The sequence below is a fragment of the Flavonifractor sp. An91 genome (genome assembly GCF_002159225.1).
GTDB classification, from domain to species: domain Bacteria; phylum Bacillota; class Clostridia; order Oscillospirales; family Oscillospiraceae; genus Flavonifractor; species Flavonifractor avicola.
In genome coordinates, this window is the sequence record NZ_NFHA01000023.1 from 1 (window position 1) to 55,152 (window position 55,152).

At 58.4% G+C, this 55,152-nt stretch carries 55 protein-coding genes; 24 read left to right on the forward strand and 31 right to left on the reverse strand.

Translation table 11 applies throughout. The annotated features are described in order from the left end of the window. From B5G42_RS12465 to B5G42_RS12490, 6 genes are all read right to left on the reverse strand, one after another. On the reverse strand, positions 1–419 hold a 419-nt coding region (locus B5G42_RS12465; protein WP_140399854.1), incomplete at its 3' end, for a ParA family protein. A gap of 13 nt (positions 420–432) precedes the next feature. Further along, the gene (locus B5G42_RS12470) at positions 433–633 is read right to left on the reverse strand and encodes a hypothetical protein (RefSeq protein WP_087270960.1); all 201 of its coding nucleotides are present in this window, start codon (positions 631–633) and stop codon (positions 433–435) included. Further along, a complete protein-coding gene (locus B5G42_RS12475; RefSeq protein ID WP_087270964.1) occupies positions 630–2,102 on the reverse strand; it encodes an AAA family ATPase in 1,473 nt (490 codons plus the stop codon). Before B5G42_RS12475 ends, B5G42_RS12470 begins: the two co-directional genes overlap by 4 nt. Next, positions 2,092–2,904, reverse strand: a complete 813-nt coding sequence (locus tag B5G42_RS12480; RefSeq protein WP_087270967.1) for a hypothetical protein — start codon at positions 2,902–2,904, stop codon at positions 2,092–2,094. The genes B5G42_RS12475 and B5G42_RS12480 overlap by 11 nt, the downstream gene beginning before the upstream one ends. 117 nt (positions 2,905–3,021) lie before the next feature. Continuing rightward, on the reverse strand, positions 3,022–3,204 hold the full coding sequence (locus B5G42_RS12485; RefSeq protein ID WP_087270970.1) for a BOW99_gp33 family protein: 183 nt from the start codon (positions 3,202–3,204) through the stop codon (positions 3,022–3,024). A 44-nt stretch (positions 3,205–3,248) separates the two neighbouring features. Then, entirely contained in the window at positions 3,249–3,698 is a 450-nt protein-coding gene (locus tag B5G42_RS12490; RefSeq protein ID WP_087270973.1) for a helix-turn-helix domain-containing protein, read from the reverse strand. 336 nt (positions 3,699–4,034) lie between these two features. Here B5G42_RS12490 and B5G42_RS12500 point away from each other — a divergent pair, with 336 nt between their 5' ends. Continuing rightward, complete coding sequence (locus tag B5G42_RS12500; RefSeq protein ID WP_087270975.1) at positions 4,035–4,538, forward strand: hypothetical protein; 504 nt, start codon at positions 4,035–4,037, stop codon at positions 4,536–4,538. Between the two features lie 322 nt (positions 4,539–4,860). Here the strand turns inward: B5G42_RS12500 and B5G42_RS12505 are convergent, their stop codons facing one another. Further along, positions 4,861–5,082 carry a helix-turn-helix transcriptional regulator gene (locus tag B5G42_RS12505; protein WP_162611101.1) on the reverse strand — a complete coding sequence of 74 codons (222 nt, stop codon included), beginning with the start codon at positions 5,080–5,082 and terminating at the stop codon, positions 4,861–4,863. A 148-nt stretch (positions 5,083–5,230) separates the two neighbouring features. Between B5G42_RS12505 and B5G42_RS12510 the strand changes: the two genes are divergently transcribed. The 3 genes from B5G42_RS12510 to B5G42_RS12520 are packed head-to-tail and all read left to right on the forward strand — an operon-like array spanning position 5,231 to position 7,405. Further along, positions 5,231–5,854, forward strand: a complete 624-nt coding sequence (locus B5G42_RS12510; RefSeq protein WP_162611102.1) for a LexA family protein — start codon at positions 5,231–5,233, stop codon at positions 5,852–5,854. 41 nt (positions 5,855–5,895) lie between these two features. Next, positions 5,896–6,849, forward strand: a complete 954-nt coding sequence (locus B5G42_RS12515) for an exonuclease domain-containing protein (RefSeq protein ID WP_140399855.1) — start codon at positions 5,896–5,898, stop codon at positions 6,847–6,849. A 25-nt stretch (positions 6,850–6,874) separates the two neighbouring features. Continuing rightward, a complete protein-coding gene (locus B5G42_RS12520; RefSeq protein WP_087270988.1) occupies positions 6,875–7,405 on the forward strand; it encodes a hypothetical protein in 531 nt (176 codons plus the stop codon). Between the two features lie 183 nt (positions 7,406–7,588). Here the strand turns inward: B5G42_RS12520 and B5G42_RS12525 are convergent, their stop codons facing one another. After that, on the reverse strand, positions 7,589–8,203 hold the full coding sequence (locus tag B5G42_RS12525; RefSeq protein WP_343212815.1) for an N-acetyltransferase: 615 nt from the start codon (positions 8,201–8,203) through the stop codon (positions 7,589–7,591). Continuing rightward, entirely contained in the window at positions 8,200–8,373 is a 174-nt protein-coding gene (locus tag B5G42_RS18375) for a hypothetical protein (RefSeq protein ID WP_087270991.1), read from the reverse strand. The genes B5G42_RS12525 and B5G42_RS18375 overlap by 4 nt, the downstream gene beginning before the upstream one ends. A gap of 255 nt (positions 8,374–8,628) precedes the next feature. Here B5G42_RS18375 and B5G42_RS12535 point away from each other — a divergent pair, with 255 nt between their 5' ends. Then, a complete protein-coding gene (locus tag B5G42_RS12535) occupies positions 8,629–10,029 on the forward strand; it encodes a recombinase family protein (protein WP_242961220.1) in 1,401 nt (466 codons plus the stop codon). Between the two features lie 29 nt (positions 10,030–10,058). On the opposite strand, the gene B5G42_RS12540 is transcribed toward B5G42_RS12535, so the two are convergent. Both B5G42_RS12540 and B5G42_RS12545 read right to left on the reverse strand, forming a co-directional pair. Next, positions 10,059–11,348, reverse strand: a complete 1,290-nt coding sequence (locus B5G42_RS12540) for a FeoB small GTPase domain-containing protein (RefSeq protein WP_087270994.1) — start codon at positions 11,346–11,348, stop codon at positions 10,059–10,061. Then, positions 11,339–11,581: a FeoA family protein gene (locus tag B5G42_RS12545; RefSeq protein WP_087187506.1), complete on the reverse strand. Its 243-nt coding sequence runs from the start codon at positions 11,579–11,581 to the stop codon at positions 11,339–11,341. Before B5G42_RS12545 ends, B5G42_RS12540 begins: the two co-directional genes overlap by 10 nt. A 231-nt stretch (positions 11,582–11,812) precedes the next feature. On the opposite strand from B5G42_RS12545, the gene B5G42_RS12550 reads away from it, so the two are divergent. Further along, positions 11,813–13,180, forward strand: coding sequence for an MATE family efflux transporter (locus B5G42_RS12550; RefSeq protein ID WP_087187507.1), 1,368 nt, complete (start codon positions 11,813–11,815; stop codon positions 13,178–13,180). A 99-nt stretch (positions 13,181–13,279) separates the two neighbouring features. On the opposite strand, the gene B5G42_RS12555 is transcribed toward B5G42_RS12550, so the two are convergent. From B5G42_RS12555 to B5G42_RS12565, 3 genes are all read right to left on the reverse strand, one after another. Further along, positions 13,280–13,663: a RidA family protein gene (locus tag B5G42_RS12555; protein WP_087187508.1), complete on the reverse strand. Its 384-nt coding sequence runs from the start codon at positions 13,661–13,663 to the stop codon at positions 13,280–13,282. Positions 13,664–13,763: 100 nt separating this feature from the next. After that, positions 13,764–14,102 (reverse strand): hypothetical protein, encoded by a 339-nt coding sequence (locus B5G42_RS12560; protein ID WP_087187509.1) that lies wholly within the window; start codon positions 14,100–14,102, stop codon positions 13,764–13,766. Between the two features lie 144 nt (positions 14,103–14,246). After that, positions 14,247–15,203, reverse strand: a complete 957-nt coding sequence (locus B5G42_RS12565; protein ID WP_087270995.1) for an L-lactate dehydrogenase — start codon at positions 15,201–15,203, stop codon at positions 14,247–14,249. A 265-nt stretch (positions 15,204–15,468) separates the two neighbouring features. Between B5G42_RS12565 and B5G42_RS12570 the strand changes: the two genes are divergently transcribed. The 5 genes from B5G42_RS12570 to B5G42_RS12590 all read left to right on the forward strand — a co-directional run bounded on the left by B5G42_RS12570 (position 15,469) and on the right by B5G42_RS12590 (position 22,395). Then, on the forward strand, positions 15,469–16,143 hold the full coding sequence (locus B5G42_RS12570) for a response regulator transcription factor (protein WP_087270998.1): 675 nt from the start codon (positions 15,469–15,471) through the stop codon (positions 16,141–16,143). Then, positions 16,133–17,722 (forward strand): sensor histidine kinase, encoded by a 1,590-nt coding sequence (locus tag B5G42_RS12575; RefSeq protein WP_087271001.1) that lies wholly within the window; start codon positions 16,133–16,135, stop codon positions 17,720–17,722. The genes B5G42_RS12570 and B5G42_RS12575 overlap by 11 nt, the downstream gene beginning before the upstream one ends. 133 nt (positions 17,723–17,855) lie before the next feature. After that, complete coding sequence (locus B5G42_RS12580; RefSeq protein WP_087187513.1) at positions 17,856–18,590, forward strand: ABC transporter ATP-binding protein; 735 nt, start codon at positions 17,856–17,858, stop codon at positions 18,588–18,590. Then, positions 18,580–21,054 (forward strand): COG1361 S-layer family protein, encoded by a 2,475-nt coding sequence (locus B5G42_RS12585; protein ID WP_087271004.1) that lies wholly within the window; start codon positions 18,580–18,582, stop codon positions 21,052–21,054. Before B5G42_RS12580 ends, B5G42_RS12585 begins: the two co-directional genes overlap by 11 nt. A gap of 3 nt (positions 21,055–21,057) precedes the next feature. Further along, the gene (locus B5G42_RS12590; protein ID WP_087271007.1) at positions 21,058–22,395 is read left to right on the forward strand and encodes an ABC transporter permease; all 1,338 of its coding nucleotides are present in this window, start codon (positions 21,058–21,060) and stop codon (positions 22,393–22,395) included. A gap of 45 nt (positions 22,396–22,440) precedes the next feature. Here B5G42_RS12590 and B5G42_RS12595 read toward each other — a convergent pair whose 3' ends face one another. Further along, positions 22,441–23,226: a TetR/AcrR family transcriptional regulator gene (locus B5G42_RS12595; protein ID WP_087187516.1), complete on the reverse strand. Its 786-nt coding sequence runs from the start codon at positions 23,224–23,226 to the stop codon at positions 22,441–22,443. Between the two features lie 353 nt (positions 23,227–23,579). On the opposite strand from B5G42_RS12595, the gene B5G42_RS12600 reads away from it, so the two are divergent. Next, complete coding sequence (locus B5G42_RS12600; RefSeq protein ID WP_087187517.1) at positions 23,580–24,578, forward strand: amidohydrolase family protein; 999 nt, start codon at positions 23,580–23,582, stop codon at positions 24,576–24,578. A 51-nt stretch (positions 24,579–24,629) separates the two neighbouring features. Then, positions 24,630–25,898: an MFS transporter gene (locus B5G42_RS12605; protein ID WP_087271010.1), complete on the forward strand. Its 1,269-nt coding sequence runs from the start codon at positions 24,630–24,632 to the stop codon at positions 25,896–25,898. Between the two features lie 96 nt (positions 25,899–25,994). Here B5G42_RS12605 and B5G42_RS12610 read toward each other — a convergent pair whose 3' ends face one another. The 8 genes from B5G42_RS12610 to B5G42_RS12645 form a co-directional block, all read right to left on the reverse strand. Continuing rightward, positions 25,995–26,501 (reverse strand): nucleoside-triphosphatase, encoded by a 507-nt coding sequence (locus B5G42_RS12610; RefSeq protein WP_087271013.1) that lies wholly within the window; start codon positions 26,499–26,501, stop codon positions 25,995–25,997. Beyond that, entirely contained in the window at positions 26,498–27,079 is a 582-nt protein-coding gene (locus tag B5G42_RS12615; protein WP_087271016.1) for a hypothetical protein, read from the reverse strand. Before B5G42_RS12615 ends, B5G42_RS12610 begins: the two co-directional genes overlap by 4 nt. Then, on the reverse strand, positions 27,076–27,762 hold the full coding sequence (locus B5G42_RS12620) for a hypothetical protein (protein WP_087271019.1): 687 nt from the start codon (positions 27,760–27,762) through the stop codon (positions 27,076–27,078). Before B5G42_RS12620 ends, B5G42_RS12615 begins: the two co-directional genes overlap by 4 nt. Before the next feature lie 67 nt (positions 27,763–27,829). Next, on the reverse strand, positions 27,830–28,831 hold the full coding sequence (locus B5G42_RS12625) for a hypothetical protein (protein WP_087271022.1): 1,002 nt from the start codon (positions 28,829–28,831) through the stop codon (positions 27,830–27,832). Positions 28,832–28,878: 47 nt separating this feature from the next. After that, positions 28,879–29,655: an ABC transporter ATP-binding protein gene (locus B5G42_RS12630; RefSeq protein WP_087271025.1), complete on the reverse strand. Its 777-nt coding sequence runs from the start codon at positions 29,653–29,655 to the stop codon at positions 28,879–28,881. Beyond that, a complete protein-coding gene (locus B5G42_RS12635; protein ID WP_087271028.1) occupies positions 29,645–30,664 on the reverse strand; it encodes a FecCD family ABC transporter permease in 1,020 nt (339 codons plus the stop codon). Before B5G42_RS12635 ends, B5G42_RS12630 begins: the two co-directional genes overlap by 11 nt. Continuing rightward, the gene (locus tag B5G42_RS12640) at positions 30,661–31,707 is read right to left on the reverse strand and encodes an ABC transporter substrate-binding protein (protein ID WP_087271031.1); all 1,047 of its coding nucleotides are present in this window, start codon (positions 31,705–31,707) and stop codon (positions 30,661–30,663) included. The genes B5G42_RS12635 and B5G42_RS12640 overlap by 4 nt, the downstream gene beginning before the upstream one ends. A 13-nt stretch (positions 31,708–31,720) precedes the next feature. Next, positions 31,721–34,741 (reverse strand): molybdopterin-dependent oxidoreductase, encoded by a 3,021-nt coding sequence (locus B5G42_RS12645; RefSeq protein ID WP_087271034.1) that lies wholly within the window; start codon positions 34,739–34,741, stop codon positions 31,721–31,723. A gap of 373 nt (positions 34,742–35,114) precedes the next feature. Here B5G42_RS12645 and B5G42_RS12650 point away from each other — a divergent pair, with 373 nt between their 5' ends. From B5G42_RS12650 to B5G42_RS12670, 5 genes are all read left to right on the forward strand, one after another. After that, on the forward strand, positions 35,115–35,816 hold the full coding sequence (locus tag B5G42_RS12650) for a Crp/Fnr family transcriptional regulator (protein ID WP_087187527.1): 702 nt from the start codon (positions 35,115–35,117) through the stop codon (positions 35,814–35,816). Positions 35,817–35,859: 43 nt separating this feature from the next. Then, a complete protein-coding gene (gene xdhA / locus B5G42_RS12655) occupies positions 35,860–38,145 on the forward strand; it encodes a xanthine dehydrogenase subunit XdhA (RefSeq protein WP_087271037.1) in 2,286 nt (761 codons plus the stop codon). Positions 38,146–38,161: 16 nt separating this feature from the next. After that, positions 38,162–39,049, forward strand: a complete 888-nt coding sequence (gene xdhB, locus B5G42_RS12660) for a xanthine dehydrogenase subunit XdhB (protein ID WP_087187529.1) — start codon at positions 38,162–38,164, stop codon at positions 39,047–39,049. After that, positions 39,042–39,548 (forward strand): xanthine dehydrogenase subunit XdhC, encoded by a 507-nt coding sequence (xdhC, locus tag B5G42_RS12665; RefSeq protein WP_087187530.1) that lies wholly within the window; start codon positions 39,042–39,044, stop codon positions 39,546–39,548. The genes xdhB and xdhC overlap by 8 nt, the downstream gene beginning before the upstream one ends. 182 nt (positions 39,549–39,730) lie before the next feature. Next, entirely contained in the window at positions 39,731–41,146 is a 1,416-nt protein-coding gene (locus tag B5G42_RS12670) for a uracil-xanthine permease family protein (protein ID WP_087271041.1), read from the forward strand. A gap of 108 nt (positions 41,147–41,254) precedes the next feature. On the opposite strand, the gene B5G42_RS12675 is transcribed toward B5G42_RS12670, so the two are convergent. Together B5G42_RS12675 and B5G42_RS12680 are read right to left on the reverse strand one after the other, a co-directional pair. Beyond that, positions 41,255–43,312, reverse strand: coding sequence for an alpha/beta hydrolase family protein (locus B5G42_RS12675; RefSeq protein ID WP_087271044.1), 2,058 nt, complete (start codon positions 43,310–43,312; stop codon positions 41,255–41,257). A 118-nt stretch (positions 43,313–43,430) separates the two neighbouring features. Continuing rightward, positions 43,431–43,664: a hypothetical protein gene (locus B5G42_RS12680; protein ID WP_087271048.1), complete on the reverse strand. Its 234-nt coding sequence runs from the start codon at positions 43,662–43,664 to the stop codon at positions 43,431–43,433. Between the two features lie 45 nt (positions 43,665–43,709). On the opposite strand from B5G42_RS12680, the gene B5G42_RS12685 reads away from it, so the two are divergent. From B5G42_RS12685 to glpK, 5 genes are all read left to right on the forward strand, one after another. Then, on the forward strand, positions 43,710–44,279 hold the full coding sequence (locus tag B5G42_RS12685; RefSeq protein ID WP_087271051.1) for a glycerol-3-phosphate responsive antiterminator: 570 nt from the start codon (positions 43,710–43,712) through the stop codon (positions 44,277–44,279). Between the two features lie 253 nt (positions 44,280–44,532). Then, the gene (locus B5G42_RS12690) at positions 44,533–45,969 is read left to right on the forward strand and encodes an NAD(P)/FAD-dependent oxidoreductase (RefSeq protein ID WP_087271053.1); all 1,437 of its coding nucleotides are present in this window, start codon (positions 44,533–44,535) and stop codon (positions 45,967–45,969) included. Beyond that, positions 45,962–47,221, forward strand: a complete 1,260-nt coding sequence (locus B5G42_RS12695; protein WP_087271056.1) for an NAD(P)/FAD-dependent oxidoreductase — start codon at positions 45,962–45,964, stop codon at positions 47,219–47,221. Before B5G42_RS12690 ends, B5G42_RS12695 begins: the two co-directional genes overlap by 8 nt. After that, positions 47,218–47,562, forward strand: a complete 345-nt coding sequence (locus B5G42_RS12700) for a DUF1667 domain-containing protein (RefSeq protein ID WP_087271059.1) — start codon at positions 47,218–47,220, stop codon at positions 47,560–47,562. Before B5G42_RS12695 ends, B5G42_RS12700 begins: the two co-directional genes overlap by 4 nt. 33 nt (positions 47,563–47,595) lie before the next feature. Next, positions 47,596–49,080: a glycerol kinase GlpK gene (gene glpK, locus B5G42_RS12705; protein WP_206406191.1), complete on the forward strand. Its 1,485-nt coding sequence runs from the start codon at positions 47,596–47,598 to the stop codon at positions 49,078–49,080. A 72-nt stretch (positions 49,081–49,152) separates the two neighbouring features. On the opposite strand, the gene B5G42_RS12710 is transcribed toward glpK, so the two are convergent. Both B5G42_RS12710 and B5G42_RS12715 read right to left on the reverse strand, forming a co-directional pair. Then, a complete protein-coding gene (locus B5G42_RS12710; RefSeq protein WP_242955317.1) occupies positions 49,153–49,818 on the reverse strand; it encodes a YczE/YyaS/YitT family protein in 666 nt (221 codons plus the stop codon). Then, positions 49,815–50,246 (reverse strand): MarR family winged helix-turn-helix transcriptional regulator, encoded by a 432-nt coding sequence (locus B5G42_RS12715; RefSeq protein WP_087187540.1) that lies wholly within the window; start codon positions 50,244–50,246, stop codon positions 49,815–49,817. The genes B5G42_RS12710 and B5G42_RS12715 overlap by 4 nt, the downstream gene beginning before the upstream one ends. Before the next feature lie 277 nt (positions 50,247–50,523). Between B5G42_RS12715 and B5G42_RS12720 the strand changes: the two genes are divergently transcribed. After that, on the forward strand, positions 50,524–50,985 hold the full coding sequence (locus B5G42_RS12720; protein ID WP_087271063.1) for a DUF2798 domain-containing protein: 462 nt from the start codon (positions 50,524–50,526) through the stop codon (positions 50,983–50,985). Positions 50,986–51,061: 76 nt separating this feature from the next. Here the strand turns inward: B5G42_RS12720 and B5G42_RS12725 are convergent, their stop codons facing one another. From B5G42_RS12725 to B5G42_RS12740, 4 genes are all read right to left on the reverse strand, one after another. Further along, positions 51,062–51,523, reverse strand: coding sequence for a phage holin family protein (locus tag B5G42_RS12725; protein ID WP_087271066.1), 462 nt, complete (start codon positions 51,521–51,523; stop codon positions 51,062–51,064). Between the two features lies 1 nt (position 51,524). Beyond that, positions 51,525–52,259 (reverse strand): N-acetylmuramoyl-L-alanine amidase family protein, encoded by a 735-nt coding sequence (locus B5G42_RS12730; RefSeq protein WP_087271069.1) that lies wholly within the window; start codon positions 52,257–52,259, stop codon positions 51,525–51,527. A 247-nt stretch (positions 52,260–52,506) separates the two neighbouring features. Next, positions 52,507–54,108, reverse strand: coding sequence for an IS1182 family transposase (locus tag B5G42_RS12735; protein WP_087271072.1), 1,602 nt, complete (start codon positions 54,106–54,108; stop codon positions 52,507–52,509). 172 nt (positions 54,109–54,280) lie between these two features. Beyond that, the gene (locus B5G42_RS12740) at positions 54,281–55,096 is read right to left on the reverse strand and encodes a KilA-N domain-containing protein (RefSeq protein WP_242961221.1); all 816 of its coding nucleotides are present in this window, start codon (positions 55,094–55,096) and stop codon (positions 54,281–54,283) included. Between the last annotated feature and the right edge of the window lie 56 nt (positions 55,097–55,152).

The following is a 55,152-nucleotide window of genomic DNA, read 5'->3' on the forward strand; positions in this document are numbered from 1 at the left end:
GCAGACACACAGGCGGCGGACAGGTTGGGCGGGCAGTCGATGACCATCACGTCATAGGCCCCGTCCTCCTCCAAAGCCTCCCGCATATCCCGCAGCGCCCTATAGCTCCGGCCCCGATCACCACCGGCGGCCTCCAGATCCAGGGCCCACAGATCCTCTGCCGCCGGCAGCACATCCAGGCCGGGCACGTCGGTCTGCTCCACCAGTTCGTCATAGCAGATACTCAGCCCCCGCAGCAGGGCGCCCAAGCCAGCATACTCCCCGGGCGGCAGCAGGATCTGAGTAGCGTTTGCCTGCCCATCGGCATCCACCAACAGCACCCGCAGCCGGCAGCTGGTGGCCAGCACATAGGCCAGGTTGACGGCGGTGGTGGTCTTGCCCACCCCGCCCTTTCGATTGACAATGGCGAAGGTTTTCATGCACGAAACACTCCTATCTTTCGTTGATCGGGAAACACTCCCGGATAATTTCACTTCCTACGGAAGCCTCGGCCATATAGTACCGCCGGGCCGGATGGATATAGACGATCCGGCCGGTCACTGAGCGCAGCTTTCGCATTTTGTTGGCCCGCTCGCCATTAAGCTCGCGCTCAAAGGCCGACGGGGTCCAGGTGATCTTCTCGCCTATCCTCATGCTGATCCTCCTCCAGAGCCTGGACCGCCAGAGTCAGCGCCTGGGCCACCTGCAGGTGATCCGCCGGGAAGCTGCTGGCCCGTGCCAGGGCCTCCCGGCGCAGGATCTCCAGCCGCAGCAGCTGGGCCGCTCTGGGCTTGTCCATGCTGGTCTCCTTTCTCACGGAACGGGTCATCCTCTGTCTCCGGCAACTCCATGAACTGCTGGGGCATACTCAAAGCCCACCCATATGCCTTGTTGGGGTTTCCCGTGCCGGACTTATAGAAGCGCTTACTGCTGGCCTCAAAATTCAATCCGATGCTGCGGCCCCGCTCTCCAAAAAAGCGATTTTTCAGGATGGTCAGTACACAATCCTGCTGCCGGTCCGGCCTGGATTCCTTCTCCAGCGCATATACGTTGTCGGCCAGGTTGGTCACATCTCCGATGCCGGACACATCGTCCGAGTCGTCGATCCTGTCCGTCTTGCGGGGGTGGGCTACCAGATGGACGTGGACGCCGTTGTCATGGGCAAAGGCGGCCAGCTCCGCCACAAACTCCGACTGCGCCCGGTAGAAGTCCCGGTCATTGTCCCGGAACCGGGCGGTCATCAGGTTATCAACCAGATAGACCTTGGCACCGTAGCGCCGGTGGGCGTACCGGAACACCCGCAGGATGTTGGCCGCGTCATGGTAGGTGCTGGTCCCGATGTCGTACAGGAGGAAGCGCCCCCGCCACCAGTCGTCGATCAGCCCCTGGACAAAGGGCGTTGGGGATGCGATCTCCCGCCCGCTCATCCGGTCCGTGGTCTTGGATATGTACTGGGGCCCCGCCGCCTGGAGGGAAGCCCAATACTTGAACTTCCAGGCCGGCAGCTCTCCAGAGTAGGCGCAGACCGGTTGACCCTGGTCGATGGCCTCCAGCAGAAATTGGTCCAGCAGCGTGCTCTTTCCCTCGCCGCGCTTGCCGGTCCACACGGACAGCTCGCCCATGATGGCCCCGCCGGTGGCCCTGTCCAGGTTTGGGATTCCGTAGAGCACCTTGTCCAGCCGTGTCACGTCCGGCTGCCTGACGTCGGCTAGGTCCAGAAGACCGTAGGCTGGGACCTCCACCGTGTCCAGCAGCATCTGGTCCACGGCCTTCAGACCGTAGGTGTCCCGCAGCGCCCGCACCGACGGGCACCGCCGAAAGCCCTTGTCCTCCACTGCCAGCAGGATCACGTTGGGCAGCCGATGGCGCAGCTCCCGCACCATGACCTCCCGCTTCTGGGGATCGGCGCACACCACCAGCACGTAGCAGAACTTCAGGAAGAATCCCTCGTACCGGCCGATCTGTTCCCAGCCGCCCATGGTACGCAGGCACCCGGCGTTGATCTGGACGGCCAGCACGTCCTCGGCGTCGGCGCAGAACCAGAACCCGGTGGGAAGGCTGGGGTCGAGAAAGGCGGGGTCGTAGAGCAGCACCTCCCCCACACCGTTCTCCTTACTCCACATGGCGCTCCACCTCCCTCCTGGCTGCTTGGGCTTGTCCGCCTCTCAAGGGGAACACACCTTTCCAGCTGTTGGTCACGGACTCCCGGACAATCTGGAGCTTCAGCTCCCGGGAGCCGTCCGCTAGCTTGTCCAGTTTGTTGAGCAGGGTGGAGATAGCTCTGGGGGAGTCCACCGCCTTCTTGGCGGAGCGCACCTCCATCAGGTCATCCAGGGCCTGGGCCAGTTCCTGATCCTCCCCGGTATATGCATGGAGTATGGCCTGGACCGTCTGCTTGTCCTCTTTCAGGGGCCTCCGCTCCCCCTTGGGGGGTAAGGGGGGATAATATAACTGGTCAGTAACTGTTTCCTTATTACATTTCCCCGTCTGGTGAAATGGTTGTCCCTGTTTGGTGAAATCCATTTCACCATCTGGTGAAATGGGAGGCGGGGGCTCCTTATCGTCAGAATCGCCCATATCCCCGTCCGGTGAAGTGGGACAAACAAGGAGCCCATAGGCCTCCAGCACGCTGTCTGCCAGTGCGTACCACACCGTGCGATCCGTCTTATCCTGGCTGAAGTTCCCGGTAAGCAGCGCCCCGTCCTCCTTCAGCTTGGCCACGATCCGTTCCACCTGCCGCCGGGTCCAGAAGGGGAACAGCTTGGTCAGGGCATCCAGGGTGTTGTAGGTCCATGTACGGCCCTCATGGAAGTGCCGCCCATTGGCCTGGTTCTTGGCTACCCAGAATGCCATGGCATGGAGGAAGATTGCCCCGTTGACGCCGTGGCGCTGGGCCAGTTCGGCATTGAAATGGTACTCAGTCAAGCTTCCCCACCCCCTTGTAAATTCCGGCCATTTGTGGTATCATAATAATGGTTTTCATGCACGAAACCGCTTGGCCTCTCTGTCTGCGCCCACAGACAGGGGGGCCTTTCTTTTTTCCTACTCATGAGACGCACCCCGCTCTCTCTGCTCCCGGATGGCGCGTCCATCCCGGATAAACCCCAGGATCATCCGCAGCACATCATCCGGCAGAGTATGGGTCTCAAGGTATGTACTCAGGTCCTCACAGATAGAGCCATCCGCCATGATATTGGTTACCTTGACCTTGCTCATATCGACCATTGCGCGCCACCTCCTTTTTCCATTTATGCTGCCGCCTGGTTGTCCTATGAGGACTCCCGGGCGCACCGCAGCTCCAGCGCGGCCTCCACGATCTCCTGCAGGTCCTCCAAGATGGCGTCGAACTCGGGACGCTCCTGGGTATCAATGACGTTGTCCTCCGCGATCCGCAGCAGCCGCCGGTCGGCATGGGATTCTGCAAAAGCAAAGATCCGGTTGGTCAGCTTGGCGCTGGCCTCCAGCACGGACCTGGGCCGGATCTCCGGCACCACACTGCTGTACAGGGCATTGGTCTCCCGCAGGTGCTGATAGGCCAGGTGCTGAGCATTGTAGATGATGACCATCAGCTCAACGATCTCAGTGGGCGGTATCCGCTGGCCAGTCTCATAGGCTCGCAGACTCTCCACGCTGATGCCCAGCCGCTCCGCTGCCGCTTCCTGGGTCAACCCGGCAGACTTGCGGCAAATTTTATAGATATTCCGGCAATCGTCCGGCATGGCAATCACTCCTTTCTTTTGGTACAATATAGTCACGGGGTCAGACAGCTGCATCGAAAAAGAGAGCCGCCTCGTGGATCTGATCCACCAGCCCATTTTGGCGGAGGATCAGAATGATGGATTCCTGACCACGGATGGTCAGGCGCACTGCGTTTTTTGTGACCACCTCGGCACACTGTACCTTGTCAATGTCATAATGTTCCTCGATCCAGCGTCCAATCTGCCGCTACTCCGCTGTACAAATCATAAGCAGCTCCTTTCTCAGCTTTTTCGTCTTTGGCGCCCCTTGTCTTCTTTTAACCCCTGTGATAAACTGCATGATAAGGGGGGCTTTTCATGACGATTTTTGAATCATACTGGCGGAATTTTGTTGATATAAAAATTGCTGAGCAATACTTTACTCTTTATGCAAAGCACTCTAAGCACCGCCTTATGATAATAGATGCCCTTTGCATGATTTTTTCTTTAACAGGTGTCATCTCTCTGATAAACAGTTACTGTTCTCCGTTCTTGTCCACAGTGATTATTCTAGGTTCTCAAATTATAAGCGTCCTTCAGCCGCTGTACCCATACAGTCAAAGATTGTATGCATCCCAGTGCATATACAGAGAATATGCTGCTCTTGCACTGACTACCGAACAAACAGTAAATGGTTATCTTTATGGGGATGTTAGGGAAGATGAACTTCTACCTGCTCTAAAGAACGCACAGCAGGAGAGCTTTGACATCGAAACCAAGTTCTGCTCGGTCGATCTTTTCTCCCAAAAGAAACGCCTTCATAAAGCTTCAGAGAAAGCAGTTATGCAATATTTAACCGTACATTTCAACTTAGGAGAGTGAGACAGCATGAAAAGCAGTTCCGCACCTTTTCCCCCAAAGCCTGTTACGCCCGACCCCGACATACAGAAGAATGGAGGACTGGTTCCTCCAACAACGATCAAACCACCCGTTCCCAAAGCACCAAACAAATAAGATTTCAGGCTGGGCCGTCACTTTTTGTGGCGGCCTTTATCCTTTTTTAGCCACCTGCAATAAGCACAGCGGGTATTTGGGACTGTCCAAAGTACAAAAGCCATCAAAAGCCTATGGATTAGGATTCCAGCCGCTATTCCTAACAAAAAGCTGACCACCAAAGAGCAATTCACCCCGCTCACCTCCTTTCTCAGCTTGCGGCATCATTTCCACACTCGGATATCTCCCGGCCATAGAGGGCGTCGATGGTACAATGGAGAGCATCAGCCAGCTGAGGAGCCAGCGACCACTTGGGATCTGATATCCCGCGCTCCCACTTGCCTACGGCCTGCTGGCAGACGCCCAGCTTCTGGGCCAGAGCGGATTGGGAAAGTCTCTGCTGCTCCCGCAGCGTCCGAATGTTGTTTCCCACGTTTTTGGTCACCTCCATTTCGCAACCTATGGTTGTTTACATGGCCACTATATCACTACTTTTAGTTGCTGTCAACTCCTTTTTGTGTCCTTCATATTGCTTATAACAACTATTAGTTGTATAGTTTGAGGTGAAAGGGGGTGAACACGTGCTCGGTCAACGTCTGAAAGCCCTGCGCGCAGCCCGTCAAATTTCCCAGAAAGACCTTGCGGCGCAGTTATTTGTGAGCCCGCAGGCTGTTGGAAAATGGGAACGTGAGGAGGCCACACCCAACCCGGAGACGGTACGCAAGCTCTCCGAACTTTTCGATGTCTCCGCCGACTACCTGCTGGGCCGGGAGCTGAGCCCGAACGCAAGCCCTGCATCCCACGCATTGCGGGTACCGGTGTTGGGGGTGATCCAGGCCGGGATCCCCATGGACGCCATCGAGGACATCCTGGACTGGGAGGAGGTTCCCGTCTCCTGGGCCAGCGGAGGCCGGGAGTACTTCGGCCTGCGGGTGAAGGGGGACAGTATGTACCCTAAGTATCTGGAGGGGGACACGGTGATCCTTCGTAAAGACAGCGCCTGTGACACCGGCGACGACTGCGCGGTGTTGGTCAACGGCGACGCGGCTACCCTGAAGCAGGTGCTCCTACGGGAGGACGGCGCGGTGGAGCTCCGCCCGGTAAACCCCACCTATCCACCCCGCACCTACTCCCCCGCCGAGATTGAATCCCTCCCTGTCCAGATCATCGGCGTGGTGGTTGAGTTGCGACGGAAAATAAAATAGTGCCCGAGTTGGACGCAAGAGAGGTAAAGGAGATAGATATCATGCCTACTAAGGACCATATGCCTTACCGCCAGCCTGCAAAGGCTGATAAAAACAAATCCTTTACCCACTTAAAGTGGAACAAATGGAATACAATCACCAGAATTTCCGATTATGTTGTGCTGGACGTGGAAACGACCGGGTTGAAGCCTGGAACGGACAAAATCATAGAGATTGGCATGGTCAAAGTCTCAGACGGCAAGCCCTGTGATGAATTTTCCTCTTTTGTCAATCCTGAGATGTCTATTCCCACCCGCATTACCAAAATCACTGGGATCACCAATGAGGACATGGCTACCGCTCCCGTATTTTCTTCCTTGGCCAGTCAAATCGTCTCCTTCCTGGGGGACTCTCTCATCTTAGGGCACAATGTCGGTTTCGATCTATCCTTCTTGGTCCCCGCGCTTGAATCATGTGGAATCTGTCCCAGTTTTACCTGCCTGGACACCTGTGCCCTGGCAAAAAAAGCCTTCCCAGAACTGCCCAATCATAAGCTTGATACCCTGATCGGTGCGCTGTCCTTGTCTGACGGGCAGACGCATCGGGCTTTGGACGATGTATACTGTACCCTTGGACTATTCAACAAAATATGCGAAAAGTATCCTGATTCTCCCCTGCTCAATGCAGTCTACTCCTGCTGTACCCCAATAGAGTCCTTCTCCTTCTCCCCTGTTGAGCAACCGCTGGCCGGCAAGCAACTCTTTCTCACAGGTACATTCACGTTCCCCTACTCAGCAGCTAAGAAGCTTATTTCTGCTGCAGGCGGCTTGGTCACATATAATCTCTCTGACCAGACGGACTATCTTGTATATGGCTTTCAGGACACCCAGGTCGAGGATCCGGCTCGATACGAAGCTGCCCTCGCTACCGCACATGAAATGCAGACTCAGGGCCACAGGATACAGCTAATCAACGAGATCCAGCTGTTGAAAACCTGCGGCGTTTCTTTCTATTGAGTTAACCACAGAAGGAGGAGCTTCCGTGAACGAACAATTATCCATGACTGGGATCAGTGAACCCGAGCATAAAGAATTTGAAGCCTTACAGCCGCTTATGCCCCGGCTTCAGGAGTGCGTGGCCGCCCAGGGCTGCGACCCAAACCAGCTCACGCTGGGGTCCACACAGGGGTACAGCGTTGTCTACCTTTCCAATTTTACCGCGTTTCGACTGCACATCCGAGGCAATTATCATTATCTGTCCATCCCTACCCTCTTTTCCGATATAATTCCACCGGACGCGCCCAGAAAACAGGTGAAGTCCGATCCCCTGTATCTGCGGCTCATACTTGATGAGACTCATCCCATTTCGTGGTATACAGACTTTCTTTTCTCGGTGGTCAAAGAGTGCATCAACCGATATCCCAAGGATTTTGACTGCTGCTCACGCTATGAGGTATGTAGTGACGCGGGGGAGTGTATCCACCCAGACAAATCCTTTGCTCTGGGCTGCGGCTACCGGAAGATCCTCCACAGCGGGAAAATCTATTATGGGAAAAACCGCAATATTGATTGATGCGTCAACTTGAACACGCCCAATCCCACGGCTATACGGCCTGTAAAGTTTGCCACCCGCCGTCCTGATAACAACACAAAAGCCGGGGCTCACGCCCCGGCCTCTTAAAACGCCAGAAATCGAACATTTGTATTGTTCCGGTTCCTTAGTTGCAAAAAAGCCCCAACTTATCAGCTGAGGATTTTAATGTAAGTACTTCAACAGCTGGATCAGGTGTGTACCGCTCATTTCCGTACGCTCATCCTTATCCAGCTTTCGCTTTCCAAATTCCACATACCCATTGTCACTATAGAATGACCTCAGACGATCAACGTCTTCACACTCCAGGTATACCACCTTGCCTCCGATGATTCGCTGAGCAAGCCGAATCTGATCTTCAGCCATTTTCAACAGCTCGTCACCAGTAATCAGTTTATTATAGTCGTTGGTGTAATTCTTACCGAGTTGAGCAACCAGCGGAGCCATAATTACCAAATCATTTTTAGCCGCACTTGGCATTGCAAATTTTCTTAAGCGTCTACCAAGTGTGCCGGAAACAGAGTGCTTATTCACTACAATATACTTGTTGGCAATCGTAAAATATCCGCAAATGACATTTTCCTTCCGGTAAGACGCATATACCAAAAAGGTCTGAGAAATCCCCTGCTTCGCGAAATCGATTGCAGATCTCTTTGTCAGAAACCGCTCAACATCCCCGTTCTTTGGACACGAAAAGGAGGAGAGGATCTCCCGACAGAAATCCTCTCCCTTTTCTTCTATGATGTCGCTGAGGGACAGTATCGAATAACCTGCCATCATTTATCTCCAAAAAAATCTTTGATTTTATCCTTCTGGATAGTCTGGCACGTTCTGGATATTCGGACCTCTTTGCTCTTTTTTCCCTTTGCGTGCTCAAGTGCTGCAGCAAAACCGCGGCATAGCGACTTGTCCCGGAAGCGGACATCTTTCAGGATGCTCTTTGTAGCCATAACCGCACCTCCTTTACTATGCTACGCTTATATTATAGCAGCAGAATAGCCAAAAAAACACTGGGAAATTCTACGAAGTTCTTGTTAGCTTATTGTTGACTTTTTTAATCACACTATTTCAATGATGGCATTTGACGCTGTCCCTCACTTATGGTGTAACATTACTAAAAGTTGCACATTGAGATACACCCAAGTTCAAAATCTTTTAAAGACGCCAAATATAGACCATTGATATTAAGATAAGGAGGACGCCTCATGTCCAAGGACAAAATGATGGTATTCGGCTACGCCAGAGTCTCCACCGAGAACCAGCTGGAGAACTACTCCATCGAGGAGCAGACCGCCCGGCTGGAGTCCTATTGTGCCGCCAAGGGATGGGTGCTGCTGCACACCTATATAGACGGGGGATACTCCGGCGGGAACACGGACCGGCCTGCCCTCCAAACCATGCTGGCGCAGATCCGGGAGACCCATGTGGACGCTGTGGTGGTCTACAAGCTGGACCGGCTCAGCCGCTCCCAGAAGGATACTCTCACCCTCATCGAGGACGAGCTGCTGGCCCACGGCACTGATTTTGTCTCCATCAATGAGAACTTCGACACTTCCACCCCCTTCGGCCGGGCCATGATCGGAATACTGTCCGTCTTTGCCCAGCTGGAGAAGGATCAAATCACTGAGCGCTTTACCATGGGCCGGATCGGCCGGGGCAAGGCCGGGTACTTCCATGGCGGCGGCAACGCACCCACCGGCTATACCTATGCCGACGGCGTCCTTACCGTCAATGAGTACGAGGCTATACAGGTCCGGGAGGCCTTTGACCTCTTCCTGGCCGGGAAGTCCATCAACGCGATCTGGCATATGTTATCCACAAAATACACCACAAAGTGGACAGCGGCAAAGGTCCGCAACGTGCTGAAGAACAGCCTCTATATCGGGAAGGTCCATTTCATGGGCCAGGAATATGATGGAGTACATCAGCCCATTGTGGAGGAACGTGTCTTTACCGCCGCCAAACAACTGCTCAACAGCCTGTCCCGTGAGGCAGCAAAAACAACATCCCAGCGCAACCCTTTCCGGGCAGGCTACCTACTATCCGGCCTGCTATACTGTGCCCGATGCGGAGCCAGGTACTCAGCCAACCACGGATACTACAAATGCTATTCCCGGGCCAAGAGCAGCCCCAAATTTGTCCGCGATCCGGACTGCAAAAATGACAACTGGGAGATCGGCACATTGGATCACCTGGTATGTCAGCAGGTGGATGCAATGGTATCCAGCTCCGCTGCCGTAGATCACGCGATTATGGCTGCCGACGCCGCCAAGACGGTGCATATTGACAAGGATAAACTGCGCCGTACCTGTGCGGAGCTGGAGCGGCAGATCGAGCGTCTGATCGAGCTGTATCAGGTCGGCTCCATTCCCATGGCATCTATCACCCAGCGGGTCAACGATCTGACGGCGCAAAAGGCTGCGCTGGAATCGCAGCTTAACGCTCCGGATGAGGTGCCCGCCAAAGATCTGTTTCTCGCTGCCGTAGAGGACTACCGGCAGGGCTTTGCCGGTGGGGACACAGACCGCAAACGTGCGCTGCTGGCCGGTCTTCTGGATCGGGTAACTATTGACGGCCAGTCGATTCAGCTCCATTGGAGGCTGTAAATAGCAATTTGCAAAATTATATATACTACTCACATGGTCAGGGCCTGCTTGCCGCAGGCTTTGGCTTTTTGAAACGCATGATCCAGCAAAAAAGCCACCCGAGGAAGATATCCAAAATCCTCCAGCAATGTAAAAAGGGGAAAGAAGATGGCCATTGGGGGCAGCATGACGCTGATCACCCAAGCCAGCACCCGGTATACGCCTAGGACCAGCGCCCCGTGGAGCCACTCCGGAGCATTGAGCCAGACAAACAAGTCGGTAAGCCGATCCTGAATCCAGAACAACCCATCGGAAAGCATCTGAGAGGGATAGTTAGCTCCCTCTATGGTGAGCCACAGCACAGCCGCCAGCAGAAGCAGCATAGCGGGAATACCGGTGGCCCTGGCGGTAAGCAATCGATCCAGCCGTTCCCCCCCTGCAGCAGCCACACCCTGGGGCAGGGCCTCTTGGGCGGCCTGGTGGGCTGCATGGACCAGGCTGGCCGCCAGCTGATCGCTCAGGTCCGTTATCCCGCTGTGGGCCAGCAGCTCCCTGGCCCCGGTCAACGCGGCTTGAAGTTCCTGGTCCTCCTCCGGGTCCCAGCCTATCTGCCGTGCCAGGCTGGAAGGAAGCGTGGGATCTCCCTCCAGCAGCCGCAGCGCCGCCCAGCGTACAGGGAGTTTACCCTGGAGCCTGGATTCCAAAAGGGGTTTGAGGGAGGCAGCGGCAAATTCCACCTGAGGCGGATAACAAACTGGCCGGGGCTTGGGCGGCTCCTTTCCATCCAACAGATGGTCCAGTGCTTCCATCAGATCCTCCAGACCCTCCTCCCGTCCGGCGGAACTTCCAACCACCGGAACGCCCAAATAGGCAGACAAAGCCTCCAAATCCACCGTAATATGCTTGCGGGCAGCCTCGTCCAGCAGGTTGACACACACCACGGTCCTGGGTTCCAGCTCCAGGGTCTGGAACACCAGATTCAGATTGCGCTCCAGACAGGTGGCGTCGCACACCACCACCGCACCCTGAGCACCACCGAAGCAGAGAAAATCCCGTGCCACTTCCTCCTCAGCGGAGTGGGCTAACAGAGAATAGGTACCCGGCAGATCCACCAGTGTATAGGACCTTCCATTCCACTGGCATCGCCCTTGAGCCACCGCTACGGTCTTGCCCGGCCAGTTCCCGGTGTGCTGGCGCAGACCGGTCAGTGCATTAAACAGGGTAGACTTACCCACATTGGGATTGCCCGCCAGTGCCACCACCCGTTCCGCTCCGTCGATCCCTACCGGCTGGAGCACTGCCGCCGCGCCCGCTCCTGTGGCAGCACGCGTCAGTCCCATGGCGCGCCTGCCAGTCTGACGCCCCTGGCATCCCGCCGCCGCAGAGCAATGACCGCCCCACGGATCAGATAGGCTGCCGGGTCACCCGCTGGGCTGACTGCCGTGCAGCTCACTGCAGTCCCCGGTACCAGTCCCAGGTCCAGCAAACGCCGGCGCATGGCCGGTTCGGTCAGCACCTCGGCTACCTGGCCCCACTGGCCCACCCGAAGGGCATCCAAGGTAATGGTACTCATATCATAACGCTCCTCGCTGTCACTTGAAATGGGTGGAGGCTCGCCGTCAGCCGGTGCAGGCCCCCACAACCTATCATATTGCGGAGCAGAAGGGGTGGTGCCTCTGAAAAACTGGTTCGTATACTGAAAATCTATTGACTAACCATATACAATCGATTAGAATAACAACGAAATGGATTCTTTTTTGCCGCAGCGGTTCGCTGCGGCTCTCTTTTCGGTTGGGAGGTTTTTATGTCAGAACTGCAAGAAAACAAAATGGGCGTCATGCCCATCAAACGTCTGGTCCTCTCCATGTCCCTGCCCATGATGATCTCCATGCTGGTGCAGGCTCTGTACAATGTGGTGGACAGCTACTTCGTGGCCAAAGTCAGCGAAAACGCACTGGCTGCCGTGGGAATGGCCTTCCCCTATCAGAACCTGATGATCGCCGTCAGCGTAGGTACCGGCGTGGGCGTCAACGCCCTGCTCTCCCGCAGCCTGGGCGCCAAGGACTTTGATACGGCCAACCGCACCGCAGAGAACGGCGTTTTTCTGGCCTTCCTCAGTATGCTGGTCTTTTCCATTGCAGGTGTTGTGTTTGCCGAGCCCTTCTTCCTGGCACAGAACAACGACCCGGATATCGTCAACCAGGGCGTGGCTTATCTGCGGATCTGCGCCGGGCTCTCCATTGGTCTCTTTATGGAGATCATGTTTGAGCGGCTGCTCCAGTCCACTGGACGCACCTTCTATACCATGATCACCCAGGGCGTGGGCGCAGTCATCAACATCGTTATGGACCCCATCCTCATCTTTGGCATTGGCCCCTTCCCGGAGATGGGCGTGGCCGGCGCTGCTGCCGCCACCGTGCTGGGCCAGATCGTTGCCGCCATTTTGGCTCTGATCTTCAATATTACCCACAACCATGAGATCCAGCCCAAACTGAAGGGGTTCCGCCCCCGCGGACATATCATTGGACGCATTTATAGCGTTGGTATCCCCACCATCGTACTCAACTCCATCAGCTCGGTGATGACCTTTGGTATGAACCTGATCCTGGGCGCCATCTCCACTTCCACCGCCGTGGCTGTATTCAACGTCTACTTCAAGCTCCAGAGCTTTGTATTCATGCCGGTATTTGGCCTGAACAACGGTATGGTACCCATTGTCTCCTACAACTTCGGTGCCCGGAAGCGTAAGCGTCTTACGGAAACTGTGCGCTTCAGCGCTATTCTGGCCGTTGGCATCATGTTGGTGGGCCTGGTGATCATTCAGTTTTTCGCCGCCCCCATTCTGGGTCTGTTTGAGGCCTCGGCAGAAATGCTGCGGATCGGCGTGCCTGCCCTGCGGATCATCAGCCTGTGCTTTGTGTTTGCCGGCTTCAACATCATCTGCTCCTCCACGTTCCAGGCCCTGGGTAACGGCGTACTGAGCATGATCATGTCCATCGTCCGCCAGCTGGTCGTACTGCTCCCCGCCGCTTACTTCCTCTCCTTTACCGGAAGTGTAACCGCCGTGTGGTGGGCCTTCCCCATTGCCGAGATAGCCTCCCTGATTTTGAGTCTTCTCTTCCTGCGGCTGGTCTTCCGCAATGTGATTGCTCCCCTGGGAGACAGTGAGTAAGCCTTTAAAGTAAAATAATGAGATCTAAAAATAAGCAGCCCCCCGTGCCCGGTTTGACCAGGCGCGGGGGGCTGCTTTTCTCTTTGCAATGATCTATGCTCAGCACTTGACGGCAATGACTGCGATCTCGATCTTGCAGTTGTCCGCCAGGCCTACGTTGCCGTAGCACAGCCGGGCAGGCATCCGCTTAGGATCAAAGTGGCGCACATACTCCGCGTTCATCTCGTCCCGCTCGGCAAAATCCCGCAGCAGCACGTCGATCCGCACCACATGGTCCATGTCGGAGCCGTAGCGCTTGAGCAGCTGCTCCAGGTTGTTCAGCACCTGGCGGGTCTCAAAGGTGATGTCGCCGCAGGCCAGCTCCTGGGTCTCCAGATCCTCGGATACCAGGCCGGAGAGGTAGAGGTACTTCCCGTCCACCACTACCAGGTCGGAGTAGGGGGCCTCCAGATCGTCTGTAAAGCGAATGTAGGTATTGTCCATAAAATCCACTTCATCCTTTCCATCATCGGGCCTGCATCTGAAGGACAGGCCTGTTCATGCCATTATCCCACAGATCCCGTCCAAACGCAACGGGTGCGCTTTACTTCACCTTGCTGATGGCGGTAATCACAGGAGTAGCACCGTCCACCCCCAGCTCACCGGTATAAGTAATCTCCACCGAGTCACCCTCGGCAAATCCGTCGACACTGACGCCCTTGCCGTAATCCATGCCCTGGTACTCACCATCGCCGGTAAGCAGCACCAGATAGTCCCCCATCTGGTTGATGATCCCGCTCACCTTTTTTTCCTCTACCTTCTCCGTGGACTGGGGCTGGCTGGAACCATCGTCCGTCTTTTTACCGCTGTCAGCCTTTCCGCAGGCGCTCAGTGCAAACACCACAAGCACCAGAGTAAGAACCAGGCAAATCTTCCGCTTCATAGTCATGTTCCTTTCTTTGTCCCTGTCTGGGATTGATGCATTCACCGGGCAGACCTTGCCGCCCGTGTTACGATGCTTAGACTCCCGTCGAGGTCGGAAAGTTGTGCCAGCCGCAAAAAGAAAGGAATTCTTTATAATTTCCGATTACAGTTCCAGAGTGGCAGCCACCTGCTTCAGGGTCTCCGCCGAGCGGCGCAGCTGCTCCTGCTCCTCCTGATCCAACACGATAGGCACATGGGTCTCCACCCCGTCCAAGCCTACAATGGCAGGCATACTCAGGGCGATACCCTCGATGCCGTACTCACCGTGCATCATGGTGGACACCGGCAGGATGGACCGCTCATTGCGGACAATGACCTCGCAGATCCGCTTTACCGACATGGCAATGCCATAGTAGGTAGCCTGCTTCTTGGCAATGATCTCATAGGCGCTGGTCTTGACCTTCTCGGCAATCTCCTTCATGGCAGAGGCGTGGTCGAAATGGCCCCGCATCTCGCAGAAGTCGTTGAGGGGGATACCGGAGACGTTGGAGCTGCTCCAGGCGGCGATCTCGCTGTCGCCGTGTTCACCGATGATGAAGGCGTGGACACTGCGGCTGTCCACATGGAGGTGCTGCCCCAGCTGGTACTTGAGCCGGGCGGTATCCAGCACGGTACCAGAGCCAATCACACGGTGCTCCGGCAGCCCGCTGAGCTTAAGGGCTGTATAGGTCAGGATATCAACCGGATTGGAGACAATGAGCAGGATCCCCTGAAAATCCCGCTTTGCGATCTCAGGGATGATGCTCTTGAAGATCGCTACATTCTTGTGGACCAGATCCAGCCGGGTCTCGTTGGGCTTCTGATTGGCTCCCGCCGTCACAATGACCACAGCGGCATCCGCCACATCGTCATAGGTGCCGGCATAGATTTTCATAGCCCCCGCAAAGGGGATGCCGTGAGCAATGTCCTTGGCCTCACCATCGGCCTTGTCGAAGTTCACGTCCAGCAGCACCAGTTCGGAAAACAGATGGCTCTGCATCAGGGCAAATGCCGTGGCGGAGCCTACAAAACCGCAGCCGACGATGGCAGCTTTGCGGGGATTGACGATGGTCTTTTTCATCATATACACCTCTCTATGTTCCGTGGATCACTCCACGGCCTGTGCTTTTTGCAGCTTTCCTTGTGTTTTCTAAATCATATATGATTTTAGGTATTTTGTCTGTTGCTGCTGCAACAAAACCGCAAATTTCTTTGGGCGCTGGGCTCTATTCGTTCCTCACGTCTTAAGATTCGTAAAGGCTCCGCTTTTTTCGCGGGCCGGACTTTCCCAATCCGCCTTCCTCTGTTACAATGGGAGCACAATACAGCACGAGGAGGCGCTGTCCATGACACCTATAATTCTCATTGCCGAGGACGACGCGGATATCCGGGGCCTGCTGCGGCTCTATCTGGAGGGCGAAGGCTTTCGGGTTCTGGAGGCGGACGACGGCAGCAAGGCGCTGGAGCTGGCCCGAACCCACAGCCCTGACATGGCCATTCTGGATATCATGATGCCCGGCCTCAACGGGTTTGAACTGACTCGCGCCCTGCGCCAGTACAGCCAGCTGCCCATTTTGATCCTGTCCGCCAAAAGCCAGGACAATGACAAGATCCTGGGCCTGAATCTGGGAGCCGACGACTACATTGCCAAGCCCTTTAACCCGGTGGAGATCGTGGCCCGAGTGAAGGCCCAGCTGCGCCGGGCAGGCCGGACAGGTCAGGATGTGCTCACGGTCCGGGATCTGGCGCTGGATACCGTCACCTGCCAGCTGTCCAAACGGGGCGTCCCCGTAGCTCTCACCCCCATGGAATATAAGATCCTGGCCCTGCTCATGCGCTCCCCCGGCCGGATCTTCACCAAGATCCAGCTGTACGAGGGGGCGGTGGGCCCCTACTTTGAGGGGGACGACAACACCATGATGGTCCATATCTCCAAGCTGCGGGACAAGCTGGAGGACGACCCGAAGGACCCCCGCTATATCATTACCGTGAGAGGATTGGGGTATAAGCTTGAAAAATAAACCGGTTCCCGGCAGCCTGTTCGGCCTGCTGGTACGCAATTACCTGCTGTTTACCCTCACCCTGCTGGTCATTGTGGGCGGGATCTTTTCTCTGTGGGATCAGTGGCTGACCCGGCTCTATCAACCGGCGGACTGGGCCGGTCTGATGGCCGACAGCGCCTTGTCATCCGGCAATTACCAGAGCCTGACCCGCTATACCGGCGACACAGGCAGCGCCTTTGCCGTCTATGACGGGGATGGTCTGCTGGTCTACTCCTCCGATCTCGGGTTTGACCCGCTCTGCACTCCCAGTGAACTGGACTGCGTCCAGCTCTGGGATGCAGATGCCGCCGTTACCACCTTTGCGTTGTCCAACGCGAACAAAGAATCCCGCTATCTGGTGATCCGTCAGTCCATGAGCGACGGATCGGTGGACACCATGGTGCTGAATGGCTCCTATGAGGTCATATTTGGCGGCCTGAAGGAGGGCAAGACCGTCTATACGCCCCAGGAATTTCTCTACCTGTCCGGCAAGCGGTTTCCCGACGCCTTTCTTACCCGTGGAGTCTTTGTCAATCAGGACAACGAGCCCATGACCGTTCTGCTGCGTGAGGCGGTGATCAGCGACGCCGATTACATGAAACGCTATCAGGATTCCTGGAAAATTTGGCTCCTTTTTATCCCCCTGTTCCTGCTCAGCGCAGGGCTGTTCATCTGGTGGCTCAGCCGCCGGATCGGCCGTCCCCTGCGCAGGCTTAACGACGCAGTAGTCTCCCAGTCTGAGGGCCGGATGGTCCGGGTGGGGGACTGCGGCGGAACCCGGGAGATCCGGCGTATTGGAGAGAGCTTCGACCGTTTTTCCGACCGGCTGGCCGAAAGTGAGGCGGAACGCCAGCGGCTGGATCAGGGCAGACAGAAGCTGATTGCCGACATCTCCCATGACCTCAAGACCCCCATCACCGTCATTGCCGGCTACATTGACGCCATCTGCGACGGCAAGGTGCCCCCCGAGGAGCAGGAGCGCTATCTGCGGGCCATTCAGGGCAAGGCGGCCGCCCTCACTGAGCTGGTGGACGCCTTCCATGAATACAGCAAGGTGGAGCATCCGGAGTTCGTACTCCACACCGAGCCCACCGATCTGTGCGAATTTCTGCGGGCCTATTTGGCGGACAAATATGACGAGATCGATCTGGCGGGCTTCGGACTGGACATTGATCTGCCCGACCGGGCCCTGCGCTGCCAGTTGGACCCCCTGCAATTCCGCCGGGTGCTGGATAATCTGCTTTCCAACGCCCTGCGGCACAACCGGCTGGGCACCATGCTCTTCTTCCGGCTGACCGAGACCGAGGGCAAGGCTCTGCTCACTGTGGCGGACAACGGCGCAGGGATTCCCCCGCAGCGGATGAAATCTATTTTTGAGCCCTTTGTGGTGGGCAGCGATGCCCGTTCCGGCCAGGGCAGCGGCCTGGGCCTGTCCATCACCCGCCGTATCATGGAGCTGCACGGCGGCTCTATTACCCTCTCTACCCGTCCCGCTGCAGGGAAAGGCACGGAATTTCTCCTCACCCTTCCCCTGTGGCAGCCGCCCACCTCCACCTAATTTTTGACGCTCTGGACTGGAAACAGTCCGGAGCGTCTTTTTTCTTTCTCCTACCTTTACAAATCTTAAACAAACCCACACGAGGGATAAAGAGTGGTCGGGTATACTCCCATTCAGAAAGGGGGCAACACCTATGAATGGGCCTGATTTGCGCAGCCGCCCCATCATTGAAGTGAAAAATGTCCGCAAAGAGTACCCCATCGGCGACGAGACGGTGGTGGCACTCAAGCGCATCAATTTAAGCGTGTCCCGTGGGGAGATCTGCTGCATCTTCGGCACCTCCGGCTCGGGCAAAAGTACCCTCCTCAACCAGCTGGCCGGTATGGAGAAGCCCACCCGTGGGGAGGTCCTCATCGGCGGGGTACCCATCTCCCGGCTGAACGAGAACCAGCTGGCAGCCTTCCGGCAGCAGCATCTGGGCTTTGTGTTCCAATCCTACAACCTGCTGCCCAATCTGACCGCCACAGAAAATGTGGCCCTCCCCCTGATGTTCCGGGGGGTACCCAAAGCCCAGCGGGAGGCCGCCGCCCGCAAGCTACTCACCCGGGTAGGGCTGGCCCACCGGCTGGACCACTTTCCCCGCCAAATGTCGGGCGGTCAGCAGCAGCGTGCGGGCATCGCCCGGGCCTTTATTGCCCGGCCCGACGTGGTCTTTGCCGACGAGCCCACCGGCAACCTGGACTCCAAAACCACGGTAGAGATCATGAACATGATCTGCACCTTTGCCCGTGACTACCACCAGACCATCATTCTGGTCACCCACGATCCGGAAATGGCGGCCTACGCCAATCGGATCGTCACCCTCATCGACGGCGAGATCGTCAGCAACAAAGTCAATCCAAAGGAGAGATCTTCCCATGAAACATAACCTATTCCGCACCGGCGTTTCTCTGCTCCTGCTGCTGGCCATGCTGGCGGCGACACTGCCCGCAGTCTTTGCCGCCGAGGGCAGCAATCTGTACATCACCGGCTACCAGGTCACCGATTCCTCCGGCCGCTCGGTGGGCAGCATCAGCAAAGGCAATACGGTCAACATCACCGTGTCCGTCAAGGATACCGGCGACGGCACCGGGGCCGGCGATCCCAAAACCCTGGACATTACAAAGCTGGACGACAGCTTTACCGGCGGCTCCCTCTCGGTGGAAAAGACCTCCTCTGACTCCGCCCCTCTGGTCTATGCCGTCCGGCTCACCGGCCTGACTTACAAGGGAGTTGGCCAAAGTCTGAAGCTCCAGGTGGGTACCGCTGGCGATGCCAGTTCCTATCAGACGCTGGAGGTTACCATTACCGAAGCGGTGGTATATGAAGCGCCCACCAATGTTCCAGAGCCTCCCTCCGCCCCTGATCCCGCCCCCGCCCCCATGGTGCTGGTCTCCCGCAGCGAACTGGAGAAGCCCATTGAATCCGGGCAGGAGGTCAAGCTGAAGGTCACCTTCCAAAACCTGAGCAACACTAAGCTGAAATCCCCTGTAGTCACCTTTACCCCCTCCGATGGTCTTCTGCTGGAGAGCGGCACTTCTTCTTTCCCCCTGGCGGACATTGCCGGAAAAAAGAGTGTCAGCTTGGAGATCACGATCAAGGGCGCCAGCGCTATCTCCTCCCCCGCCCAGTCTCTGGGGGTGGATCTGAAGTTCAACTACTACAACAACGTCTCCACCGTTCAGGGCAATGTTACCGACAAGATTTCCATCCCCGCCATCGGCCGGGAGAGCGTGCCTCAGCCGGTGGTGCTGGTCACCCGCTCCACCCTGCCCCATCCTCTGGCCGTGGATGAGACCGCAACCATCACCCTCCGTTTCCAGAACACCAGCTCCACCCCGCTGGTCAAGCCTGTTGTGGCTGTCACTCCCTCCGAGTCCCTGATGATCCTCAACGACGCCGCTACCTTCCTGCTGCCTGACATCCAGCCGGGCAAAACCGCTACCCTGGATGTACAGATCCAGGTGGCCCGGGGCAACAGCAGTACCAGCCAGACTCTGAGCACCGAGCTGAAATACGGCTATGACAACGGCGGCATGATGACCCAGGCCTCGGTGTCCGACAAAGTGGTGGTACCCACCCAAGCCAAAGAGACTGTGCCCCAGCCGGTGGTGCTGGTCACCCGCTCGGCCACAGGCAAGCCTATCTCCGCCGGTGAGACTCTGCCGGTCACCCTCACCTTCCAGAACGCCGGCACCACGTCCCTGGTCAAACCGGTGGTGTCTGTCACCACCTCCGAGTCCCTGATCCTGATGGACCCCACTTCCACCTTCCTGCTGCCTGATCTGGCCCCGGGAAAAAGCACCTCCATCTCCGTCAAGGTACAGGCTACCAAGGATCTCTCCTCCACCAACCAGTCCCTGAACACCGAACTGAAGTACCTCTATGACAACGGCGAAACCATGACCCAGGCCACTTCCTCCGACAAAGTGAACATCGCTGCCAACGCCTCCTCCAAGTCGGATGCCTCCGTGCCCAATGTGGTGGTACGCAGCTATTCCTACGGCGAGAGTTCCGTACCCTCCGGCAGCGCCTTCCCTCTGAACTTTACCTTTGAGAACACCGGCGCCGTGCCCATCTCCAACGTGGTAGTCACCGTGGACGGCGGAGAGACCTTCACCATGGACGCCAGCACCAACACCTATTTCTACAAGGCTCTTGCCGCCGGGGCCAGCCAGAGTCAGGAGATCCCCATGCGGGCCGTACCCACCGGCAAAAGCGGCGCGCAGGGCCTGACCCTCTCCTTCAAATATGAATATGTGGACGGTGAGAAGCGCACCCAGGCCAGCTCCGACGTAAAGCTGTCCATCCCCGTCTACCAGCCCGACCGCTTCCAGATCAACGCCCCCTCCGTGCCGGAAACGGTATCCATGGGGGAGGAGACCGAGCTGCTGCTGACTTATGTCAACAAAGGCAAGGATGATCTGGCCAATCTGGAGGCCACGGTGGAGGGCGAAGGGGTGGATACCCCCGCCCGCACCCAGTACCTGGGCAACGTCACCGCAGGCGCTAACGGCAACATTGGCTTTGCTCTTACCCCTAACACCGAGGGAGACGTGAAGGTGGTGCTGAAGATCACCTACGAAAACGCCGACCAGCAGGTCCAGACCCGGGAATTCCCTGTCACCCTCCATGTGACCGCTCCCCCGCCGCCGGAGGATTTCCCCGACGACTTTGATCCCGACATGGACGAAGGCGGGTTCCCCTGGATGACTGTGGGACTGGCCGCCGGAGCGGTGGTGCTGGTCGGCGGCGGAGGACTGCTGATCTGGAAAAAGAAAAAGGGCGGCAAAACCGAAGAAAACAGCTGGGACGACTGGGATGATACCCCGCCTTCCAACGAGGGGGAATAAGCCATGAAGCAAAAAGATATGCTGCGCATCTGCCTGCAAAACCTAATGCGCCGCAAATCCCGTACCTTCCTCACCGTGCTGGGCGTCCTCATCGGCTGCTGTTCCATCGTCATCATGGTCTCTCTGGGCATCGGCATGAAGGAGGCCCAGGACAGGACACTGGCGGAGATGGGTGATCTGACCATCATCACGGTCAACGCCCCCCAGGGCGGCCGGGGCAAGGTCAAGCTGGACGACCCGCTGCTGCGGCGGCTGAAGGCCCTGCCCGGCGTGGAGGCCCTCACCCCCAAGCTGTCCCTGGAGGCGGACTCCATTCGTCTCATCACTGGAACAGGAAAACGCTATATCGCCGATTGGACCACGGTAGTGGGCGTGGATACCGCCGCAATGGAGCAGATGGGTTATCATCTCACTGCCGGCGTCCTGCCTAAGCGGGAGGGCGAGATCCTGACCGGCCAATATCTGGCCTACAGCTTCAAGGACACCCTGCGCCCGGAGGGCCGCAACATGATCGACCGCTGGACCGGCGAATTTGACGACACCGGCAAGCCCGTGGACCCTCCGCCCCCCTATCTGGACCCGCTGAAGCAGCCCATAACCATGGAAATCGAAACTCAGAATGGGAAAATAACCCTGCCCTTTAACCCGGTAGGCGCGGTAAAGGAAGACTACTCCAAAGGCAGTGAAACCTCCGAAGGGATTCTGCTCAATATGCCCGACCTGCTGAAGCTGATGGAAAAGACCCAGGGCCGCAAGGGCAAAAAGCCGGCCTATGACTCCATCATGGTCAAGGTCAAAAGCATCGATCAGGTGGAACCGGTGGAGCGGGAGATCAAGTCCATGGGCTATCCCACCGAATCCATGGAGAGCATCCGCAAGCCCATGGAAAAGGAGGCCCGGCAGAAGCAAATGATGCTGGGCGGTCTGGGCGCCATCTCCCTGTTCGTGGCCGCTCTGGGCATCACCAATACCATGATCATGTCCATCTCGGAGCGTACCCGGGAGATCGGCATTATGAAGTCCCTGGGCTGCTACGTCACCGACATCCGGATCATGTTCCTCTCAGAGGCCGGGGCCATCGGCCTCATCGGCGGACTGATCGGCTGTGTCATCAGTTTTATCGCCTCGGTGGCCATCAATCTGGTCTCACTGGGGCCATCCATGGAAAATCTCCTGCCCGCCATCGTGGGCGGCGAGACCGTGACCCGGGTCTCGGTGATCCCGCCCTGGCTGCTGCTCTTCGCTATCCTGTTCTCCATTCTCATTGGCCTGGGCTCCGGCTATTATCCCGCCAACAAGGCGGTACGCATACCCGCCCTGGAAGCCATCAAGAGTGAATAATAAATAACAGCCTCCCGGCAATGCCGGGAGGCTGTTATTTATTATTTATTTTAAAATTCCGTTGAGGAAGATCCCCGTCAGGGTGTCCACGATCTGTTCATCGGTGTACTGGGGCTGGATGCCCACCACAATCTTGTACTGGATGGCAAAGCCGAACAGAGACCCTACATATGTCTTGGCCGCCAAATAGAGGTCCAGCCCATCCCGCAGCCGGGTCTGATCGGCATACTGCTTGAGCACCGTCTCCAGGCACCGGGCCACATAACCGATGCCGTTTTTATGGTACATATTGCTGATCTCCGGGTGGCGGTTGGAGTCCCGGATAATAGCCCGGGTAAAAGCCGTCCGCTCCGGCGTGTTGAAGATGGACAGATAGTCCAAGCCGATGCGCTTGACGGCGGCCTCCAGGTCAAAGTCTCCCATCTCCGGCTGGATGCTCAGGAAATTGAAATGGAAGGGAGTCTCCTGCATGACTGCGGAATAGAGGGACTCCTTGTCTTTGAAATACTGATACAGCGAAGCCTTGGAATAGCCCGACTCCCGGGCAATCATATCCATAGACACACCGTCGTAGCCATGCTCCCCGAACAGGATCAGCGCCGTCTGAAGGATGGAGGCGCGATTTGCGTTATAAACGTCCTGAAGGGCCTCGTCCTCTGAAATATTCAACTGCTGAAACAGGTCCTTCTTCCCCTGAAAATAGAGGTAAATGGTGGATGGCGATATGCCCGCCCGTTTGGCAATGCTGTTAATGGTGGTCCCTTTATAGCCTTCCTGCTGAAAAATTTCTTTCGCTGTCCGCAGGATCTTTTCTCTGACCTCATGCTCCATGTGCACTTCTCCCTTCCGTCCGGCAGTACACGCCGCCGGACCCGGAATCGTAGAGGCGCTTGCGTGCAGATCACGCTGCCCCGCAGACAGCGTCCAAACCAGATAGTCTTAGTTTATCCCGTTATCCAAATGATGTCAAGCCAATCTGAACCCCTCCCCGCTTCCCTGGGCGTTCCAGTATTCCGCACAAGGTTTTCCTCCCATTTTTGTCTAAAACACATATTCTTCCTTTTTTCGTGCGATAATAACAGAATAACACTTGACAGTATGGTATTGTTATGATACTCTCTAGCCACAGTAATAATTATTCCCGAATGATTCATTTATATTATTACAATGAGAGGGTATGTGGTATGAGACGCATCGACCTGGAAAACCATTTTTATGACCAAAGCCTGATAGACGCGTTGGCCAGCCGGACCATGCCCCCCCGCTATGACGCCAAAACCGACATCATCCACTGGACGGACAACATCACCATGCCTCAGGGCGTCCTGCTGCAGAAGCTGCTGGATGTGGGTGAGAAGCGGCTGGAACTGATGGACCGCCAGGGCATCTCCCAGGCTGTCCTCAGCTGTTCTCCCGGCGCGGAGGAACTGCCCATTGCAGACAGCATCGCCGTCTGCCGGGCCACCAACGACGCCCTGTATCAGCTGACCCGCCGCCATCCCGACCGTTTCCTCGGCAGCGCCATCCTGCCGGTAGGGGATGTGGACGCCGCTCTGGAGGAGCTGGAGCGGTGCGTGAAGGAATACGGTTTTGTCAGCTGGCATACCCACTCCAACTACGGTGATACTTCCGCTGACGATCCCCGCTATCGCCCCCTGTTCCGCAAGGCGGCGGAGCTGGGCGTCTACGTCTACCTCCACCCCCAGCTGCCCAAGGGCCAGCGATACGAGGGCTTCGGCTTCACCTTTGCCGGTCCCGGCTTGGGCTTTACCGTGGATACGGTGACTACCCTGCTGCGGATGGTGGTGTCCGGCCTGTTTGATGAGGTACCTCAGCTCAAGCTGGTGCTGGGCCATCTGGGTGAGGGCCTGCCCTTCCTGATGGAGCGGATCGAGAACCGGATCAAATTTTTGCCCAACCCCGCTCTTCAATGCAAGCAGGATCTGGGGTATTATTTCCGTAATAACATCTGGGTCACCACCAGCGGCAATATGTCCAAGGAGGCCTTCCAGTGCACCAAGGACGTGCTGGGGATGGATCACATCCTCTTCGCCAGCGACTATCCCTACGAGTCCCTGGAAGATATGATGGCTTTCCTGGGTCAGCTTCCCCTAAGCCAGGAAGAGACGGAACAGCTCTATTTCCGCAACGCCCAGCAGGCGTTGGGTATCCCTCAGATCTGATCGGGAGGTAACGATGATGAAAGCGCGTAAAACGACGGCAACAAGTCCTCTGTGGTCAACTTCGGCCTTCACGGCTGGGTCACCATTTTCTACTGCCTGTTCATGTTCTGGCTGTACGCCGGTATGGTCAACAGCGGCTCCAATGTCACCGCCCCCGCCATCGCGGAAAAGTTCGGCATCCTCAGCGGCACCGTGCTCACCATGAACACCGTGGCCGGTGTGGTGGGCGTCATCTTCTTTATCATCGTGGGCCAGGTCAACCGGGCCATCGGCGCCCGCGTCACCTCCGGTGTGTGTATGATCCTGGCCGGTATCGCCTACTGGGGCGTGGGCAACGCCGTCAATCTGGCCATGTACACCATCTGTATGTGTGTGGTGGTGGGCGGCGTCATGTCCGCGGGCTACATCTCCGGCGGCGACCTGGTGACCCAGTGGTTTCCCAAGAAAAAGGGCATCGTCATGGGTTACACCACCATGGGCCATAACCTGGCCTCCGTGGCTTTCGTTCCCCTGATTACCTATCTGGTGGGCACCATGGGCATCGGCAACGGCGTGCTGCCCATCTCCGTCTGCTGCATTGTACTGGGCGTGCTGGGTCTGCTCATCGTGCGCAACACACCTCAGGAGCGGGGCCTCAATCCCGACAACGTGTCCGACGAGGTCTATCAGAACGAGTATTATCACGGTCCCCAGGACAACACCGGCGGCTGGACCACCAAGAAGCTGCTGTGCTGCAAGGAGACCTGGCTGGTGGCCATCACCACCGGTATGTTCCAGATCTGCTCCCTGGGCGTGGTGTCCCAGATGGTGCTGCGCAACATGGAGCTGGGCTTCACCCGTGAGCAGGCCACCTTTACCCTCTCCCTGGTAGCCTGCATCGGCCTGGTGGGTTCCTTCTTCGTAGGCTATATGGACGAGCGTCTGGGTACCAAAAAGTCCATGGTGTTCTTCGGCATCTGGTACGCCCTCTCCCTGCTGGCCAACGCCACCGAGAACACCATCCTGGTCTACGTCTCCATCTTCATGATCGGTATGTCCATCGGCGGCTCCGCCAACTTCACCACCTCTCTGGTTACCTCCGTCTACGGCCGCCAGGGCTTCAGCAAGGTCAACTCCGTGATCTTCCCCATCCAGGGCGCTGTCTCCGCCCTCTCCTTCGTGGTCAATGGCGTGGTGTCCAACATCACCGGCGGCAACCTGCGCTATACCTATATCATCTTCGCCGGTGTGTCCATCGTCTCCTCTCTCATTGTGCTGGTCATCGACGAGCACCGCTTCAACCGGGACTGGCAGCAGGGCCAGAGCTCTGCCCGTTCCTGATCCCTCCTACTCCCCTCATCTTGTCCGTACAGACGGACCATTCCCTCAAAAAGGCCCGCCGCAGGCTGTTGCACCTGCGGCGGGCCGCTTTTTGTCTTATGGGTTGAAAGATAATTCCGCACTCAGCCGGAGATGGAGTTCTTCCCGGTTATCTGGGGTGATGAGGCATAGCCGTGCCCCCGGCAGGGAGCGCACTCGGTTTAGGAAGGGCGTTTTCGCCGGCTTGACGGCGGCCAGGACCAGACTGCTGCGGCACATCAACTCCACCACCGCCTGCTGGAAGCGGGGGGCCTCCTCTTCCAGTACCCCCAGCTCGTCCAGCACCGTTACGCCCCCCGTCGGGATGGCCTCCAGCCACACCGCCGCCCGCTGGAAGGCCTCCGGAAAGGCACGCCGGGGCTGTCCCGGCAGCCGCCGCCCCACCCGGTTCTCATCTCCGTACCGGGGCGGCTGTCCCATTGGGTGGATGTAGATGGAAAAGCCCTCCCCCTCCGCCTCCTTGCGGGTCCAGAAGCCCCGGGCCTCCGGGAGCCGCTCGCCCAACAGGCGGCGGATCAGGGTGGTCTTGCCCACGCCGATCTCACCCTGAATCAGCAGGATCATTCCGCCCCACCTCCATAATATTTGGCGGTGTGGTAGGCAAACAGCCCCTGGAGCATGGAGGTGATGTTGCCGGTGGACACCGAGGCCCCGGTGACCGCGTCGGCATCCACCCCGGCGATCTGCGTACCGTAGCCCTCCCAGGCGTCCAGATCCGCCTTGGTGGCCTTGACCAGCATCTGGACAAAATGCTCATCCATATACTCCTCGGTATACTCGGCAATGTAGTAATTGGGGTTGCTGTCCCCCCATAAACCCTGGTTGTTGCCAAAGCTGATGGCTCGGATGGCGGCCTCCTCCGGGTCGTCCTTGTTGTTGAGCAGCTCCACATAGGCCACCGACATATAGTTGACGATGGAATCCCGGCAGGTGCAGGAGGGGAAGGCCACCTGATAGCTGGTAAAGGTGGAATTGCTCTGCTCAAAGAGGATCACCGCCGTCTCCTGACTGTCCGCCCCGCCGGATGCATAGTGGGTAAAGGTGAAGGTGGGAAACTTCTCCTCCGTCCGGACGTTTTCTCCGCCTCCGCAGCCGGACAGCAGAAGCAGCAGGACCAGCACTGCCGCCGCCCCCCGCCTCATGTTCCGTCCTCCAGGGGATGGAGCCGGTCAAAGTCCAGGTAGGCGTAGTCCGCCCGCCAGGTGGCGTAGATCTTCTCTCCATTGGCGTCCTCGGGGTAGATCACCAGCTCCTGGGCGTGGTCGCCGGTATAGGTCCAGTTGGCCCCCACGTTGTACAGCAGCTCCGGGTCCCAGCCCAGGTAGATCAGCAGCTCCTTCATCATGCCCGCGTAGCCTCCGCCGCCGCACATGAGGAAGATGGCCTGATCCTTGGGGAACAGCTCCTCCAGGATCAGCTCCGACTCCTCATACAAGGGCCTGGCCTGGGCCACGGTGCCGTCCTCCGCCCAGGTCACCTCATAGAGGCACTCCCCCTCATAGCCGCCGGACACCGGCAGGGTCTGGAGGGTGGCCAGGTAGGGATAGGGCACAATGCGGAAGCCCTCGATGGTGCGGGTCAGGTCGGCTTCTCCGCCTATCTCGCCGTAGTTGGCCGGATCGAAGAGCAGCCGCACGTCCCGGTAGGCCACGTCCTCCCGGCCCAGATACTGGTCGATGGTCTCCATATTGATGTTGCTGTCCACCCCGAATGGGCTGTCCCCCATGGGCTCCGGGGGCGGCAGGCTGGCCTGCCCATCTCCGGCGCAGCCGGACAGGCACAGGCACAGGGCCAGCGCCGCCCCACACACACGCTTGCTTCTCATTTCCACATCCTCCTTTGACCGGCCAGGGCCGGGGGCAGACTCCGCCCCCGGCCCTGTTGGTCCCAGATCACTGGGCCACGATCTCCACCACCAGCTTGCAGTAGGCTTTGGAGGAGGTCTCCAGGCAGGGAGCCACCCAGACGGTGCCCTCCTCGCCGGTCTCCTTGTCCTTCTCAATGGCCAGCAGGGTGTACTCGCTGTCGGCGCTCTCCAGATCCAGCTCGGTCTCGTAGCCGTCATTGGCCACCGCCTTCACGCTGGTGTAGCCCTCCGCGCCGCAGGCGGCCAGCACATCACTGAGCCGATAGCCGGTGTAGGTAGAGGTGGAAGTCTCCCCGGCGCTGTTGGTAACGGTGGCATCAATCTTATAGATGCTCAACCCCGCCAGGGTGTCGTTGGTCACCTCCGTGCCGTTCACCAGGAAGGAATAGGGCGCAAACTCCACCTTGTCGGTGCGGTCCTGGATCTCGGGCACGCCGCCTGTCTCGCCGCCGGATTCCCCGCTCTGGGCGGGCTGCTGGGTCTCGCCGCCGTCCACGGCAATGGCCACCATGCCCTTCAGATAGTCGCCGGTGGTGCCGGAGGAGCAAGGGGCAAACCAGGGGGAGCTCTTGAACTGCTCTCCGTCCTTGGAGATGGCCACCAATGTGGTAGGTGCGGCGGCGGTGGCCTGATCCACCTCCACCTCGTAGCCGTCGTCGGCAGCGGCGGTGACGGTGGTGTAGCTCTCCACACCGGCGGCGGCCAGCACGTCAGACAGGGCAAAGCCCACATAGACGCAGGTGGATTCGGTCCCGGCGCTGTTCACCGAGGTGGCCTGGACCTGATACACCGGATACTCCGCCATGGTCTCGTTGGTGATGTCGGTGCCGCCCACGTTGATGGTGAAGGAAGGAATGGTAACTCCCTTCACTTCCTCCGCCGTGGGTTCCCCGCCGGTCTGGGGGCTCTCCACCACCGGCGTAGTGCCGGCGGGAGTCTGGGTATCGGGCGTTCCGGTCTCCCCGCCGCAGGCGCACAGCACCAGCAGCATGGCGAGGGACAGCAGCAATGCGGTCATTCGTTTCATTTCCATCTCTCCTTTTCTATTCTCATCCCAATTGGAACGAGTACCTGTTAAAGGGGTGGGTAGAGGCACACCCGCCGGCCCAGCTCCTGGCTGTAGCGCACCAGCAGCTGGGTGTCATAAATTTGCCGCAGCAGCTCCTCAGTGAGCAGCTCCTCCGCCGGTCCGGAGCGCAGACAGCCCTGGCGGTCCAGCACTGCCGCCGTCCCTCCCAGCAGGATGGCATGGTCCGGATTGTGGGTGGTGACCACCGTGGCGTAGCCCTCCTCCGACAGACGGCGGACCATTCGCAGCACCCGCAGCTGGTTGCCGAAGTCCAGGTGGGCGGTGGGCTCGTCAAAGAGCACCACCTTGGGGTGGCGGACGATGGCCCGGGCCACGGTGGCCTGCTGCCGCTCGCCGCCGCTGATGCCGGTGTAGGGCCGGTGGGCCAGATGGGATAAGCCCATGGCCTCCAGTGCCTTTTCCGCCTCCCGCCGGTCCTCCGGCCCCGGCCGGGCCAGGGGTGAAAGGAGGGCCGCCCGGCCCATGAGTACAAACTCCAGCACGGAGTAGTCAAAGACCGGGGTGTGGTTCTGGGGCACATAGCCCGCCAGCCTGGCGATCTCCCGCTCGCTCATGGCGGTGATGTCCCGCCCGCACAGGCGGACAGCTCCTGCCTGGGTGGGCAGCAGGCCCATCATGCAGTTGAGGAGGGTGCTCTTGCCCGCGCCGTTGGGGCCCAGCACCGTTAAAATCTCCCCCTCCTTCAAGGTGAGACATACCTGCTCCAGTACCGGGGGACCGCCGGGGTAGGAAAAATTCAGATCATGGATTTCATAGAGCATGGCCCGCCCTCCTTTGCCGCCACAGCAGCCAGCCGTAGAAGGGGGCCCCCACCAGTCCGGTGAGGATACTCACCGGCATCTCCTCCGCCCCGATGGTGCGGGTGAGGGTGTCCACCACCAGCAGGAACAGGCCGCCCAGCAGGGCGGACACCGGCAGCAGCCTGGTGTGGCCCGGCTCCGCCAGCATCCGGCCCAGGTGTGGAATGGTAAGGCCCACCCAGCTGATGGTACCTGCCAAGCACACCGATGAGGCAGTGAGAAGGGTGGCGCACAGGATCACCGTACCCCGCACCGCGCTCACAGGCAGGCCCAGAGCCCGGGCTTCAGTCTCTCCCATGGACAGCACGTCAATACGCCAGCCCATGAGGATGAGCACCACCGCCGGGACAAGCAGGAAGGGCAGGGCGGGCAGCAGGTCCTCCAGGGCCAGGTAGTTGAAGCCGCCCATGGCCCAGTAGGTGATGGCGGCCAGCTGGGTCTCCGGGTCGGCGGTGTATTTGAGAAAGCCCAGCAGGGAGGACATGGCCGACCCCACGATGATGCCCGAGAGCACCAGCATCAGGTTGGCCCGGCTGCGCAGCAGCATGGGCAGGGTCACCGTCAGCCCCACCGCCAGCAGGCCGCCGGCAAAGGCGAAGAGCTGGACCCACCCGCTGGTGAGGGAGAGGAGGATGGCCGCCGCCGCCCCCACGCAGGCGCCCCCCGACACTCCCAGAAAGTCCGGGGAGATCAGCGGGTTTTGAAACACGCCCTGATAGGCCGCGCCGGAGACCGACAGGGCTCCTCCCACCAGAATGCTGGCCAGGATGCGGGGAACCCGCAGGCCCAGCACCACATTGGAGGTCATCTGGTCGGCGGACCCGCCGCCGGTCAGGGCCCCCCACAATACACTCAGGCTTTCCCAGGGAGTCACCGGATACTTTCCCACACACACCGCCAGCACCGCCCCCACCGGCAGCAGCACCGCCAGCAGAGGGATGAGCCATGGATTTCTTTTCCGTCCCCTCATGTCAGCGTATACCCCAGGTAGTCCGCATCAAAGGTGCGGCCGAAGAGGAAGGTATAGTAGTCCTCAATCTCCGCCTCCAGTTCCTGGGTGGAGAAGGCATCCGGATACATGGTATGGAGCATCCAGAAGGTACCCAGCACACTGGCCACCCCCGGCATATCCCAGGTGTCGATGCGGGCGGGAATATGGTACACCCGCCCGGCCTCCACCGCCGCCAGGGCGCTCCAGGCCGGATCGGTAAGCAGCTCCTCCGGCGTATAGTCCAGAGCCGCCGAGCTGGTACAGAAGAGGTACTGGGGGTTCCAGGAGAACACCGTCTCCACCCCCACGTTCATCCAGTTGCTGTCGTTGGTCACCTGGGCGGAGACACTGATGCCCCCCGCCTTTTCGATCATCCAGGACTGAAGCATATCTCCCCCGGCAATACGGCCCGGCTCGCTGCCCATCACTAGCGCGGTGACCCGCTCCTCCTGGGGGATGCCTGCCACGATCTCGTCGATGGTCTCAAATTTGCCCTCCATCCAGGCGATGACCTCCTCCGCCCGGTCCTCCCGGCCAAAGTAGGTCCCCAGCAGCCGGAGGGTCTGGTAGATGCCCTCCAGGTCCTCCCCGGAGATGCACACCACATCGATGCCCAGTCGCTCCACCGCCTCCACCGTCTCACTGTCGTTGGCCCGGTGGACCAGCACGGTGGCGCCGCTGGCCGCCAGAGCCTCCAGGTCCACCACGCCCCGGCCCACCGTGCCCGCCTCGTCCAGAGCGGGTACCGCGTCGGTCCAGAAGGAGGACTTGGCATTGATCGCCACCACCTGCTCCGACAGGCCCAGGGCCACCAGGAAGGGCACCGCCGTGCCGTACACCGAGGCAATCTTCTCCTCCGCCGGGTCCTCCGGCAGGGCCAGGGTCCGGCCCGCCCCGTCGGTAACGGTCTCCCCATTGGGAGCGGGAGACTCCTGGGATTGGCCGCCGCAGGCACACAGATTCAGAGTCAGCAGGACGGCCAGCAGCAGGGCGCAGAGTGATTTTCCGTTATGCTTGATCATATCCGCTCCCTCCTTACCCGATGGGGCCGCTGCCCGGCACCGTCACCACCAGCTTGTTGAAATACTTCACCGACGCCCCCTGCACCGTCTCGGCAATGATGCGCAGGGGCCCGCTGCTGTTGCCCGCGGTGCCGGTATAGCCCTCGTGGCTCTCCTCGTCCACCAGGGGGGCGCCGTTGATGGCGTAGGCAATGATGATTTTCTTCCGCTGGCCCTCCGGGTCCAGCACCCCCTGCTCCAGTCCGTCCATGGCAAAGACGCTGAGCAGGTCGTTTTTATAGCCGTCGGAGGCATAGGCCGTCACCGACACCGGCTGATCAATGCCGGGCACATTCCCCGCCTCCTGGAGCACCAGCCCCCACAGGTCGATACCCTCGCAGGTGCCCAGCTCCAGCACGGCGTAGTCGTCCCGGACGATAAGGCTGTCCATGGCCTCCAGCTGTTCCACTGTATAGTCCCGGGTCCACTCGTGGTCGTCGTTGCGGATGGTGAGAGTCATGGTGTCGTCCAAAAACTCGCTGTACACATCGCTCATGGCGTGGCTCCAGGTATCCACCTGGTTGGCCGACACCTGGATGGACACCACATTCTCCACCCACAGTTCCCCGTTTTCCGCGTCCTCCCCGTCCATGGGCACCACCAGTTTCAGGGGACCGCCGGTCTCCTCCGTCAGAGGGGCTCCCCCCTGTCCGTCCACCGGACCGGTACCATAGGCCAGCAGAGCGCACACCGGCTGCTTCTCCGGAGCGGCGTAGTTGGTGTAATTGACGCCCTTCAGCAGGGACAGGGGTAGGGTGACGCTGGTGCCGTCAGCAGAGGTTACCGTCACCTCCCCGGCGTTGTTGCACAGTCCCGCCTCGGTGAGCAGCTGATACACGGGGATGCCCCGGTACCGCTGCTGGGTCAGGCCGTCCTGATCCAACAGACTGAAATCCATGGTCTTGGCCTGGGTCTGGCGACTCTCCAGCTCCGCCACGGTGAGGGTCAGCTCCTGGGTCAGGCCGGGGCCGGACAGGGTCACGGTCCGGTCCGCCAGAGCGGCGGCCTCCCCCTCCAGATGAGCGTATGGGTCCGGCTCCAGCTCCACCCGAATGGAGGTAACCCCGCAGATCTGCCGTGCCTCCTCCTCTCCCTGGGCGGGCAGGAGCACCGTCAGCGGGCCGCCCTGGTTGTCCACCCAGTAGGTGGCCGGGTCCTGGCTGTCCGTGGGATACAGGGGCAGGCTCTCGGTGTAGCCCCCGTCCCCCGCCGCCCCCACTAGGGGCGCGCCGTTCTTGGCAAAGGCCAGCATGGGCAGCAGACCGCTCTTGCCGGTGGCGCTGTTATAGCCGGGCAGGAACAGGTCCTCCAGAGACACGGTGACCTCCTCCCCGCCGCCGGAGAAGGTAACTGTTCCCACCGTTCCAGGCAGACCGGCGTAGTCCATCAGCAGGTATTCCAAGCTCACGCCCTCATAAACATCGGACTGGTCGTGCTGGTCAGGCCGCTGATAGCGGTCCTTTACCGACGCGGAAGCCCGGTCCGCCCCCTCGCCGTAGACCAGGTTTTCCACCTGGCCCACCGTCAGGGTGCGCTCCAGCAGCTGCTTGCCTGCCTCGTCCACCACCTCCAGCCGGACGGATTCCTCCGCCAGGGCACGGCAGTCCGGGTCGTCTGCGTACAGGTGGGTCTGATAGAGTACGTCCTCTCCCACGATGACCTGGCTCACATATTGCACCTGGTTGGAGCCGTTGGCATGGTTGTACTGGGTCTTCCCGAACACCACCCGCATGGGGCCGCCGCTGTTGGCCAGGCCGGACAGGTAGCCCTCGTCCCCCCGGTCCACGGTGTAGGGGTAGCGGTTGACGCCGTAGGCCAGCAGCACCGGGTAGCCGGTATCCACCAAATCGGCATTGGTGGGCACATAGCTGCCGTCCCCGGGGTCGGCAGCGTTTTTGTTGTAGAAGCCGAAGGCGTCCGGGTAGGACAGGGCCTCCACCGAGAAGGACTCGGGGGACAGACGGCCGTCGGCAGCCTGGAAGGTAACGATGGTGGTGCGGGACTCCGCCCGCCCCAGCTCCTCGGCACTGTCCATGCCCAGGTAGCACAGCAGCCGGTACAGGTCCAGCCCCTCATACTCGTTCACATACCAGTAGGCGCTGTTGGCCAGGCTGTAGCTATCCCGCCAGCCCAGTCCGCCCTCCTGGGGCTGCCCATTCTCATCGTAGCGCACCAGGGTCTCCAGCTGGGACACCGTCAGGTCCAGCTCCGCCCCCAGGGCGTCGCCCCGGAAGGTGAGGATGTACTCTCCGTAGTCGGCGCTGCCGTAGGGGCCGCCGTCGTGCTTGTAGCCCGGCTCCTCCCCCTCCCGGACATAGAGGTAGGCCACGTTGGAGAAGGTCTTATAGTCCCCCTCCGCCTCCCACCGATCCAGATCGTACACCAGCCGGAGGCAGCCGTCCTCGTTGTCCAGCTCCTCCACATAGCCCAGGGAGTGCTCCCCCTCCGCCTTGGCGTCAAAGACAAAGGGGGCAGCCAGGGAACCGTCGGTCTTGCCCACCCCGTAGGCCAGCAGGATGGGACGGCCCTCCTGGCTGGCCTGGGCCACCTGGTCCAGCGGAATGACGGCCAGGGTGTTGCGGTTGCAGTCCTTCAGTTCCACATGGGTGGCGGTATCGGTGAGGAAAATGCCGCTGTCCCCGCCCGTCATCTCATAGAGCACAGTATACAGGTCCACGCCCTCGTAGATCCGCACGCCGCTGCTGTCCTCGTAGGCCCCCCGGAAAAGGCCCTCCGTCCGGTTCTCCAGTTCCCGGATGGACAGAGGCGTGGAGGACACCACCCCCGGTCCCTCCACCGTCAAAGTGGCGCCGGTGATTGCGTCTATATTGTAGGGCAGTTTCTCATCCTCGGTGACGCCGCCGTTGGTGATATGTTTGTACTCCGAGGTGGAAAAGTCAATGGTACTATTGTCAATGTCGGGCAGTTCCTCCCGGCAGCCAGACAGCATTACCGCTGCCAGCAGCAGCATCCCCACCAGCCAGATCCGCTTCATACCAAACCCTCCCCCAACGAAAAAGGGCCTTTGTCACTGCGCAATTCCACAGCGGTCTTCCGCTGCATCTGCATCTCGACAAAGGTCCCATCCATATACCAGTCTCCTTTGCAAAACGAAAGGTCCCGGAAATTAAACTCATTGTATCATTTCATTTTTTGTTTGTCAATGTTACCCTCTCCTCCCGTTTTCGGGAAGTCCCACGTGCACCGCCCCATTCTTTCCTCAACAGATGGGTACGGTTTCATCCACATTCCCGGAGACCTCCAAAGGCAATTTGACCGCTTTCACAGAAAAAATAAAAAAATAAGACACATGACCTTTTCTTTTGTAGGAATGTAACGATATAATACAACCAAGGAGGTGCAGTCTTGTGGATATTTTTAAGGAGCTCCCTCCACAGAAACGAAGCTACATGGAGTTTCTGTTCCGGAACTGTACCGAAGAAGTCAAATACTACATGACCCTGATCGATATAGAGGCAGACCGGACCTTTATTAAGGCCGGCACAGAGTGTACTCATATCTTTGTGATCCTCTCCGGCAAGGTGACCGGCGTGGAGTGGCCCATGCACGAGCGGCCCTATTCCTTCAAGGATTTCGGGCCGGGGGACTTCTTTGGCGAAATCGAGTGTTTCGCCGGACTGCCTCAGTACCGCATCAGCATTGTGGCATCCACCAAATGCCGGGTGCTCTCCATTCCGGCAGACGCCTATATGGACTGGATGCGGATGGACGTGGACGCCCTCTTTCTGCGGACCCAGGAGAATATGCGCCGTCTCATCACCCAGACCGCCGAGGCCCGGAAGTATCTCTTTATGGAGGGCAAGGATCGGCTGATGGTCCATCTGATCCGCAAATTCGAGCAGCGTATCCCTACACCCCAGCAACTGGAGCTGAAGCAGACCAGGGCTCAGATCTCGGACGAGATTGGCTTTTCCGTCAAGACCCTGGACCGCAGCATTCAAAAGTTGGAAGAGCTTGGCCTGATCCGGGTCCAGCGAGGCAAAATCATCATCACCGAGGACGGTTACCGACGCATGAAATCCCACATCGAGCATCACGTCAACGGCTGAATCCAGGCCCAGACAATCAACTGACAGACAGGAGGAACGCGCCATGTATGTAGGAAAGAAAGCCACCCGTGTGGACGCCTATGACAAGGTCATCGGGCGCACCAAATATACCGACGATCTGTGCGACAAGGGCGCCTATGTGGCCCAGGTCCTGCACGCCACCATCGCAAACGGCCGGGTGAAGTCCATCGACACTTCCGCGGCGGAAGCCATCCCCGGCGTGGTCAAGGTCTTTACCTGCTTTGACCTGAAGGAGAATCACTACTTCCCCACTGCCGGACACCCCTGGTCCACCGACGAGAGCCACCAGGATGTGGCCGACCGGCTGGTACTGACCGAGCGGGTCCGCTTCTACGGCGACGACATCGCCGCGGTGGTGGCGGAGGACGAGGTGTCCGCCGCCCAGGCACTCCGGGCCATCAAAGTGGAGTATGAGGAGTACCCCTTCGTACTGGACGTTCTGGACGCCATGAAAGATGGCGCCCCCCAGCTCCACGAAGCCTACCCCAACAACATCCTCAAGCACACCACCATCCGCAAGGGCAACTACGAGGAGGCCATCAAGGAACCCGGCCTCATCAAGGTGGAGGGCTGGTACGAGACCCCCACCGTCCAGCACTGCCACATTGAAAATTTCATCTGCTACGCGGAGATGAACGGCGACCGGATCAAGATCGTCACCTCCACTCAGATCCCCCACATCGTCCGCCGGGTGGTGGGCCAGGCTCTGGGCATCGAGTGGGGCAAGATCCAGGTTATCAAGCCCTACATCGGCGGCGGCTTCGGCAACAAGCAGGATGTGCTCTACGAACCCCTGTGCGCCTGGCTGTGTATGCAGCTGGGCGGCCACCTGGTGAAGCTGGATGTGCCCCGTGAGGACACCTTCGTCTCCACCCGGGTGCGCCACGCCATCCGCAGCCACATCATCTCCTGGGTGCGGCCCGACGGCACCTACGCCGCCCGCAAGCTGGAGGCCTTCTCCGATCAGGGTGCCTACGCCTCCCACGGCCACAGCATCTGCGCCAAGGGCGCCGGCGCCTTCCCCCAGCTCTACCCCTGCGACAACGTGGAGGTGGACGCCTACACCGTCTTTACCAACAAATCGGTGGCCGGCGCCATGCGGGGCTACGGCATTCCCCAGGCCATGTGGGCCGCCGAGTGCCACACTGAGGAGGTTGCCGCCAAGCTGGGTATGGACCCCATCGCCTTCCGGCGGAAGAACCTGATGCCGGTGGGCTATACCGATCCTTTCTCCAAAAACGAGCTGTACGCCGACACCTTCAATCAGTGTATGGACAAGGGCATGGAGGTCACCGACTATCTGCGGAAATATGAGGCCTATCAGAACCAGACCGGCGACATCCGCCGGGGCATCGGCATGGCAGTGTTCTGGTACAACACCGCTGTGTGGCCCATCTCTCTGGAGACCTCCTCCTGCCGGATGGTTCTCAACCAGGACGGCTCCCTCCAGGTCCAGGTGGGCGAAACTGAGATCGGCCAGGGTGCCGATACCGCCTTCTCACAGATGACCGCCGACGTGGTGGGCGTTCCCCTGGAAAAGGTCCATGTGGTCTCCTGCCAGGATACCGACGTCACCCCCTTCGGCACCGGCGCTTACGCCTCCCGCCAGACCTATACCGCCGGCTTTGCCATCCGGCAGACCGGCTCTCTTCTGAAAGAGCGTATCCTCAATTATGCCCATGAGCTGACCCGGATGCCTCCCTACAACCTGGACATCATCGACGGCAATATCGTCCGCGTCACCGACGGCCGGGTGCTGATGACCCTGGGCGACCTGGCCACCGAGGCCCTGTACAGCCTGACCCACAGCCAGCACCTCACCGCTGAGAGCACCGCCCAGATCAAATCCAACGCCTACTCCTTCGGCTGTACCTTCGCCGAGGTGGAGGTGGATATCCCCATGTGCAAGGTGAAGCTGCTGGATCTGGTCAACGTCCACGACGCGGGCACCATCATCAACCCCGCCCTGGCGGAGGCCCAGGTCCACGGCGGCATGAGCATGGGCATCGGCTTCGGCCTGTCGGAGAAGCTGCTTTTCGATCCCAAGAGCGGCAAGGCTCTGAATAACAACCTGCTGGACTACAAGCTGTCCACCTTTATGGATCACCCCCGGCTGCGGGCCTTCTTCGTGGAGAATCCCGAGCCCACCAGCGCCTTCGGCACCAAGGCCCTGGGCGAACCGCCCACCTGCTCGGTGGCTCCCGCCATCCGCAACGCCGTCTATCAGGCCACCGGCGTCTTTGTGAACGAGGCGCCCGTCAATCCCCATATCCTCTTCCGCCGTTTCAAGGAAGAGGGACTGATTTGAAAGGAGGCTCCCGGCCATGTATGATATCAAAGCCCTTTACGAGGCAGAGAGCGTAGTTCATGCCGTCCAGCTGCTGCTGGAACACCCCGAGGCTCAGATCATTGCCGGCGGCAGTGACGTGCTGGTCCAGATCCGGGAGGGCAAGCGGGCCGGCAAGGAGCTGGTCAGCATCTATGGTCTGGACGAACTGCGGGGGGTGTCCTTTGAGGAGGACGGCGCCATCCGCATCGGCTCCCTCACCAGCTTCTCCCACATCACCAAGGACCCCATCATCCAGGCCCACATCAATGTGCTGGGTCAGGCGGTGGACCAGGTGGGCGGCCCCCAGATCCGCAACATCGGCACCATCGGCGGCAACACCTGTAACGGCGTCACCTCCGCCGACTCGGCCTCCACCCTGTTCGCCTGGGACGCCATCATCGAGATCACCGGACCGGAGGGCGTGCGGCGCATCCCCATCCAGGACTTCTACATCAAGGCCGGTCAGGTAGACCTGCGCCCCGGCGAACTCCAGACCGCCATTGTCATCCCCAAGGCCGCCTATGAGGGCTACGAGGGCCATTACATCAAGTACGCCATGCGCAACGCCATGGACATTGCCACTACCGGCTGCTCGGTGAATGTGAAGCTGTCGGCGGACAAGAGCACCATGGAGGACGTCCGTATCGCCTACGGCGTGGCGGGACCGGTTCCCATGCGGGCTGTCACCGCTGAGGCATATGCCAAAGGCAAGCCCACCACCAAGGCAGAGATCAAGGCCTTTGCCCAAACCGTGCTGGAGGACATCAATCCCCGTGACAGCTGGCGAGCCGCCAAGGACTTCCGCCAGCACATTGCCGTGGCACTGGCCGAGCGGGCCCTGACCGAATCCATTCGTCTGGCAGGAGGTGTGATCCATGAGTAATCAGTATAAACTGGTCCGCTGCACCATCAACGGCAAGCAGGTGGAGAAGATGATCGACGTGCGGGCCTCCCTCACCGATATGCTGCGGGACGACTACCGGCTCACCAGCGTCAAAAAGGGCTGCGAGGTTGGCGAGTGCGGCGCCTGCAATGTGCTGGTCAATGGGGAGTGCTTCAACTCCTGCATCTATCTGGCGGTGTGGGCCGACGGCAAGGAGATCCTCACCCTGGAGGGGCTGGCCGGTCCCAACGGTGAGATCTCCGACATCCAGCAGGCCTTCATCGACGAGGCTGCCGTCCAGTGCGGGTTCTGCACCCCCGGCTTCATCATGAGCGCCGCCGAGATCCTGGAGTCCGGCAGGGAGTACTCCGATGATGAGATCCGCAAGCTCATGTCTGGCCACCTGTGCCGGTGCACCGGATATGAGAACATTTTCCGGGCGGTGAAAAAGACCATGCTTCGCCGCCTGGGCAAAAATGCCGAGGCCGACGCCGTGTAATCCTATTGTCCCAAAGCCAGGTATCCCCTGATTCCTATGTTGCGCCCCTTCGGTCCTGTTGATTTGCCATAACGTTTCTGAAACAGTTCGGCCTCAGACCGAAGGGGTTTTTTACACCCTTTTGTGCAAAAAAATATGTATTTGAAATAATTATTTTTTATTTTGCAAGTGAGGTGTCAAGGATGGAAAACAAGGAAGCACAAGTCAAAACCGTCAGTGAAGACAACATCTACCGACTGAACGGGCGGGTCCCCCTGTCCAAGGCCATCCCCTTTGGCCTGCAGCACGTTCTGGCCATGTTTGTAGCCAACCTGGCGCCGGTGCTCATCGTGTGCAGCGCCGCCGTCGTGCGGGGAACGGATTCCCATCTCACTCCCGCGGAGATCACCCAACTGCTCCAGTGCGCTATGTTCGCCGCCGGCATCGGCACCTGTTTACAGCTCTATCCCATCTGGAAGATCGGCTCCAAGCTGCCCATCGTCATGGGTGTCAGCTTCACCTTCCTGGGCAGCCTGCTCATGATCTGCACCAATCCCGCTCTGGGCTATGAAGGTATGGTGGGTGCCGTCATCTTAGGCGGTATCTTCGAGGGCCTGGTAGGTTTGAGCGCAAAGTATTGGAAGCGCTTCCTCACCCCCGTGGTGTCTGCCTGCGTGGTCATCGCCATCGGTCTGTCTCTGTTGTCGGTGGGCATGGACTCCTGGGGCGGCGGCAATGGCGTGGCCGACTTTGGCGCCTGGTACCATCTGGCTATCGGTACCTTTACCCTAGTGGTGTGTCTGGTGTCCCGCTACTGCCTGAAGGGCGTCTATAAGAACCTGAACATCCTGGTGGGTCTGATCGTGGGCTATCTGGCCTCCGCTATTCTGACTGTGACGGGAGTGGCCCCTATGGTGGACTTCTCCGGCATCCAGAAGACCATCGGCGAAGTGGGCTTCTTCAGCCTGCCCAAGCTGGTGTTCTTCACCAGCCATACCCCTGTTTTTGACATCGGCGCTTTCTTTACCATCGCCATTGTGTTCCTGGTCTCCGCTGCGGAGACCACCGGCGCCACCGCTGCCGTGGCCCAGGGAGCGCTGGGACGTGACCTGAAGATTGAGGAGCTCCAGGGCTCCCTGGCGGTAGACGGCTTCTCCAGCTCCATCTCCGGCTGCTTTGGCTGTCTGCCCCTCACCTCCTTCAGTCAGAACGTAGGCCTGGTGACCATGACCGGCGTGATCAACCGCTTTACCATCCTGATGGGCGCCCTCATTCTGATTCTGGCCTCCCTCTTCCCCCCGCTGGGCGCCTTCTTCAATTCCCTGCCCCAGTCGGTACTGGGCGGCTGCACCGTCATGATGTTCGGCTCCATCATGTATGAGGGCATCAAGATGCTCAAGGAGTGCGTGTTCAACGACCGCACCATGATCATCGTCTCCCTCTCCTTCTGCATCGGCATTGGCCTGACCCAGACCTCCGGCAACTTCTTTGCCGCCTTCCCCTCCGCCGTGGGCGACATCTTCAACGGCAACGCCGTGGCCGGCGTGTTCGTGGTCTCCCTGCTGCTCAGTCTCATTCTGCCAAAGGATAAGACAGAAGAGGTATCCGCAAAAAAATAATCGTCTTCATACAAACGGGGACCGCACACTAGTGTGCGGTCCCCGTTTGTGCAAAAGCAAATATTGATTGATTCCACCCCAGCCCATTGTAAAATGTAGCCGCAGAGGTTACGTCAATACATAATTATACTGGGTAAAGGTATTGGCGCAGATAATGATGGTGCATAGCATACCGTTTAAAAGTCCGCCTACCCAAATACTCCCCGTCCGCAAATAGATCCTACGGCCAATGATATTGGTAATAATCAGCATAGGAATAATGGGGAACAGGAGAATATATCCCAGAGAAGCGCTGACTGCAAACATAACGCTGGAATCCTCAAACATCCATACAGCCTGCTGCCCTGTAGCAACCATACTGTAATACTGAAGTGCGACGATTACAATCAGACCCAGAACATTAAACAGGCACGTCAATGTCATGGATTTCCACTCCGCCATCCCCTTAAATCGGTTATTTGCATTACAAAGCGCATTCACCAGATAGAAGAACACAAAGAATGGTAAATAACGAACAATTGTTCCTATCTTGGCAAATTCAAAGGGCATAACAGCCATAACCCAGATTCTGAAATCTGTTCCCCAGATCATGTAATGCAGGTTTACAATCAGGTAGAGGCAGGCAATTACCGTCAGCGCAAGCAGAGCAGCCTTAAAGAATTCTCTTACGCTAGACAGGTCCGCTGGTGCAAAGGGAGCCTCCCAATAATTCTCGTTTTTTCGATTGAGCAGCGCCCGGACACCCCAGAAAACAAGCAGGAGTACAAGACCTACCACGCCGCACGCGGCTGTCCACATTCCGATGGTGTTTGTTGATGTTTGCGGATAAAGTTGGCTGGGTGGGAATATGTTATTGCCGAATCGATATCCTGAGAAAATGGGTTGGAAGATGATAGCCGTTATTGCCGTCATCAAAATCCCGCACACCCAAAACGGGATAATGACTTTAGCACCCCTATATTTCGGCAGTCTCTCGTCCACATGGGTGGTTCCTTTTTTCAAGGATTTAAATACAGGTACCGACAGCAGGAGATCCACGGCAGGTACAATCAGCAGGAAGAATCCGATTAAACCTATCAGATTAAAAAACTCTTTCCATTGCCAGATCTGATTGCCGGCAGGTATGACTTCCGCTCCATCAGGAATCCCCAGAGAAGAGTAGAAAAATTCTACCGCATATCCAACACACCTGCTCGAAAAATGTGCCCACGGATGAATGATATCCGGCCAATAAATTACGGATGCTTGTGTGCCCAGTGTTTCTCCGTCTTCAAAATTCACCGACACAGGCCCAGCTTCGGTGTAGAACTGTCCTGCTACAACGGCATCATCCTGAAAATCTGGATACGAGGCCCGAACCAGGGTCTTGGCCTGATCCGTATGAAGGTAGTCATAGGAGTTATCGCGTACAATACTGAATTCATCATATTGGCACATAATAGTACCCGAAACTAGGGTCTCTGGAAAGGCACCAAATTCATCCAGAACAGCGGTCAGTCCAGCAGAATTTGCTTGTCCCAGATAGGCCTTAACGTAATCCCCATGGCCAGCTCGCATAAGATGCTGCATCAGCCAGCCGCACGTACGTCCACCCTGAGAGTGCCCCGTAATCCCCATATTGCTTTCATCCACATAGGGTTGAGACATAAGCCACTCCAAAACGGGCTCCATACCACTGTTGTCTGTTGCTGTTATAATATTGGCGGACGGATCAAAGGTCACATCGCTGCTGCCGTGCCCGGCCATATCAAGAACCGCCACAACATATCCCCGCCGGGCAAGCTCCACATAATAGGCATCCTGCATCTCTTTGTTGTTGTAAAAACCGTGAACGCTGACAATCCCAGGTGCCGGATGATCTGTTGACGCATTTCCCGGCACCAGAAGCTTGAAACTAAGCTGCTTAGTGGAGGCCGTCATGTCTGTGGAGCCATTTGAGCCGTCATATGTAACTATCACATCTTTCCCATATGCTTCTGCATTTTTCTGTGTCTCCAGCGCCATCTCTGCCCATGTCATCTTATAATCCTTTACAGATACTGTGTACCCACTGCTTTCAAATGCGCTTGCGCCAATACCGCTGATTATTATCAGTACCAGGGCAATACAAAGCCACCGTAGGGCTTTATGCTTGCCAAACAATTTTCTTGTTTCTCCCTTTTTCATTGTGTTGACCCCCTCCAAATCATATTTCCCGCTTTGAGTACTGTACCGATATATAAAAAGCACGACCGTCCTTCCGACAGTCGCGCTTCTCAATCACTCATGCGCATATCAAATTAAGTTACTGTACTAAAGCCGTTTTCAACATACCAGATGCACGAGTGACTGTCAAGTAGTCTAGATATTTTTTGTCAGTTTTGTATAAACTGGGCATATCAATTTTGGTTCTCTCTGCAAAATTTGATTTTTCCCGCCTCCTCTCTTGCATTTCTGGTTTCAGCCTGTTATTATGAAACTGTCCTCTGTGCAGAAGAGTGATAGAGTGCGCAAGGCAGCCAGCGGTTGCTTTGCGCATTTTTATGTCCTCCCGCTGTATGGGAGCCGAAACGAGGCGATGACCATGAATTGCACAAGCTTACTGGAGCTGCTGGCCGATGGGCCGGTTATCGCCGCGGTAAAGGACGACGCCGGACTGGAGCCCGCGCTGGAAAGTGATGTGGCCGTTCTTTTTCTGCTCTATGGTGATATCCTGACCATCGGCGAAAAGGTAGCCCGCATCCATCAGGCAGATAAGAAGGCCTTTGTCCATCTGGATCTCATCGACGGACTATCCGCCCGGGAGATCTCCGCCGACTTTATTGCCCGGTATACCGCCGCCGACGGTGTGATCTCCACCAAGGCCGCCCTTACCAAGCGGGCCAGAGAACTGGGGCTGGTGGCCATCCAGCGGGTCTTTTTGCTGGACTCCATGGCCCTGAAGAACGTGGAGCGCCACTTCTCCCAGGAATCCGCTGACTTAGTGGAGGTACTGCCCGGCCTGATGCCCAAGATCATCCGGCAGCTGTGCCAGACCACCGGAAAGCCCATCATCGCCGGCGGTCTGATCTCCGATAAGGAGGATGTAACAGGCGCCCTGGGCGCCGGAGCGGTGGCGGTTTCCTCTACCAACCCCGCCGTCTGGGCCATGTAAAATCAGATACTGTTGTTTCCAGAGTATGAGAGTGAAACAAAGCTACCCCGCCGGGGCGGCTTTGTTTTGCTCTTTTTTGCTATGAAAAAGCATAGCAAAATTGGCCATGTGCCGCTTTCAGCGGCACGGCCATAAAATCAAAGCGCATGGGCCGGGACGGTCCATATGCTCATAAACTTCATGCGCCACAAGCCTTTGCCCGTTTTCGTGGTGCGCTCTTGGCGTATGAAGTTTCATGCCAGGAGGTTTTATTATGTATGACGTTCTCATTATTGGCTGCGGCATTACCGGCGCGGCGGCCGCCTTCCAGTTCTCCCGCTATCGTCTGAACGTAGCTGTTCTGGAGCGGGAAAACGACGTAGCCGACGGCACCACCAAGGCAAACTCCGCCATTCTCCATGCCGGATATGACCCCGAGCCTGGCACGCTTATGGCCAAACTCAACGTACGGGGTGCCGCCCTGGCAAAAGAACTGTGTGCCAAGCTGGACGTACCCTACCGGCAGTGCGGCTCCTTCGTGCTGGCCTTTTCCCCGGAGGAGGAGGCCACCCTCCGTGCTCTCCAGCAGCGTGGCCAGGACAACGGCGTGCCCGGCTTGGAAGTGCTCACTGGCGACCAGGCCAGGGCCATGGACCCCAACCTGTCCTCCCAGGTAACCGCCGCGCTCTGGGCCCCTACCGCCGCCATCTGTTCCCCCTGGGAATACTGCCTGGCTCTGGCAGAGACCGCCGTACGCAACGGCGCCGACCTCCGGCTGGACACCGCCGTCACCGGTCTGGAACGGCTGGAGGACGGCTGGCTGGTCCACACCAATCAGGGTGATTTCCGCAGCCGATATGTGATCAACGCCGCTGGTGTGTCCGCCCAGACCATCCATGAGATGGCGGCTCCCGCCAGCTTTACCATCCACCCCTCCCGGGGTCAGTATTTCCTGCTGGACAAGAGCGAGGGGGACCGGGTGGGCCATGTGATCTTCCAGTGCCCCGGTCCCAGCGGCAAGGGCGTGCTGGTGGCCCCCACCGTCCACGGCAACCTGATCGTGGGGCCCAACGCCGACCCGGTGCCCGACGACGATGTGGGTACCACCGCCGACGGACTGGCCTATGTGCGGAGCACCGCCCTCAAGTCGGTGCCCTCGGTGAACTTCCGGGAGTCCATCCGCAACTTTGCCGGCGTGCGGGCCTCCACCGACCGGGGAGATTTTATCATCGAACTGGCTGCCCCCGGCTTTCTGGATCTGGCGGGCATCTGCTCCCCCGGTCTCACCGCCGCCCCCGCCATCGCGGAATACGCCGTCCAGCTGCTGAAGCGGGACGGGCTGGTGCTGGAAGAAAAGCAGACCTACTGCTGTCAGCGCCGACGGGTCCGCTTTCATGACCTGTCTCCAGCGGAAAAGGCACGGCTGGTGGAGCAGGACCCGACCTACGGCCGTGTCATCTGCCGGTGTGAGACCGTTACTGAGGGCGAGATTCTGGACGCCCTCCGCAGTCCCATCCCGCCCCGCTCGGTGGACGGGGTAAAGCGCCGGGTGGGCGCCGGCATGGGCCGGTGCCAGGGCGGCTTCTGCGGGCCCCGGGTGGTGGAGATCCTGGCCCGGGAGCAGCAGGTCAGTCCCGGCACCATTGTACAGGATAAAGCGGGCAGCTGGCTGCTGGCAAGCCAGACGAAGGGAGGCAATGACCATGTATGATCTGATCGTAATCGGCGGCGGCCCGGCTGGGCTGGCAGCCGCCTGTGCCGCCTGGGAGAAGGGCCTGAAGCATATCCTCATTGTGGAGCGGGACAAGGAACTGGGCGGCATCCTGAACCAGTGCATCCACAACGGCTTTGGCTTGCATTATTTTAAAGAGGAACTCACCGGACCGGAATACGCCGGACGGTTTATCAAGATGCTGGAGGACACCGGCGTGGAGGTGCGGCTGGACACCATGGTGCTCACCGTCACAGAGAACCGGCAGGTCCATATGGTGGGCAAAGATACCGGCTATCGCATTGAAGAGGCCAAGGCCATCATCCTGGCCATGGGCTGCCGGGAGCGTACCCGGGGCGCCATCGCCATCCCCGGTCAGCGGCCCGCCGGCGTCTTTACCGCCGGAGCGGCCCAGCGATACGTCAACATGGAGGGCTGGCTGCCGGGACGACGGGTGGTCATCTTGGGCAGCGGCGACATCGGCCTCATCATGGCCCGCCGCATGACTCTGGAGGGTGCCAAAGTGCTGGCCTGCGTGGAGGTCATGCCCTACTCCGGCGGTCTGAACCGGAACATCGTCCAGTGTCTCCATGACTACGACATCCCCCTCTACCTCTCCCACACCGTCACCGACATCCGCGGCCGGGACCGGGTGGAGCAGGTGGTGGTTTCCAAGGTGGATGAACGCCGCCAGCCCATCCCCGGCACCGAGATGGTATTCGACTGCGATACCCTGCTGCTGTCGGTGGGCCTGATCCCGGAAAATGAGCTGACCCGCCAGGCGGGCATCGCCATCGATCCCCGCACCAATGGGGCGGTGGTCTATGAGAATATGGAGACCTCCCTCCCCGGCGTGTTTGCCTGCGGCAACGTGGCCCACGTCCATGATCTGGTGGACTTTGTTACCGCCGAGAGCCAGCGGGCAGGCGCGGCTGCGGCAGACTACGTCCTGGGCTCAGCCCCCTCCGATCCCGCCGCGCTGGAGGTACACACCGGCGACGGCGTGACCTACACCGTACCCCAGCACATCCGGCCCAACCGGGTGGCAAAAAATTGTGACCTTTTCTTCCGGGTCAACCGGATCTGTGGGGACAGTCAGATCCTTGTCAAGTCGGGGGATACTCTCATTGCCCGATTCCCCCGGGAGCATCTGGCCCCCGGTGAGATGGAGCACATCGTTCTGCCTAAGGTCCTGCTGGAGCGGGCCTCGGAAGCCATTACCGTATCCATTCAGGAGGTGGAGTCCAAATGAAAGAACTGATCTGCATTGTCTGCCCCAAGGGCTGCCACCTGAAGGTCGACGAGGAACAGGATTACCGGGTAACCGGAAATGGCTGTCCACGGGGCGAAGAATATGGTAAAATGGAGCTGACTCATCCCACACGGGTGGTCACCTCCACCGTCCGCTGCACCGGCGGGGCCCATCCCCGCTGCCCGGTCAAGACAGACGCGCCCATTCCTAAGGCGCTGATCATGCAGGCGGTCCGTTGTCTGGACGGGGTGGAGCTGACCGCACCGATTCATACCGGCGACATCGTGGTGCCCAACGTCTGCGGCACCGGCGTTTCCTTTGTAGCCACACGCGATCTGTGACCGCAGCGCTGCGGAATATCGGGAGGCATTGTTATGGAAAAGTATATCCTGTCCCTGGATCAGGGTACCACCAGTTCCCGGGCCATTCTCTTTGACGGGGAGCAGAACATCATCGGCATCAGCCAGAAGGAATTTACCCAGATCTATCCCCAGGAGGGCTGGGTGGAGCACGACGCCATGGAGATCTGGTCCTCCCAGTACGCGGTGATGATGGAGGTCATCGCCCAGTCGGGGGTGGACCCGGCCAAGATCGCCGCCACCGGCATCACCAACCAGCGGGAGACCACCATTTTGTGGGACAAGGTCACCGGCCGCCCCATCTGCAACGCCATCGTGTGGCAGTGCCGCCGCACCGCCGGCATTGTGGATCAGCTGATGGCTGACGGTCTGGGGGACCACATCCGCAAAACCACCGGCCTGATCCCCGATGCCTACTTCTCCGCCACCAAGATCAAATGGATGCTGGATCATGTGGAGGGAGCCCGGGAGAAGGCCCGCCGGGGCGAGATTCTCTTCGGTACGGTGGACACCTGGCTGCTGTGGAAGCTCACCGGCGGGGCAGCCCACGTCACCGACGTGACCAACGCCTCCCGCACCATGCTCTACGATATCCATAAGCTGTGCTGGGACGACACCCTGCTCCACGCCCTGGATATTCCCAAGGCCATGCTGCCCGAAGTGCGCTCCTCCAGCGAGATCTACGGCTATACCGAGATCCAGGGCGTCAAGGTGCCCATCGCCGGTATTGCTGGCGACCAGCAGGCCGCTCTGTTCGGTCAGACCTGCTTTGAGCCCGGCGACGCCAAAAACACCTACGGCACCGGCTGTTTTCTGCTTATGAACACCGGCTCGGTCCCCTGTGAGAGCCGCAACGGCCTTATCACTACCATTGCCGTGGGCCGGGACGGCGGCGTCCAATACGCTCTGGAGGGCTCCGTCTTTGTGGGCGGAGCGGTGATCCAGTGGCTGCGGGACGAGATGCGTTTCTTCACCGAGAGCCGAGACGCGGAGTATTACGCCCAGAAGGTCGCCGACAACGGCGGGGTGTACCTGGTGCCCGCCTTCACCGGCCTGGGCGCCCCCTACTGGGATATGTACGCCCGGGGCACTCTGGTGGGCTTGACCCGCGGCACCCGCCGGGAGCACATCATCCGGGCCGCCCAGGAATCCATCGCCTACCAGGTAGCCGATCTGGTTCACGCCATGGAGTCAGACACCGGTGTACCTCTCACCCAGCTGAAGGCCGATGGCGGCGCCAGCCGGGACCAGTTCCTGATGCAGTTCCAAGCCGATATCATTGATCGTGAGGTGCGCCGTCCCGCCATCCGGGAGACCACCGCCCTGGGCGCGGCCTACCTGGCCGGTCTGGCTGCCCATGTGTGGCAGGACACCGACGAGATTCGCCACCTGTGGATGTGCGATACCGCCTTTGAGCCCCGTATGATCGCCCCGGAGCGGGAGCGGCTGCTGGCCGGCTGGCACAAGGCAGTGGGCCGCAGCCGGGACTGGAGCCGCTGAAACCTTCTATTTTAAAAAGAAAAACGTCCGGCCATGCTGTTGCTCAACAGTATGGCCGGACATTTTTTGTATTTAGGCTTGAGACAACTGACGGCTCCTCAGCAATGCCTGCACCGGTGCTCCGATCAGGCGGCCAAACAGCCTTGCAATGGTCCCCACCAGCAGAGCGGAAATGAAGGTACCCTCCCGAACTCCGGTCAGGGTGTGGAACAGCAGCAACCCCAGCACCGCCGCCGTGGCCGCCATAGTCACATCCACCGCCACCTTGGTCTTTCCAAAGTTGGTGTTCCAGCGAGTGGAGATGGCCTTTACTGTACACTCGCCCGGCAGCATGACCACATTGGCCGCCACCTCGATGAACACACCAAAACCCAGCACCAGGCAGCCCAGCAGCAGCGAGCAGACTTTAGCGGGATAGGTCTGGGGGTCCACAAACCAGAACAGCGCCATGGACAGGTCGATAAATACAGAAAAGATAGGGATCACCGGCAGCTGAAGCAAAAACTGCTTGGGAAAACGCTTCCCCAGGATAATCAGCTGAATGGCAATCAACAGCAGGCTGAAAAACAGGGTAAACATCCCCAATGACAGGGGAAACCGAATGCTCAGCACATAGGGGACGCTGGTAATGGGCGACGTGCCCAGGTTGGCTCTGGTGGTCAGGGCGATCCCCAGAGAATTGACGAACAGTCCGAATAAAAACAACACATATCTCCGGACCAGCTCTGCTTTGCTCACTGCAAACCCTCCATATCGGTCATATTCGCGCACACCTTGTAGAGGCAGTCCAGCAGTTGAGCCCGCTGTTCCTCGCTCAGTCCGGCCTGTACTACCTCCGACTGCCGCTCCATGGTCTGGCGCACCTCTCTCTGTTTGGCCCATCCCTGCTCTGTCAGATAGACGTGGAGGGACCGCCGGTTGCCATCCTCATTGCAGCGCCGGATCAGGCCCTTTTCCTCCATGCGGTTGAGCAACCCGGTCAGCGTGGCCGGGTCGATCTGGCATCCGGCCGCAATCGCCTTCTGTACGCTGCCGTCGTGGCGGCCCAAGTAGTCCAGCACTTTGGGCTGGCCGGCCGTCAGGCCAGACCCGTTCAGTTCCGCCATCACGCTACGCTGAAACAGCGATTGCGTCGCCATCAACAGATAGTGGAAGCTGCGGTCCATATGGCTCCTCCCCCAAACAGTTTTGTTCCAAACAATTTGTATACAAATATTTTAGCGCGATTTCCTTTTGCTGTCAACCATGCACCTTGGACAAAAGGAGCGCTCACGTTGAGACATTTTTGTGTGCTCTGCCTGCAAAAAAACGCTTACGAAAGCCTTTTAAAAATGCTAAAATGAACCTATAATAGGCAGTCGCAGTGAAGGAAAGTAACGAGACGGGCGTTTCGTTGCTTTCCTTTTTTGTTGCTGTCCAAACTGTTTGGAGAGGAGACCCCAAATGCCTAAAACAAAACTGCAAAATGTGATCTTTACCATTATCATGGCCGTTATCATGGTATACGGTATGATCGTCTACAACGTAGCTCTCAATACCGGCGGCGTTACCAATCAGACCTTCCTGCTGGCCCTTCATGAGCTGCCCATCATGGCGCCCATCGCCTTCCTGCTGGAGTTCTTTGTGGTAGAAAAGCTGGCCACCAGACTGGCCTTTTCCTTCATGCGGCCCACCGACCGCCCTCAGTTCATTACCTACGCCATCTCCACCATGATCGTGTGCATCATGTGCCCCACCATGAGCCTGATTGCCACCCTGCTGTTCAAGGAGCCCAGCTTCGGCGCCTGGGTCCACACCTTCGGCTGCAATATGCCCATGGCACTGATTTGGCAGCTGCTCTACTGCGGTCCTCTGGTCCGGTTGATCTTCCGCACCCTGTTCCGCCGTCAGCTGGCCAAGGCCTGACCCTTTCATCTCCTGCACTAAAAATGCCCTGTGGGCGCCTTTATCTCGGCGCCCACAGGGCATTTCTATCCGGTATTCAATTTTCCAGGTTGTCCCCCGCCTGATCTACTTTGGACTCCAATGCCGCAATCATTTTGGTGAGCCACGCCGGAATGGGCGCGCCCAGGGCTCCGGCGTTCTCAATGATGCTCCCTGCCTCGGTAAGGATGTACCAGATCACCACCAGGGGGCAGAGCAGCACTGTGTAAGTGAAGGGCAGCTCCATCCCCGGCACATGGGCCAGCAGGCGGCCAATGACCATGTCTAAAACGGCCGCCACAATGACAGCCACCACGCTGCCCAGCTTGTGCCAGATCCCGTCCCGGGCGGTCTTGCTGGACCACTCCCCCGCCCGCAGGGCGGCGGCGGAGCCGGTGGCGTAGTCGATAAGCATAAACACGATCCAGGCCACCACCACCCAGCCGAACCAGCCCCACAGGGCGGTGAGAGCGGCGCACACGGCGGCCACTGCCGCCTTGAAGGAATTGATGTGCTCCATGTCAGGCTCCTTTCCCGGGCAGCAGCCCCAGCCGGTCCAGCACCACGGCGGCCTCCTGCCGGGTCAGCTGGTCCCTGGGCCGGGTGCCGTCGAAGATCCCGGCGGCAGCCGCCTTGCTCCATGCCTCCCTGGCCCAGCTGTCCGGCTCATTGGGCTGTCCGCTCTCCTGATCCGGCTCCTTGACCTCCAGGCCCAGATAGTCGCAGATCCCGGCGCAGGTGGCCCGGGCCAGCTTGTCCCGGTAGGCGGCGTCCTTCAGCAGGGCCAGGTCCTGAGCGTTGGTGTGGAAGCCGTACTCCAGCAGCACCGCCGGGGCGGTGGTGGAGGCCAGCACCGTGTACATCTCATGGGCCAGACCGCTGCCCCACAGCACCACGCCGGCGGCGTGGACGCGGTTGATGATGGCGGCCGCCAGCTTATTCCGCGCTGCCGTCTCCGGGGGCGCGGAGGTGAAGGCCACAAACCCCCGGGCAGAACTCCCGGCGGCGTTGGAGTGAAGGGAGACGAACAGGTCCGCCCCCGCCCGGTTGCTCACCGAGGCCCGGGCGCTGAGACCGGGATAGTCGCTCTCCTGCTTACGGGTGCCTACCACGATGATGCCCTGTGCCTCCAGCAGAGGCCGCAGTCGGGTGTACAAGTCCCAGGTAAATTCACATTCCTTGTAGCTCCCGTCCGAGGAGCCGTTGACACACCCCGGCCCGTGGCCTGGGTCCAGGCATACAATGGATTTGCTCATAGATTTGTCCTCCTTATCTGACGGAGTCTCCACCGTCTTTTTTATCCATGCACATATCAAATCACCTGTAGCAACAGCTCATAGGTCCAGCCAGCATTGCACCGTCAACGGGAATATACCGGTTATCAAACGGAATCATAGTATCACCTCCTACCCATAGGCGCACAGGGCCGGATGATGTACGTTCTCATACACCGATGCAAAGAATTTCTTTGTATACCACAAACTATCTGTCAAAAGGTCCTCTTTACTTACATTTCATAGAGAAGAAAAAAACCTCGAGCCGTAACGGCTCGAGGTTTTTACTAATCCATATATGACTAAAAAAGAAGGACACGCTTAAGCGTGTCCTTCCAGCCTGTCGAGAAACCCGGTTTATGCATGAAGCATAAGCCGGGTTTCTGGCATATAGAGGCCAAAGAAGTACAAGCGTGAATGGAGAAAGCTTCTCCTTCCACAACCACTTGGCCAGTTTTTTCAGATTCATGGCAGCAAATTTAAGCTTCACCCAGTTGGACACTTGGGCCAAGCCTCTGTACTGGGTATAACGCATAGCGTGTTTTTCCTTGGCGTCGGCAAAGACCCGTTCAATGGTTTCCTTACGCCGCTTGTAGAGTTGCCGGTATTTTGGTGTATAGCGTGCGTCGTCCGCCAACTCCTCATAGTCTCTCCAGATGTGTCGCTGTACTTTTTTTACGCAGTCTTTGGAATGGGTGCACAGATGGCGGGTGGGGCAGTTGACGCAGATGCTGGGATCACTCCTGTATTCCCGGTAGCCATCCCGGTTGGTGGTATGGTAGGCCAATGCCTGGTACTCCGGGCAGAGCACGCAGTCATAGTACTCGTCATACACATACTTCCACCACTCGTGACCGCCCTTCATGGTCTGAGGCCGCTTATAAGCGGTGGACAGCACACATCCGTCTTCAAACACCTTTTTGCAGATATGCGGGGTCTTATAGGCGGAATCGGCAACGATCGTCTCCACTTCCGGGAAATCCGCTGTCACACGGTCATAGACTTCATCAAATGCCACACTGTCATGTACATTTCCAGGGGTAATTACTGTCTCCAGAACGAATCCATGCTCGTCACAGGCGGTGTGGGCTTCATAGGCAAACTGCCGCTTGTGGTCTCCCTTTACAAACAAGCCACTGTCTGGATCGGTTACGCTCCGGGTCACCGTACGCAGCTTCTCCTTCTTCCGCCGGGCCAGCTTCTTCTTGGAGGTATTGTCTCTGGGCTTCTTTGCCGGAGCCGGTGGCTCGTCATCATCGTCAAAGGGTTTCTTGCCATGGATCTCCCGGTCTGCGTTTACCTCTTCCATCAGTTCCTTGGCATAGTGCCTGGATACCACCGGGATCTGGACCTTGACCTTCTTCTTGGTGTTCGCGCTGGCTTTGATGTGTGTGCCGTCAATAAATACCGCCTTAGGAGAAAGGTAGCCCGCTTCCGCCGCTTCCTCCAGAATCCAGTGGAATACCTGGTCTACGGTCTCCTCGGTAAAACGGTGCCGGAAGTTATAGCTCACCGTGGAATAGTGGGGCGTTTCCTCTTGTAATGTATACCCCAAAAACCAGCGGTATGCTACATTTAAGCCTACTTCTTCTGCCGTCCGCCGAAGGGACGGCAATCCGTACAGATGCTGGATCAGTACCATTTTGATCAGCACCACGGGGTCTACGCTTGGTCTGCCGTTGTCCTCGCTATACAACGGCTTCACCATTTCGTATATACGGTCGAAATCCACTGCCTGATCTATTTTCCGAAGCAGGTGATCTTTCGGTACCAGGCTGTCTATTCCTACAATCTCTATTACATCACGATCTTTTTTTCCACGTTCCAGCATCTCCCTCACCTCCACCTCTATCTTATCTCATCTAAATGAAAAAGCCCAGCTTTTGCTGGACTTTTTCGACAGGCTGGAAGGACACGCTTAAGCGTGTCCTTCTTCTTGGAACATCGCAACACTATAGATGCAACGGCCTTCGCCCACTCGCAAACGTCTTGCCTATTATTTTTTACTCCACAGGAGATAGTTCTTCGCTATGAGCCTCCAGAGCTTCGATTCGGTGATCTTGAGTCAGGATCTCCATCTGGCTTATAGCGATGGCATTGAGTTTTGTCAGCCGTTCGGCCTGAGACATCCCCTCATTGATGAACACCGCATTCAGGTTCTCCAGATTGGACAGGCAGACCAGCTGAGAGACATTGGCATAGTCGCGAATATTTCCTTTCAGGTCCGGTTGGCTGTCCCGCCACTGCTTTGCAGTCATGCCGAACAGAGCCATGTTCAACACATCGGCTTCACTGGCATACACCATGGAAACCTGCTTTGCGGAAAGCTCCGGCGGGATCAGGTTCTCCTTGATAGCGTCCGTGTGGATGCGGTAATTGATCTTAGCCAGGTTTCGCTTGATGTCCCAGCCAAGCTGTTTCATTTCCTCGGCCTTGAGCCGCTCAAATTCCTTGATCAGATAGATTTTGAACTCAGGGCTGATCCACATGCCGAACTCAAAGGCAATGTCTTTGTAGGCATATGTACCGCCATATCTTCCGGCCTTTGCCCGCAGTCCAATTGCATGGGTCTTTTCAACCCACTCTTTGACGCTGAGCTTGTAGCTGTTCAAACCAGCCTGACTTCTAATTGCGGCGAATTCGCCATAATTAAAATCCGGGTTGTGGATCTGTTCCCATATCCCGAGAAATTCAACTGTGTTTCGGTTTCGCAGCCAGTCGGAGATGAAAAAGTCTCCGTCTTTCGCCCTGAGCATAAAATGCACCCACCGTGCGGTGAGTGCATACGAAGAGAAATATTTGCCGAGCTTTAGCGGTATATAGTGAGTAAGGACAAATGGTGTCGAATAAAAAAGAACCGCAACCCCTTGGAGGA

What these genes read in the sequence shown, in the direction of transcription:
- B5G42_RS12470 (WP_087270960.1), bottom strand. Translation starts at nt 633, where the DNA reads ATGAGGATAGGCGAGAAGATCACCTGGACCCCGTCGGCCTTTGAGCGC.
- B5G42_RS12475 (WP_087270964.1), bottom strand. Translation starts at nt 2,102, where the DNA reads ATGTGGAGTAAGGAGAACGGTGTGGGGGAGGTGCTGCTCTACGACCCC.
- B5G42_RS12485 (WP_087270970.1), bottom strand. Translation starts at nt 3,204, where the DNA reads ATGGTCGATATGAGCAAGGTCAAGGTAACCAATATCATGGCGGATGGC.
- B5G42_RS12490 (WP_087270973.1), bottom strand. Translation starts at nt 3,698, where the DNA reads ATGCCGGACGATTGCCGGAATATCTATAAAATTTGCCGCAAGTCTGCC.
- B5G42_RS12500 (WP_087270975.1), top strand. Translation starts at nt 4,035, where the DNA reads ATGACGATTTTTGAATCATACTGGCGGAATTTTGTTGATATAAAAATT.
- B5G42_RS12515 (WP_140399855.1), top strand. Translation starts at nt 5,896, where the DNA reads ATGCCTACTAAGGACCATATGCCTTACCGCCAGCCTGCAAAGGCTGAT.
- B5G42_RS12525 (WP_343212815.1), bottom strand. Translation starts at nt 8,203, where the DNA reads ATGATGGCAGGTTATTCGATACTGTCCCTCAGCGACATCATAGAAGAA.
- B5G42_RS18375 (WP_087270991.1), bottom strand. Translation starts at nt 8,373, where the DNA reads ATGGCTACAAAGAGCATCCTGAAAGATGTCCGCTTCCGGGACAAGTCG.
- B5G42_RS12535 (WP_242961220.1), top strand. Translation starts at nt 8,629, where the DNA reads ATGTCCAAGGACAAAATGATGGTATTCGGCTACGCCAGAGTCTCCACC.
- B5G42_RS12540 (WP_087270994.1), bottom strand. Translation starts at nt 11,348, where the DNA reads ATGGGACTGACGCGTGCTGCCACAGGAGCGGGCGCGGCGGCAGTGCTC.
- B5G42_RS12545 (WP_087187506.1), bottom strand. Translation starts at nt 11,581, where the DNA reads ATGAGTACCATTACCTTGGATGCCCTTCGGGTGGGCCAGTGGGGCCAG.
- B5G42_RS12550 (WP_087187507.1), top strand. Translation starts at nt 11,813, where the DNA reads ATGTCAGAACTGCAAGAAAACAAAATGGGCGTCATGCCCATCAAACGT.
- B5G42_RS12555 (WP_087187508.1), bottom strand. Translation starts at nt 13,663, where the DNA reads ATGGACAATACCTACATTCGCTTTACAGACGATCTGGAGGCCCCCTAC.
- B5G42_RS12560 (WP_087187509.1), bottom strand. Translation starts at nt 14,102, where the DNA reads ATGAAGCGGAAGATTTGCCTGGTTCTTACTCTGGTGCTTGTGGTGTTT.
- B5G42_RS12565 (WP_087270995.1), bottom strand. Translation starts at nt 15,203, where the DNA reads ATGAAAAAGACCATCGTCAATCCCCGCAAAGCTGCCATCGTCGGCTGC.
- B5G42_RS12570 (WP_087270998.1), top strand. Translation starts at nt 15,469, where the DNA reads ATGACACCTATAATTCTCATTGCCGAGGACGACGCGGATATCCGGGGC.
- B5G42_RS12580 (WP_087187513.1), top strand. Translation starts at nt 17,856, where the DNA reads ATGAATGGGCCTGATTTGCGCAGCCGCCCCATCATTGAAGTGAAAAAT.
- B5G42_RS12585 (WP_087271004.1), top strand. Translation starts at nt 18,580, where the DNA reads ATGAAACATAACCTATTCCGCACCGGCGTTTCTCTGCTCCTGCTGCTG.
- B5G42_RS12590 (WP_087271007.1), top strand. Translation starts at nt 21,058, where the DNA reads ATGAAGCAAAAAGATATGCTGCGCATCTGCCTGCAAAACCTAATGCGC.
- B5G42_RS12595 (WP_087187516.1), bottom strand. Translation starts at nt 23,226, where the DNA reads ATGGAGCATGAGGTCAGAGAAAAGATCCTGCGGACAGCGAAAGAAATT.
- B5G42_RS12600 (WP_087187517.1), top strand. Translation starts at nt 23,580, where the DNA reads ATGAGACGCATCGACCTGGAAAACCATTTTTATGACCAAAGCCTGATA.
- B5G42_RS12610 (WP_087271013.1), bottom strand. Translation starts at nt 26,501, where the DNA reads ATGATCCTGCTGATTCAGGGTGAGATCGGCGTGGGCAAGACCACCCTG.
- B5G42_RS12615 (WP_087271016.1), bottom strand. Translation starts at nt 27,079, where the DNA reads ATGAGGCGGGGGGCGGCGGCAGTGCTGGTCCTGCTGCTTCTGCTGTCC.
- B5G42_RS12620 (WP_087271019.1), bottom strand. Translation starts at nt 27,762, where the DNA reads ATGAGAAGCAAGCGTGTGTGTGGGGCGGCGCTGGCCCTGTGCCTGTGC.
- B5G42_RS12625 (WP_087271022.1), bottom strand. Translation starts at nt 28,831, where the DNA reads ATGAAACGAATGACCGCATTGCTGCTGTCCCTCGCCATGCTGCTGGTG.
- B5G42_RS12630 (WP_087271025.1), bottom strand. Translation starts at nt 29,655, where the DNA reads ATGCTCTATGAAATCCATGATCTGAATTTTTCCTACCCCGGCGGTCCC.
- B5G42_RS12635 (WP_087271028.1), bottom strand. Translation starts at nt 30,664, where the DNA reads ATGAGGGGACGGAAAAGAAATCCATGGCTCATCCCTCTGCTGGCGGTG.
- B5G42_RS12640 (WP_087271031.1), bottom strand. Translation starts at nt 31,707, where the DNA reads ATGATCAAGCATAACGGAAAATCACTCTGCGCCCTGCTGCTGGCCGTC.
- B5G42_RS12645 (WP_087271034.1), bottom strand. Translation starts at nt 34,741, where the DNA reads ATGAAGCGGATCTGGCTGGTGGGGATGCTGCTGCTGGCAGCGGTAATG.
- xdhA (WP_087271037.1), top strand. Translation starts at nt 35,860, where the DNA reads ATGTATGTAGGAAAGAAAGCCACCCGTGTGGACGCCTATGACAAGGTC.
- xdhB (WP_087187529.1), top strand. Translation starts at nt 38,162, where the DNA reads ATGTATGATATCAAAGCCCTTTACGAGGCAGAGAGCGTAGTTCATGCC.
- xdhC (WP_087187530.1), top strand. Translation starts at nt 39,042, where the DNA reads ATGAGTAATCAGTATAAACTGGTCCGCTGCACCATCAACGGCAAGCAG.
- B5G42_RS12670 (WP_087271041.1), top strand. Translation starts at nt 39,731, where the DNA reads ATGGAAAACAAGGAAGCACAAGTCAAAACCGTCAGTGAAGACAACATC.
- B5G42_RS12675 (WP_087271044.1), bottom strand. Translation starts at nt 43,312, where the DNA reads ATGAAAAAGGGAGAAACAAGAAAATTGTTTGGCAAGCATAAAGCCCTA.
- B5G42_RS12680 (WP_087271048.1), bottom strand. Translation starts at nt 43,664, where the DNA reads ATGCGCAAAGCAACCGCTGGCTGCCTTGCGCACTCTATCACTCTTCTG.
- B5G42_RS12685 (WP_087271051.1), top strand. Translation starts at nt 43,710, where the DNA reads ATGAATTGCACAAGCTTACTGGAGCTGCTGGCCGATGGGCCGGTTATC.
- B5G42_RS12690 (WP_087271053.1), top strand. Translation starts at nt 44,533, where the DNA reads ATGTATGACGTTCTCATTATTGGCTGCGGCATTACCGGCGCGGCGGCC.
- B5G42_RS12695 (WP_087271056.1), top strand. Translation starts at nt 45,962, where the DNA reads ATGTATGATCTGATCGTAATCGGCGGCGGCCCGGCTGGGCTGGCAGCC.
- B5G42_RS12700 (WP_087271059.1), top strand. Translation starts at nt 47,218, where the DNA reads ATGAAAGAACTGATCTGCATTGTCTGCCCCAAGGGCTGCCACCTGAAG.
- glpK (WP_206406191.1), top strand. Translation starts at nt 47,596, where the DNA reads ATGGAAAAGTATATCCTGTCCCTGGATCAGGGTACCACCAGTTCCCGG.
- B5G42_RS12715 (WP_087187540.1), bottom strand. Translation starts at nt 50,246, where the DNA reads ATGGACCGCAGCTTCCACTATCTGTTGATGGCGACGCAATCGCTGTTT.
- B5G42_RS12720 (WP_087271063.1), top strand. Translation starts at nt 50,524, where the DNA reads ATGCCTAAAACAAAACTGCAAAATGTGATCTTTACCATTATCATGGCC.
- B5G42_RS12725 (WP_087271066.1), bottom strand. Translation starts at nt 51,523, where the DNA reads ATGGAGCACATCAATTCCTTCAAGGCGGCAGTGGCCGCCGTGTGCGCC.
- B5G42_RS12730 (WP_087271069.1), bottom strand. Translation starts at nt 52,259, where the DNA reads ATGAGCAAATCCATTGTATGCCTGGACCCAGGCCACGGGCCGGGGTGT.
- B5G42_RS12735 (WP_087271072.1), bottom strand. Translation starts at nt 54,108, where the DNA reads ATGCTGGAACGTGGAAAAAAAGATCGTGATGTAATAGAGATTGTAGGA.